This window comes from Pseudomonas sp. MWU13-2100, assembly GCF_023242365.1.
In the GTDB taxonomy this organism is placed as follows: Bacteria; Pseudomonadota; Gammaproteobacteria; order Pseudomonadales; family Pseudomonadaceae; genus Aquipseudomonas.
In genome coordinates this window covers 1-55635 of record NZ_JALLIX010000043.1, presented here as the reverse complement: position 1 = coordinate 55635, position 55635 = coordinate 1, and the positions used below count along the sequence as shown (strand labels likewise).

The following is a 55635-nucleotide window of genomic DNA, read 5'->3' as shown; positions in this document are numbered from 1 at the left end:
CCCCAATAAAAAACGCCCCCGGCTCTCACGAACCGGGGGCGTTTTTTATTGCGCTACAAACTCAGCGATTGCGAGTCAACAACGCCGGCTTCTCGCCTCTTGGACGCCCTGGCAGCTGATCCAACTGCTCCGGTGTCGGGAAGCGATCGCTCTTCGACTCCTTATGGATGATCTTCGGTCCAGGCCCACGCGGGTTCTGCACGGCCGGTTCTTCCCGAGGCTGATCATCCCGGCTCGGACGACGATTGCGCGACTCTTCACGACGGGCTTGCCCATCACGCGGAGCGCCATTGCGCGGACCGCTGCGCTTGGCCGGCGGAGTGCCGGTAGTCGCACCATTACTGCTACGCGGACCATTCTGACGACCCTGCGGCTGCCCGGTACGCGGCGCACCAGCGCCTGCGCCCTGAGCCGGGGCCCCCGGGCGACGACCACGACCTTGGGCCGGCTTGGCCTGAGGCACGTAATCAACGCGGTTGCCAAAGTTATCCACATCGTCATCGAGGAACTCATCCGGAGCCCGATCAGCCGCCGGACGCGGCGGCTGGCTTGGCTGACGCTGTTCGCGGGCCGGAGTCCCTTCACGGGGCTTCTGCTCGCGAGCCGGACGCTCACCGCGACCGTTCACCGGGGCTTTTTCCTTGCCGCCCTTGTCCTTGCCCTTATCCCGACGACCGCCACCACCGCCGCCGCCGTTCGGGCCGTCGCCCTTCGGACCGCGAGGTGGGGTACGTGGATTACGTACATCCGGGCGCTCGCGCACTTCCGGTTTTTCCGCTTCCACAGCGCTGGAATCAAAACCCATCAGGTCGCCGTCGGCGATTTTCTGTTTGGTCATGCGCTCGATGCTTTTCAGCAGCTTCTCTTCGTCCGGCGCAACCAGGGAAATGGCCTCGCCTGAACGACCGGCCCGGCCGGTACGGCCGATACGGTGCACGTAGTCTTCATCGACGTTCGGCAGTTCGAAGTTCACCACGTGCGGCAACTGGTCGATATCCAGGCCGCGTGCGGCGATATCGGTAGCGACCAGGATGCGCACTTCACCGGCCTTGAAGTCGGCCAGGGCTTTGGTGCGGGCGTTCTGGCTCTTGTTGCCGTGGATGGCGACGGCGCTCAGGCCGTGCTTGTCCAGGTACTCGGCCAGGCGGTTGGCGCCGTGCTTGGTGCGGGTGAACACCAGGACCTGTTCCCAGGCACCGGCGGTGATCAGGTGCGCCAGCAGCGAACGCTTGTGGCTGGCGGCCAGGCGGAACACACGCTGTTCGATACGCTCGACCGTGGTGTTCGGCGGCGTGACTTCGATGCGCTCCGGGTTATGCAGCAGCTTGCCGGCGAGATCGGTGATGTCCTTGGAGAAGGTCGCCGAGAACAGCAGGTTCTGCCGCTTGGACGGCAGGCGCGCGAGGACCTTCTTCACGTCATGGACAAAGCCCATGTCGAGCATGCGGTCGGCTTCGTCCAGCACGAGGATTTCCACGTGGGACAGATCGACGCTGCCTTGGCCGCACAGGTCGAGCAAACGACCCGGGCAGGCCACCAGCACGTCGACACCGCGGGACATGGCCTGAACCTGTGGGTTCATGCCGACGCCGCCGAAGATGCAGGCGCTGACGAATTTCAAGTCGCGAGCGTAGACCTTGAAGCTCTCGTGGACCTGGGCAGCCAGTTCACGGGTTGGGGTCAGGACCAGCACGCGGGGTTGGCGCGGGCCGTGACGCTGGGATTTGTCCGGGTGACCGTTGGGAAACAACCGTTCCAGAATCGGAAGGGCGAAGCCTCCGGTTTTACCCGTACCTGTCTGTGCCGCGACCATCAGGTCGCGACCTTGCAACACGGCGGGAATAGCCCGCTGTTGCACCGGAGTAGGCTCGGTATAGCCGGCTGCCTCGATGGCAGCGACCAAAGCCTCGGAGAGACCGAGGGAAGCAAAGGACATGAGTAATCCTGTTCAGTTAGGGCTTGGCCCGATGGGAATCTTGCCTGGCGCGAATGGCGTTTCAGGATCTGTAGGAGGAAAGCTGGCCGCCTGTCTTGCGGCCTGGCGAGTTTTCTTACAGACCCTTGGTGGGCCATCCCGTCCGGTCCTGCTGGGCCTTGAGGCTCTACGCACTGCTCGCGCGGGCCGTTGGGCGGCGCTGGTCGCAGTGTCGGAATACCTGATGCAAGGTCGAGCGTCCGGGCGTGAGCCTGGCGGGAAGGCCGGAGTATAACAGAGCAAACGCTGTGCGCCGCTTTCCTGCTGCTCAACGGTTTACCCTTTCGTTACCGCGGCGCTGATACGTGCTTCTTTTGTGGGAGCCGGCTTGCCGGCGATAGCGATGCAATATTCACCGCCGCCATCGCCAGCAAGCCGGTTCCTACAGGCCTCGTGCGCCTCAAGGTTGCGCGGTACTGGCTTTGTCCGCATAGCGGGCAACCAGCGCGGCATAGGCCGGTTCACGCTTGAAGCGCCGCAGTTCGGCGCCGAAACGCTGGACCAGCAGGTCCATCCCGGCATTGCGGCGAATCGCCAGGTACTGGCTTTCCCGGGCAATCACCCTCGGGTACTGGTCGACCTGGTCCTGCAACCGAAGTTGTTTCAGCAGGCGCTGGCCGACCCGGCGATCGGTGATCAGCAAGTCGATGCGGCCGCGGACCAGTTTACCGAAGTTGGCTTCGTGACTGGGCCCGTCCTCGCGCTTGAGTCCTGTGGCGTCCTTGAACACCGAGCTGTACAGATAGCCGGGGGAGGTGCCGATGGTCAGGCCCTTGAGGTCGTCGAGGGTGCTGAAGGGGTGAGGGTGGGCCTTGGCGTAGAACAACACGAAATCCACCTCCGACAAGGGCTCACTGGGGTAGAGCAGGCTGCTGTCGCGCTCGGGGTTTTGGAAGATATCCAGGGCGCCATCGGCCTGACCTTGTTCCAGCAACATCAGGCAGCGTTTCCAGGGCAGGAACTGCCACTCCACCTCGATTCCCAGGCGCTGGAAGACAATGGCCGTGGTTTCGTAGTCCAACCCTTGGGCCTGGCCGTTTTCTTCGTAGACGTAGGGGGCCCAGGGTTCGGTGACAATACGCAGCTTTTCACCTTGAGCGGCGAAGCTCAGGCAAGCAAAAAGCACGGCTGTCAGAAGTTGGGCAATGACGGACATGGTTGGAGAGTACGACGCTAGAGCGGCGAATAGAAGCTCTGACGCGTTTTCTCTGGAGGGCTTGAGTGGGTAACGAGGTTGCAGCCCCCGGATTTCCAGGGGCTTGCAGTTTTCAGCGTGGCAGCTTCAGATTGTTCCAGATCGCCAGGCTCGGTTCCGCCTGGTTCAGGGTGTAGAAGTGCAGTCCTGGAGCGCCGCCTTGCAGCAGGCGGTCGCACATCTGGCTGATCACTTGCTCGCCGAAGGCCTGGATGCTCTTGGTGTCGTCACCGTAGGCTTCCAGTTGCTTGCGGATCCAGCGTGGGATCTCCGCGCCGCAGGCGTCGGAGAAGCGCGCCAGCTTGCTGTAGTTGGTGATCGGCATGATCCCCGGCACGATCGGGATATTCACCCCCATCGCCCGTACACGCTCGACGAAATAGAAGTAGCTGTCGGCGTTGAAGAAGTACTGGGTGATCGCGCTGTCGGCACCGGCGTTGGCCTTGCGCACGAAATTGCGCAGATCTTCTTCGAAGTTGCGCGCTTGCGGGTGCATTTCCGGGTAGGCGGCGACTTCGATATGGAAGTGGCTACCGGTTTCTTCACGAATGAAGCTCACCAGGTCGTTGGCGTGCAGCAATTCGCCGCTGGCCATGCCCATGCCGGAAGGCAGGTCACCGCGCAGCGCGACGATGCGCTGGATGCCGGCGCCCTTGTATTGCTCCAGCAGGCCGCGCAGGTCGGCTTTGCTGTCGCCGACGCAGGACAGGTGCGGCGCGGCGGGAATCTTTACTTCGCTCTCGAGCTGCAGCACGGTGTTGATCGTGCGGTCGCGGGTCGAGCCACCAGCACCGTAGGTGCAGGAGAAAAAGTCGGGGTTGTGGCTGGCCAGCTGACGGGCAGTGGCGAGCAGTTTTTCTTGCCCAGCGTCGGTCTTGGTCGGGAAGAACTCGAAGCTGTAGCGACGATCTTGGGACATGGTCGGATCCTTGGAAACGCGAAAGCCGGACGCTGGCTCTTGTAGGAGCAAGCTTGCTCGCGATGAGCGCGACGCGGAATGTCAGTGACACCGCTATCGCGAGCAAGCTCGCTCCTACAAGGAACCAGGCGTATCAGTAGCGATAGGCGTGCGGCTTGAACGGACCTTCGACGGCCACGCCAATGTAGTCGGCCTGGGTCTTGGTCAGTTGGGTGACCACGCCGCCGAAGCCGCGGACCATTTCCAGGGCCACTTCTTCGTCGAGTTTCTTCGGCAGCACTTCCACGGTCAGGCGCTCGGCTTTCTGAGCGGCGGACAGGTCGGCGTACTTCTGGCCGAACAGGAAGATCTGTGCCAGTACCTGGTTGGCGAACGAACCGTCCATGATGCGGCTCGGGTGACCAGTGGCGTTGCCCAGGTTCACCAGACGGCCTTCGGCCAGCAGAATCAGGTAGTCGTCGTTCTGTGGATCGAAATCACCATGACCGGTGCGGTGGATCTTGTGCACCTGTGGCTTCACTTCTTCCCATGCCCAGTTCTTGCGCATGAAAGCGGTGTCGATTTCGTTGTCGAAGTGACCGATGTTGCAGACCACGGCGCGTTTCTTCAGGGCCTTGAGCATGTTCGCATCGCAGACATTGACGTTACCGGTGGTGGTCACGATCAGGTCGATCTTGCCCAGCAGGGCCGTGTCGATGCTGGCGGCGGTGCCGTCGTTCAGGCCGTTTAGGAACGGCGAAACCACTTCGAAACCGTCCATGCAGGCTTGCATGGCGCAGATCGGATCGACTTCGGAGACCTTGACGATCATACCTTCCTGACGCAGGGACTGGGCCGAGCCCTTGCCCACGTCACCGTAGCCGATCACCAGCGCTTGCTTGCCGGACAGCAGGTGGTCGGTACCGCGCTTGATGGCGTCGTTCAGGCTGTGACGGCAGCCGTACTTGTTGTCGTTCTTGCTCTTGGTCACCGAGTCGTTGACGTTGATGGCCGGGATTTTCAGCTCGCCCTTGGCCAGCATTTCCAGCAGACGGTGCACGCCGGTGGTGGTTTCTTCGGTCACACCGTGGATTTTTTCCAGCATGGCCGGGTATTTCTTGTGGATGATCTCGGTCAGGTCGCCGCCGTCGTCGAGGATCATGTTGGCGTCCCAAGGCTGGCCGTCCTTCAGGATGGTCTGCTCGATGCACCACTCGTACTCCTGCTCGGTCTCGCCTTTCCAGGCGAACACCGGGATACCGGCGGCGGCGATAGCGGCAGCGGCCTGGTCCTGGGTCGAGAAGATGTTGCAGGACGACCAGCGAACTTCGGCACCCAGGACAACCAGGGTCTCGATCAGCACGGCGGTCTGGATGGTCATGTGGATGCAGCCGATGATCTTGGCGCCCTTGAGCGGCAGCTCACCGGCGTACTTGCGGCGCAGACCCATCAGGGCCGGCATTTCCGATTCGGCGATGATGGTTTCGCGACGACCCCAGGCAGCCAGGGACATATCGGCGACTTTATAGTCGTTGAAATCTGCAGGCGTGTTGACAGCGCTCATGAAGAGCCTCCATTCGTAGTATGCGAATGGGCGCCGTTGTGCGTTTAGTGTCCGTGCAGGGAACCCTGATCGAACAACGCCCCATCCGAGCCTGACAGGTCGAACCTGCTGCAGCGCCCCTCGGACAGGTGGCGGGAAAACGGTATCAAGAGAAGGTTACCGTTTTGAAACGGTGGGGATTATAGCTGCCCGGAACGGACTTCCCAAGGGTTTCTGTCGGCAACATGAAGATTGTCGATGGCGACCATAGTCGACCCTGCATGGAGCTTGACCGTCCGCTCTGCCATGATGCTTGGCATCAATCGGCAAGACGGTCAGGAGTGAGCATGAATTTCCACACCCGCAAATGGGTCAAACCCGAAGACCTCAACCCCAACGGCACGTTGTTCGGCGGCAGCCTGCTGCGCTGGATCGACGAGGAAGCGGCGATCTACGCCATCGTCCAACTGGGCAACCAGCGCGTGGTGACCAAGTACATCTCGGAAATCAACTTCGTCAGCGCCTCGCGCCAGGGCGACATCATCGAGTTGGGTATCACCGCCACCGAGTTCGGCCGTACGTCCATTACCCTGACCTGTGAAGTGCGCAACAAGATCACCCGTAAAAGCATCCTGACCGTGGAAAAGATGGTTTTCGTCAACCTCGGCGAGGATGGCTTGCCATCGCCCCACGGGCGGACCGAGATCCGCTACGTGAAGGATCAGTTCAAGGAAGACGAGTTGGTCCGGAAGTGAACGGTTGGGCTGAGACATAAGGCTGATTATTGTTGTAATTTTGTAATAAATTATCGTTTTGCGATAATTTAATCCCCTGTTAGTTTCTTTGCCGGGTCATCCGGCCAAAGAACTGACAGGAGTATTCAATGAAAGACGATCGTTTGATCAGGCACAGTCGCTGGTTGGCAAATGCCACCTTGGTTTTGCTGGTGAGCATGTTGCTGTTGAACGTGGCTTGCTGGCTGTTTCCGGTACTTGTCGAGCACGGGCTGGACTTCAACCTGACCTCCCTGGCCAGGGAGCTTGAAGTCGATATTGCCGCCATGCCCTGGTGGCAGGTGGGCGGCGGCATGCTGCTGAGCAGCATTCCATTGCTGGTCCTGACGCGTGGTCTGGAAGCGCTGCGCGCTTTGTTCCAGACCTATGCGCAGGGTGAGTATTTTTCCCGGGAAACGGCCGATCTGCTGGGCGCGGTCGGCAGGAGTGTCGGTCTGTGGGTGCTGTGCAGTGTGCTGCTGTACCCGCTGATGAGCGTGTGGATCACCCTGTTGCTGCCACCGGGAGAGCGCCTGCTGAGTCTCGGTTTCAGCCCGGCTCAACTGGTGGCCTTGTTTCTCGCCGCCGCGGTCATGCTGGTGGCACGGATCATGGGCAATGCCTGCCAGATGGCCCGTGAAAACCAACAATTCATTTAGTGGGGCGCGTCGATGTCGATTGAAATAACGCTGGATGTGATGCTGGCCATGCGCAAGGTCAAGTCCAAGGACCTGGCGGCGCAGATCGGCATTACCGAACAGAACCTTTCGTTGTTGAAGCAGGGCAAGGTCAAGGGGGTTCGCCTGGCAACCCTTGAGGCCATTTGCCAGGCGCTCGATTGCCAGCCCGGCGATCTGCTGAAGTACCGACCTGTGGTGAGCGCTACTGACGCTTAGGTCGAGGCGCTGGACGCAGGCAGTGGGGCATTGCCGAGGCTGAAGGCGCTCTGGTTCAGGGGCAAGCAGAAGCGAAATAAACCGCCGCACAGCCTTGGCGAATCGGTTTCTGTGGAGTGTTCGGTTATGCGCTAGTGTTGTGGGCGACGCCGTCGGGCACTCTTCAAGGACTTTGTTATGACCGCCGCTTTCTGGTGCGTATTGATCGCATTCCTCCTGCCTTACCTGTGCATTGGCATTGCCAAGTCCAGTGGCGGCAAGTACGGCCCGCGGGAGAACCATGATCCCCGAGCCTTTCTCGAAGGGCTCGAGGGTTTCGCCAAGCGGGCCCATGCGGCGCAGTTGAACAGTTTCGAGGTCACCCCGGCCTTTGCCGCGGCAGTGATCATTGCCCATCTCGCCGGCACTGCGTCACTGGTGACCATCAACGTGCTGGCGGTGCTGTTCATCACCAGCCGCCTGCTCTACATCATCTGTTACCTGGCGGACTGGGCGATGTTGCGCTCGCTGGTGTGGTTTGTCGGGGTGGCCTTGATCGCGGCGTTCTTTTTCGTCTCGATCTAATGGGTGTTTTAGTCCTTGGATCATGCGGCGCCTGCATTGGCGCCTTCGCCGCACCGTCGCGAAGAGGCCCGTGCGGGCCGCGCAGGATCAGCTGCCTGTATCCGGAGTCTTGGGCAACGCCATGCCCTTGGGCCAGAGCAGCCAGATATTGCCTTTCTGCTTCATGTCCCCGGCCAGTTGCCCCGCTGCATCGCCGGTGCCCCAGAACAGGTCGGCACGGACCTCGCCGGCAATCGCGCCGCCGGTATCCTGGGCCGCCACCGGGCGGACCAGGGCGCTGCCGTCCGGCTTGGTGGTCGACAACCACAACAAACTGCCCAGCGGAATCACCTTGCGATCCACCGCCACGCTATAGCCGGCCGTCAGCGGCACGTTCAGCGAACCGCGTGGCCCTTCGTTGCTGTCCGGGTTGCGGGCGAAGAACACATAGCTGGGGTTGCTGCCGAGCAATTGCGGGATCCGTGTCGGATGCGCCTTGGCCCAGGCGCTGATGGCGCCCATGGTGACGTCTTCCTTCTTCAACTCGCCCTGTTCCACCAGCCAACGGCCGATGGCGCGATAGGGGTAGCCGTTCTGGTCGGCGTAACCGATCCGCAGTTGCTGGCCGTTGTCCAGGCGAATCCGCCCCGAACCTTGGATCTGCAGGAATTGCAGGTCCATCGGATCGGTCAGCCAGGCCAGCACCGGGGCCTTGACGCCCTGGGTGGCGATCAGTGCCGCGTCGTCATAGGGTTTCACCACGCGCCCCTCCAGCCGTCCACGCAGGCGCTTGCCCTTGAGTTCAGGATAGAGGCTGTCGAGCTGCACGATGATCAGGTCGTCCGGTACGCCATAGACCGGCACCGTGGCCTTGGCGGTCTGGATCAGGCTGCCGGGGTAGACGGGCTCGTAGTAGCCGGTGATCAGGCCGTCGGCGCTGTTCTGCGCCGAGCGCAGGCCATAGACCTCGAGGTTCTGTTGGAGAAAGTCGCGAATGGCCGCCGGGGTATTGGCCACATTCACGGCCGCCAGGCAGGTCGGCCCCCAGTTGGCGTCGGCCTTGAGCCGGGCGCAGGCGCTGCGCCACGAGGTGAAACCCGCTTGCAGATCGGCGTCGGATACCGTTGGCAGCGCCTGCCAGTCCGCCTTCAGGTAGGTCATCACTGGGGCAGGGGGCGCCGGGGGTTCCTTACGGTTGCAGCCGGCGAGCAGGGCGAGGACACAAAGGCTTGCGGCCAGTCGTTTGAAGGTGGTGTTCATACAGCGGTGAATTCCTTGGGTGATTGCCTGTTCAGACTTTGTTCAGTAATTCCACTGATTTAGTGTGGTTAAGAAGGGGGCAGGCTCTTGGTCTTTGGTGATCAGGCGAGGATACTGACCGCCGTTTCCCGTGATCCGAAACCATCATGACTCTTAAAAAACTTTCTGTTGTATTGCTGGCCTGTCTGACCCTCGGTGCATGCGGCGGCGTCGATCCGAATTCGCCTTTGGGCCAGCGCAAGGCCATTTTCAAGCAGATGCTCAAAACCAGCGAAGACCTGGGCGGCATGCTGCGCGGTCGTATTCCTTTTGACGGGCCGCGTTTCGTCGAGGGCGCGAACCAGCTCGACAGTCTGTCCCGTGAGCCGTGGAAACATTTCCCGCAAGTCAAGGAAGCGGAGCATACCAGCGCCCGGGACGCGGTCTGGCAGAAGCAGGCGCATTTCCAGGAGTTGGCGCGCTCGCTGGAAGCGGCGACCGGGGAGCTGCGCCTGGCCAGTCAGGTCCAACCTTACAAGGCCAGTACCCTGAAACCGGCGGTCGAGAAGGTCGAAGACGCCTGCGATGCCTGTCATAAGGAATTTCGTGATCATTGATGCAAGGTAATTAAAGCGGATGCAGGCGCTGACTTGTCCGGACACCGCACCGATGGCGGAGGTGACATCGTCATCGCCGGCAAGCCGGCCCCCACAGGTCTTGTGGTGTCTACTTGTCCAGCTCATCCAGTGCGTTCTGCAAGTCCTTGCGTGACTCGGCGAGCTTTTCCTTGCGCTTGTTGATCTTGTCCGGATCGCCCTTTTTCATCGCCTTGTCGAGGTCGGCCTGACGGCGGCTGACTTCGTGCTTGGCGTCGAGTACCTTGTTTTCCCGCTCTCTTTTCAGCGAGGCATCGGTGCAATGGGTGGTCACTTCATCCAGTGCCTTTTCCAGGCCGGCCTGTTGTTCGCTGTTGCCTTGGGCCTTGGCGATCTCGAGTTGGCTGCTGATGGCCTGGCGCTTGGCCGCGCAACCGGTCAGTTCGGTGGGTTCTTCGGCGGCCAGCAAGGGGGCGGCCAGGACGCTGCACAAGGTGAAAATCGCCAGCGGTGGAAAAAGTCGCATAAACACTCCGGGCTGAAACACTGATTGAAAAACCGTCACTCTGAAAATAGATGGCCGCGCTGTCTGTATGAATAATCTGAAATAGACAGGGATTGTCTCCTTAAAATCCCGCGATGCCGGCATTACGTAATGACTCGGCCAGGTCCTGTACATCCTGGTCGCGGAAAAACGCACTCAGTTGCATGGCTCGCTCCGTGCCGACGCCGGGTATGGCCTGCCACGCCTCGGCAGTACGGTCTGCCAATACCGGCCAGGGCTCCTCCAGAGGCGCCGCCGCATTGGGCGGCAGTCCCAGCGCCTTGAGCCAGCGCCCGAACGGACGTTGTCGGGCCAGTTGCACGGTCTCCAGCCATTGCGTACGGCTACGTGGGCCGAAGCCGGCAATGGTAGCAAGCTCTTCCTCCTCCAGGGTCAACCAATCGAGCAGTCGGTTGATGCGTCCGCTCGCCAGTAGTTTTTCCCAGGTACCGCCGCCCAGATGTGGCAGGTCCAACCCCTGCTTGCCGCTCAGCCAGCGCAGGCGGGCGAGAAACTGGCTTTCGCAGCCCGGGCCATACTGCCAGCAACTCAGGGCGTGGAAGCGCTGCGGGTCGGGGACAGGCAACGGCTCGCGTTCGCGGCTACGCCAGATGACACTGTCCAGGCGTGGGATGGTCAGACCGGCGAGGCTGATCGCCACCTGGTCGCCGGGGCGGATATCCAGGGCCTGCCAGCGTGGCAGCGAACCGAGGCTGACCCGCTTGATCTGTCGGTCATCGAGTCGCACCGGCGTCAGTTCCAGCATCGGAGTAATCCGCCCGGTCCGGCCGATGTTGAAGCTGACCTTGCGCACATGGGCCAAGGCCTGGGCGTGGGGATATTTCCAGGCCACGCTCCAGTAGGGTGGTTGAGCCAGCCAGCGTTTTGCGGCGGGGCGCCGGCTCTGGCGCAGAACCACGCCATCGCTGGCGAACGGCAAGGGCTGGCGGTACCAGTGGTTGCGCCAGCGTTCGGCTTCGGTGAAATCCCCGATGGGCTGGCTGTAGGTCTTGCTGTCGGGGAAACCCAGGGCCTGCAATCCGGCCAGCCGTTCCTCCTGTGTCGCCGGCCCCTCTGGCCAGTCCCAGACAAACAGGCCGATGTCCGCCGCCTCCTTGCTGTCGAGCAGGTGCCGGGCCATCAAGCCGGCGACCCTGCCTCGGGCATTCAGGCTGCCTTGGCGGGCCTGCACATGGTCCGGCAAGCGCCAATACAATTCGCCTTGCAGCACCAGGTCGCGGGGTATCGGCAAGCTGTCGGGGATTGCCGGGATCTTGCGGGCCGAGGCCGTCCAGTCCTGTCCGCTCAGTCCGTTGCCGCGACTGATGGCTTGATGCAATCGACCCTGGCGATACACCAGGGTCACCGCCACGCCATCGACCTTGGGCTGGATCCACAGGCCTTCGCGGCCTTTCATCCAGGCCTGGACGGCTTCGGTGTCCGGCAGTTTGTCGAGGCCGGTATGGGCGGTCGGGTGTCGGGCGGGGCCGCCCGCGTCCGCCGGGGTGTCCGGCTTGACGGAGGGCAGCCGGAAACAGCCGCGCCACTGTTCAAGTCGCTGCCGGGATTGGTCGTAGAGTTCGTCGGCCACGGGCGAACGGCCTTGGCGATGGTAGCTGTGGTCCCATTCAGCGAGCTGTGCTTGCAGGGCCTCGGCTTCTCGCCGGGCGCGTTCTGCCTGCCAGTCCGGGCAAGTGTCGGCATGGGCCGCGAAGTAAAAGGCGAACAACAGGAAACCACTGAAGAGGCGCATCGTGAGCATCCTTGCTCAGGCTAAAAACCAAGCCTAGATTACGCCGCGCATAAAAAAGCCCCGCACGAGGCGGGGCTGTTTTACGGGGTGTGTCGGCTTGCTTTGGCAGACCACCCAGTGTCTTCATGCCAGTGTCTATGGCCAGCCGTGGGGGGCTTTTGTGACGCAGGCTGCATTACAGGCCGGCAGCCGCTCGCAGAGCGTCTACGCGGTCGGTCTTTTCCCAGGTGAAGGTGGTGAAGGTGTCGTCGCCGACAGTCTTCTGCTCCGGGGTGCGCCCGAAGTGGCCGTAGGCCGCGGTTTCCTGATACATCGGGTGCAGCAGGTCGAGCATGGTGGTGATGGCGTATGGGCGCAGGTCGAAGATTTCGCGAACCAGCTTGATGATCTTGTCGTCGCCGATCTTGCCGGTGCCGAAGGTGTTCAACGAGATCGAGGTCGGTTGAGCGACGCCGATGGCGTAGGACACCTGGATTTCGCAGCGGTCGGCCAAGCCGGCGGCGACGATGTTCTTGGCCACGTAACGACCGGCGTAGGCGGCGGAACGGTCAACCTTGGATGGATCCTTGCCGGAGAACGCGCCGCCGCCGTGACGGGCCATACCGCCGTAGCTGTCGACGATGATTTTGCGGCCGGTCAGGCCGCAGTCGCCCACCGGGCCACCGATGATGAAGTTGCCGGTCGGGTTGATGTGGAACTGGGTGTCCTTGGTCAGCAGTTCGGCAGGCAGCACATGCTTGACGATCAGCTCCATCACGCCTTCGCGCAGGTCTTTGTAGGACACATCCGGGTTGTGCTGGGTCGACAGCACGATCGCATCGATACCGACGACCTTGCCGCCTTCGTAGCGGCAAGTCACTTGCGACTTGGCGTCCGGGCGCAGCCAAGGCAGCAGGCCGGATTTGCGGGCTTCGGCCTGGCGCTTGACCAGTTGGTGGGAGAAGGCGATCGGCGCGGGCATCAGCTCCGCGGTTTCGTTGCTGGCATAGCCGAACATCAGGCCCTGGTCACCAGCGCCCTGGTCTTCCGGCTTGCTGCGATCAACGCCCTGGGCGATGTCCACGGACTGCTTGCCGATGATGTTCATCACGCCGCAGGTGGCGCCGTCGAAGCCGACGTCGGAGCTGTTGTAGCCGATGTCGAGGATCACGTTACGCACGATGTCTTCGAGGTCGACCCAGGCCGAAGTGGTCACTTCGCCAGCGATGATCGCTACACCGGTTTTCACCAGGGTTTCGCACGCGACGCGGGCGAATTTGTCTTCAGCAATGATGGCATCCAGCACCGCATCGGAGATCTGGTCGGCGATTTTGTCCGGATGCCCTTCGGACACGGACTCGGAGGTGAAAACGGAATATTCGCTCATATCGATGGTTTTCCTGAGTTACCGATGGTGAGTGGTGCCAGCCGGTCGCTGAAAATGGCGAACCTGAATCTGGAAACCATTACGTAAGCCTACATAGAGGCTGTCCTCGGGCACGAGCCCCGCAGCGATGGCCCAACGGGCCAGATCGTCCTGTTCGAACCCCAACCAGAGATCACCGCAGGCCTCCCTGGCCCAGCTCTGGTTGTGGCTACACAATTCTGTCACTAACAAACTACCGCCAGGTTGCAGCAGGCCGGCCATCTGCTTGAGGGCCTCGGCCGGCGCGGCGAAGTGGTGCAGCACCATGTTCAGTACCACGCAGTCGACCGGTCGATGGCTGTCTTGCAGGGCATCGGCCAATTGCAGGCTGACATTAGTCAACGCTTCGCGCTCACACACCTGGCGCGCCAGTTCGAGCATGGCCGGGCTGTTGTCCAGTGCCGTGACCTGCTGGAAGCGCCGCGCCAGTTCCGGCAGGAAGGCACCGTCGCCGGGGCCGACTTCCAGGGCCGTGGCCAGGGGGCCGAAGCTCAGCTTGTCGAGCAGCGCCAGGACGCTTTCGCGGTACTGCGGCAGGCCGGCGATCAAGTCTTGCTGGGCACGGAATTTCTCTGCCACCCGTGAGAAAAAGTCCTGGCTGGCGGCGGCGCGCTGGCCATGTACCTGGCTGATGCGGGCTTGTACGTCGCCCGGCAGGTCGAGCTCGTCGACTTCCTCCAGCAGCGCCGCGTGCAACTTGCCCCCCATGCGTTCGGTGTGGGGCAGGGCGCGGCGGTAGAAGATCGCATTGCCTTCGCGACGGGTGGCCACCAGGTTGGCCTGGGCCAGTACCTTCAGATGGTGACTCATGCCGGATTGGCCGATGCCAAAGATCTGCGCCAGCTCCAGCACGCCGAACGAATCGTTGGCCAGGGCGCGCAAGACGTTCAGGCGCAACGGATCGCCGCCGGCCTTGCACAGGGCGGACAGGTCGTCGCTGGCGTCATGACGAATCGCGGGTGCAGGTAAATTCATATGGCCAGCAGTCTAGTGACCCCTCGGTCGCCTAGCAAGATCAATATCAAAAAGTTTTGATATTGAACGATAAGTGGCACTTTCAGGCCTGCGCTGGTCTATACAGTTGCGCAGCGGAAAGGTTTCATCCGGCGAATGCGCAACTATCCGCAGGAAAAACGCCCCGCAGTGACTATCTGTCATTGCCCCCTGGCGGCCCCTGAGGGAAAATGCTCGCCTTTTTTCCGTTTCGTTTTATTCACTTTTAATTTCAACATCCTCAGGAGATCAGCGATGCCCAGCCGTCGTGAGCGTGCCAACGCCATTCGTGCCCTCAGCATGGATGCCGTGCAAAAAGCCAACAGCGGCCATCCCGGTGCCCCCATGGGTATGGCGGATATTGCCGAAGTACTGTGGCGTGATTACCTGAAGCACAACCCGAGCAACCCGTCGTTCGCCGACCGTGACCGCTTCGTGCTGTCCAACGGCCATGGTTCGATGCTGATCTACTCGTTGCTGCACCTGACCGGCTACGACCTGTCGATCGACGACCTGAAGAACTTCCGTCAGCTGCACAGCCGCACCCCGGGTCACCCTGAATACGGCTACACCCCGGGCGTGGAAACCACCACCGGTCCGCTCGGCCAGGGCCTGGCCAACGCCGTGGGCTTCGCCCTGGCGGAAAAAGTCCTGGCGGCGCAGTTCAACCGTCCCGGTCACAACATCGTCGACCACCACACCTATGTGTTCCTCGGTGATGGCTGCATGATGGAAGGCATTTCCCACGAAGTCGCGTCCCTGGCCGGTACCCTGGGCCTGGGCAAGCTGATCGCGTTCTACGATGACAACGGCATCTCCATCGACGGCGAAGTCGAAGGCTGGTTCACCGATGACACCCCGAAGCGTTTCGAAGCCTACAACTGGCAGGTGATCCGCAACGTCGACGGTCATGACCCGGAAGAGATCAAGACCGCCATCGAGACCGCGCGCAAAAGCGAGCGTCCGACCCTGATCTGCTGCAAGACCACCATCGGCTTCGGTTCGCCGAACAAGCAAGGCAAGGAAGATTGCCACGGCGCCCCGCTGGGTGACGCGGAAATCGCCCTGACCCGGGCGGCGTTGAAGTGGAATTTCGGCCCGTTCGAAATCCCGGCCGACATCTATGCCGAGTGGGATGCCAAGGAAGCCGGTCGTGCCGTCGAAGCCGAGTGGGACCAGCGTTTCGCCGCCTACTCCGCGGCCTTCCCGGTCGAAGCCAATGAGCTGGTGCGTCGCCTGAGTGGCGAACTGCCGGCTGATTTCTCCGAAAAAGCCTCGGCCTATATCGCCGAAGTCGCGGCCAAAGGCGAAACCATCGCCAGCCGCAAGGCCAGCCAGAACGCCCTGAACGCTTTCGGCCCGTTGCTGCCCGAGTTCCTCGGCGGTTCGGCCGACCTGGCCGGTTCCAACCTGACCCTGTGGAAAGGTTGCAAGGGTGTCAGCGCTGAAGATGCCAGCGGCAACTACATGTACTACGGCGTGCGCGAATTCGGCATGACCGCGATCATGAACGGTGTGTCCCTGCACGGCGGCCTGGTGCCATACGGCGCGACCTTCCTGATGTTCATGGAATACGCACGCAATGCCGTGCGCATGTCGGCGCTGATGAAGACGCGGGTGATCCATGTCTACACCCACGACTCCATCGGCCTGGGCGAAGACGGTCCGACCCACCAGCCGATCGAGCAACTGGCGAGCCTGCGTTGCACGCCGAACCTCGACACCTGGCGTCCGGCCGACGCGGTGGAGTCCGCCGTGGCCTGGAAAAACGCCATCGAGCGCAAGGACGGTCCTACGGCGCTGATCTTCTCCCGGCAGAACCTGCAACATCAGCAGCGCGATGCCGTGCAGATCGAATGCATCAACCGCGGTGGTTATGTGTTGAAGGATTGCGCGGGTGAGCCCGAGCTGATCCTGATCGCCACCGGTTCGGAAGTCGGCCTGGCGGTGCAGGCGTACGACAAGTTGACCGAGCAGGGCCGCAAGGTTCGTGTGGTGTCGATGCCGTGCACCAGCATCTTCGATGCCCAGGACGCCAGCTACAAGCAGGCGGTGTTGCCGCTGCAAGTGGGCGCGCGGATCGCCATCGAAGCCGCGCACGCGGACTACTGGTACAAGTACGTGGGCCTGGAAGGTCGTGTGATCGGCATGACCACCTACGGCGAGTCGGCGCCCGCGCCAGCCTTGTTCGAAGAGTTCGGCTTCACCCTGGAAAACATCCTGGGTCAGGCTGAAGAGCTGCTGGAAGACTGAGTTCGAGAGTGGCGGCGCCTGCTCCGGCCTCTTCGCGGGCAAGCTCCGCTCCCACAGTATCGGTGTCTGGCCAAGGAGTTCTGGCTCGACATCAAACCTGTGGGAGCGGAGCTTGCCCGCGAAGGCGGCCTCACGGACACCGCCTCACTCCCTGACTCACAGGCAAGCCCGTTTCCACAAAACCCATGCCTCGGCAGGGTTGCTTGATATTCAAGCTTCGGCGAGATCCCCATGCCCCAACCGCGTCCTTACAGAGTTGCACTCAACGGCTACGGCCGTATCGGTCGTTGTGTCCTGCGTGCGCTGTTCGAGCGAGGGGATCGCGCCACTTTTGAAATCGTTGCCCTCAACGATCTGGCCGATATGGCCAGCCTCGAATACCTGACACGTTTCGACTCCACCCACGGCCGCTTTCCCGGCGAAGTGCGGGTCGAGGACGATTGTTTGCATATCAATGGCCACTGCGTGAAAGTCTTCCGCTGTGCCACCCCCGAACAAATCGACTGGGCCGCGCTGGACGTCGACCTGGTGCTGGAGTGCTCCGGCGCCTATCACACCCGCGAGGACGGCGAGCGCTTCCTCGCCGCCGGCGCGCCCCGGGTGCTGTTCTCCCAGCCGATGGCCAGCGAGACCGACGTCGACGCGACCATCGTCTACGGCGTCAATCAGGACTGCCTGACCGGCGGCGAGCGCCTGGTGTCCAACGCCTCCTGCACCACCAACTGCGGCGTACCGTTGTTGCGCCTGCTGGATCAGGCCATTGGCCTGGAATACGTGTCCATTACCACCATCCACTCGGCGATGAACGACCAGCCGGTGATCGATGCCTACCACGCCGAAGACCTGCGTCGCACGCGTTCGGCGTTCCAGTCGGTGATCCCGGTGTCCACCGGCCTGGCCCGGGGGATCGAACGCCTGCTGCCGGAACTTGCCGGGCGAATCCAGGCCAAAGCCGTACGGGTGCCGACGGTGAACGTTTCCTGCCTCGATATTACGATGCAGACCGTCAGCGACACCGATGCCGTGGAGGTCAACCGGATCCTGCGCGAGGCCGCCACCAGCGGTCCGCTCAAGGGCTTGCTGGCCTATACCGAACTGCCCCACGCCAGCTGTGATTTCAACCATGACCCTCATTCGGCGATTGTCGATGCGAGTCAGACCCGTGTTTCCGGCCCGAGGCTGGTCAACGTGCTGGCCTGGTTCGACAACGAATGGGGTTTTGCCAACCGAATGCTGGATGTTGCAGAGCACTACCTGCACACCATTCACCACAAACCGTAAACCAGAGATTGCGACCCATGACCGTGTTGAAGATGACCGACCTCGATCTGCAAGGTAAGCGCGTACTGATCCGCGAAGACCTCAACGTCCCCGTCAAGGACGGAGTTGTCACCAGCGATGCGCGTATCCTGGCCTCGCTGCCGACCATCAAGCTGGCCCTGGAGAAAGGCGCGGCAGTCATGATCTGCTCGCACCTGGGCCGTCCGACCGAAGGCGAGTTCTCGGCCGAGAACAGCCTCAAGCCGGTCGCCGACTACCTGAGCAAGGCCCTGGGCCGTGACGTGCCGCTGGTGGCTGATTACCTGAACGGTGTCGAGGTCAAGGCCGGCGACATCGTGCTGTTCGAAAACGTGCGCTTCAACAAGGGCGAGAAAAAGAACGCCGACGAGCTGGCCAAACAATATGCCGCCCTGTGCGACGTGTTCGTGATGGACGCCTTCGGCACCGCGCACCGCGCCGAGGGTTCGACCCACGGCGTGGCCAAGTTCGCCAAGGTCGCCGCAGCCGGTCCGCTGCTGGCCGCCGAACTGGAGGCCCTGAGCAAGGCCCTGGGCGCGCCGGCCCAGCCGATGGCCGCCATCGTCGCCGGCTCCAAGGTCTCGACCAAGCTCGACGTGCTCAACAGCCTGAGCCAGATCTGCAACCAACTGATCGTCGGTGGCGGTATCGCCAACACCTTCCTCGCGGCGGCCGGTCATCCGGTGGGCAAGTCCCTCTACGAGCCGGACCTGCTCGACACTGCCCGCGCCATCGCGGCCAAGGTCAGCGTGCCGCTGCCAGTGGACGTGGTAGTGGCCAAGGAGTTCGCCGAGAGCGCCGTGGCTACCGTGAAACTGATCGCCGACGTCGCCGCTGACGACATGATCCTCGACATCGGCCCGCAAACCGCCGCGCACTTCGCTGAACTGCTGAAGTCGTCGAAGACCATCCTCTGGAACGGTCCGGTGGGTGTGTTCGAATTCGACCAGTTCGGCAACGGCACCAAGGTCCTGGCCCAGGCCATCGCTGATAGCTCGGCGTTTTCCATTGCCGGCGGTGGCGACACCCTGGCGGCCATCGACAAGTACGGCGTTGCCAAGGATATTTCCTATATCTCCACCGGTGGTGGTGCTTTCCTCGAGTTCGTCGAGGGCAAGGTACTGCCTGCCGTGGAAGTGCTGGAAAGCCGCGCCAAGGGTTGAGCCGGCACTGGCCGTTGAAAGGGAGTCTTCATGTGGTCAAGTCGTTAACACTGCTGGTCCTGCTGGGTTTGTTGGTCGGATGTGCCGACAAACCCAAGGTCGGGCCGGCGGCCAACAAAGGCTGTTACCAGGCCGATTGGCAGGCGGAAACCGCCCCAGTGATCAACAAGCGCCTGGGCCCGGACGGGTTGGAAAAATACGACGCATCGTCCGGGACCCGGGAACAGGGTTGTCCTTGACGGGTCAGATTCACCATGTGCAGTGCTGGCGGCCAGGGGTCGTCAGTCGAGGAACCGGCATGAAAGGCTTTATCGCCCTTGTTTCACTGGCGGCACTGGGTGGCTGTGCCGCCTTCAATGCCACCTTCAACCAGTCGTCGGCCCCGGCGGACAACTGGACGCGCTGGACCTGTGACAGCCAGGCCGAGGTGTTCTGGCGTTATACCGACAGTGCGCAGCAGGCGGTCGATGTGCGTTTGGCCAGCGGTGACCAGGTCTATCGCCTCAAGCCCGAGGCCGGTGCGGTCGACAGTGGTGTGCTGTACAGCGACAACGTCTTGGCGTTTCACAAAAAAGGTGAGGAAGGCCTGGTTTACTGGGTTGCCACCAACGATTTGATCGGCCGGGCCTGCAAGGCGCCCTAGGCCGGGGAGATACAACCCTTGTAGGAGCTCGGCAAGCCAGCTCCTACAAAGGGCGCCTCACCCCAAATGATTTTGTACGACCGAATACGCGATCCGGGGTAGCCCCTGATCTGCAATGACTTGAATAGCAGCCGCCGCTCCGGCAGGCTTGCACGATTAACGACCCTCGACCGGGAGAGACACACACAATGGCACTTATCAGCATGCGCCAGATGCTGGACCACGCAGCCGAATTCGGCTACGGCGTTCCAGCCTTCAACGTCAACAACCTTGAGCAGATGCGCGCCATCATGGAAGCCGCTGACAAGACTGACTCCCCGGTGATCGTCCAGGCTTCGGCCGGTGCCCGCAAATACGCAGGTGCCCCGTTCCTGCGGCACCTGATCCTGGCGGCCATCGAAGAGTTCCCGCATATCCCGGTGTGCATGCACCAGGACCACGGCACCAGCCCGGACGTCTGCCAGCGCTCCATCCAACTGGGCTTCAGCTCGGTGATGATGGACGGCTCCCTCGGCGAAGACGGCAAGACCCCGACCGACTACGAATACAACGTCCGCGTGACCCAACAGACCGTGGCCATGGCCCACGCCTGTGGCGTTTCGGTTGAAGGCGAGCTGGGTTGCCTGGGTTCGCTGGAAACCGGCATGGCCGGTGAAGAAGACGGCATCGGTGCTGAAGGCGTGCTCGATCACAGCCAGATGCTGACCGACCCGGAAGAAGCTGCGGACTTCGTCAAGAAGACCCAGGTCGACGCCCTGGCCATCGCCATCGGCACCAGCCACGGCGCCTACAAGTTCACCAAGCCGCCTACCGGCGACGTGCTGGCGATCGACCGCATCAAGGAAATCCACAAGCGCATCCCCAACACCCACCTGGTCATGCACGGTTCGTCGTCGGTGCCGCAAGAGTGGCTGGCGATCATCAACCAGTACGGTGGCGACATCAAGGAAACCTACGGCGTGCCGGTTGAAGAAATTGTCGAAGGCATCAAGCACGGCGTGCGCAAGGTCAACATCGACACCGACCTGCGCCTGGCGTCCACCGGTGCCATGCGTCGCCTGATGGCCACCAACCCGAGCGAGTTCGACCCGCGCAAGTTCTTCGGCGCCACCGTGACGGCCATGCGTGACGTGTGTATCGCTCGTTACGAAGCGTTCGGTACTGCCGGCAACGCTTCGAAGATCAAACCGGTCTCCCTGGAAGCGATGTTCCAGCGTTACTTGAAGGGTGAGTTGAACGCCAAGGTCAACTAAGACCACTTGGGGTTATAAAAAACCGTCGTAAGACGGTTTTTTATTGTTCGTTTTTTGAGCGCTTTGATTCAGCCGCCATACGCCAGATGCTTGGAAATGTCCGCCAAGACGGACTAACTGTTCGCACAGTGAAAAATGTCCGCTATAGGTTAAAAAATGCTGATCTTTAATCCATTTACTCGGGGGGGCGTCTTTTGTGCTGTTCGAAGGATTATGATCTCAAGTCTTGCGGATATTTGTGGCGAGCGGGCTTGCCCGCGTTCGACTGCGCAGCAGTCGTAAAACCATGGTCCCGGGTATGTCTGATACACCGTGATTGCAGGTTTTGGGGGCGCTTCGCACCCCAGCGCGGGCAAGCCCGCTCGCCACAAGGTCCGGCTCGGCCTCACATTTTATTTGCTGACGGACATTAGCCCTTCTGGTTCTGTTTTGAAGCTTTACGTCGACCGTATGACCTCGCCTTCCAGCAATGCATCCACCACCGCCCGGGCCATTTCCACGGAGCGGACCATGGAGCCGATCAGGCCGCGCTCGATGCCGCTGGCCTCGGTGATTTCATCGGAGATTTCTTCCGCGCCAATCAGCAGCAGAGAAACATGCCGCAACGCTTCTTCGGCACTGATTCCTGGACGCACGGCAAACAGCGGGTGGTCTTTTCCGTCGAGGCAACCAAAGGTGCTCAGGCCGGTGGAGGGCAGGGTGTCCAGGAGGGGACGTTTGCTGTCGCGCATCACTTGCAGCAAGGCCTCGTTGGTTTCCTTGAGGATCGCGGTGATGCGCTGGCGGGTGTAGTTGATGGGTGGGGCGGGGACGAGCTTTTTCATGATTCATGACTTCCTGTGGATGACAAGAAGCTGCCGGCTCTCACTTCCACGCAAGAAGGTGGCAGCTGTACGCAGGTGTGGAAGACCGGGCCACAGAAAACCCCGGCGCACCCGAAGGTACCCCGCGCACAGCCGCCATGACACGAACGAACAGTCGTATTCGTATTTGAGCGTCTGTGCACTTTTCTGTGCTTCGGACTTCCACATCCGACCACTGATCGGCAGTGGTGAACGAAGACTAGACGCGAAGAATTCAAGGGCGCAAGCCGCTCAGGGGTGATTACAATTTTCTAGGAAATGCCCTGCAAATGACAGTGTAGAATTCTGACAGGTCGTTTCTGTTGATCACTTAAGGGCATTGGATCTGAAATGATACGGTGTGGAAACGGGGCTTGGTCCGGGCGACGTCCCGACGAAGCTTTTAGTGGTATCAAGAGCGGATGCAATCGAATCGTTGAGCAGGGCGATGCGCCAATAGACCCGCAATCGGCGCATCTTTCCCAATGCGGTGACTGGCACCCTTGCGCTATCAATACAGCTTTACTATGACTTTAAAGGTCCCTTATTTTTATCAGTTTGAATTTCTGGTTTCTCGACTCTTGATTGGGCCAAACGATAATAGGGGTGTTGTCTTTCGTGCTGGAACCTCTCACGTCCATAACTTTGCTGCCAGCTTCGATAAAAACAAATTCATCGTCTGCTTTCTTAAAGGTCCACATATTTGGATATGTAGTGTTGTCAGATTTGGCAATTACCCAGTCGTCGCTAGTTGTGAGTGATAAATGAGCGTGTTTTCCATTCTTAATCCGGTATTTGCCGTTGGGTGCTTGATGGATTTGCCACGTGGACTCGGGTTCATCATTGGCGTGATACAGCTTAACATTATGGGTGCGGTCGCTATTTTCAGTGAGTGCCATGTCCACAAGACTGGAGTTGTTTAAAGCTGTGCGAATCTTATAGACGCCGGCTGTAACTTGAAAAAGCGTCTCAGGGGCGCCCTTGGGCGTCTGCTCAGGAGATGTGCTTTCTTTTTTCATGATGGGTTTCCTTATTCATCGTGTAGTACAGGCGTGATGTTTACTGGATAGACATTGTTTTCGGAGTGACACCACGTAGACCAAAGCCTCAGGGAAAATACACTTCTGATGGCTCGTTGCTGAACATGTTGATCGGGCGTTGCAAACTGGTCTACTGTCAGAAGTGACAGGTTTATAGACGGTTTTCGAATAGTAAGTAGTGCCTTGAAATATAAATCCGTGTTTTAAGTAGTACGTGAAGTTGGGGGGCGAGCGGGCAAGCCCCAATGCCGCTCAATTAAGGAAATAGAATTATTGAAAACGCCACATGATCGGTAGGCGCGGCCGGTCGACGTTCGATTGTCCGCGAAGATTTTAGCGGTCTCAGGGACCCCTTCGTGGGCAAGCTCCGCTCCCACAGGGTAAGTGTTCGGGCTCAATGAGCCGTATGACTGGCCGACCTCAGCTCTTCACATGATCAATATCGAGCTTGTAGAAGGTCACCTTCCCGCCCTCGCTGGTATAGCCGGTATTGTCCTGCACATAGACCCCAGCCTTGAAATACAGTGGCTTTACCCGCCAGGTGCTGCTGATCTGGGTGTACCAGGACGCGTCGGCGGCCTGCACGCTCAGGTAGCCGCCACGGCTCAGGTGAATCACATAAGTGAAGGCTTTATCCAACGGCACATTATCGGCAATCTCGATCACCCGGCTTTTCTTGTCATCGGGGTGGTTGCGGATCTTGACCACGATGATCCCGCTCTTGCGGCTGTCCTTGTACTGGTACTCGACCTTGAGCATCGGCTGGGTGCTGTTGTAGGCATGGATCTGGCCGACGACGATCTTGCCCGACGAGGGCACCTGGTTCACCGCCAGGGTGGCGCGCAGGTAGTTGTTGGATTCGCCGTACAACCAGTTGCGCAGCCGGCCGTCGGGCCAGGTTTCGCGCAATTCGCTGCGTGGGTAGATGGCGTTTTCGGTCTTGGAGCCGGTGACCGGCGACCAGAAGAACAAGGTGCCGGTATCGGAGTGAAAGTATTGATCCTTGAAGCCCTGTACCAGCTTGGGCGTATCGATCGTCGCCGGCGGGGTGCCGACGGGAACACTCAGGTTCCAGGTTGTCAGGTCGATCATGTCTGTTCCTTCCTTGTCAGCCGCTTGCGCGCAGAGCCGCGATTCAGTCTGGGAAAATTCAGACAAACCGCTTTGGCCCGCGCTTTCGGCGTCCTTTATAACGGTTGAACGATAGTTTGTTAACGCCGATCCGGCGAACGGTTGACGTCAAACCGCCGACGAACAGGAGGCTTATGGCCATACATAGAATGATCGTGTTGGTCTTTTATTAAGAAGCGATATAAACACCTGTTATTTATGACAGTTGTTTTTCAACAGGCGAATTCACAGGATAAGGGTCCGGTAGTTAATAAGAAAAGGGTTGCACTATGGACAAAAAGGAAGCACAGAACGAGCCTGAATATCTGAAGTACTTCAAGCGCAAACAAAAGATCAACCTGCGCGGCAGGCTGCACGGCGGACCGGTGGAGTCCGAACGCGGCGAGCTGTGTGGCATCGACTGGACGCACCGAACGCTGACTTATCACGGCGAATTCGGCTTATACAACACGGTGCGTTTCGACGAAATCTACGAAATTGAACCAATTGCACAATACAGGACCTCATAACACTGACCGGCCGTATTGACGGTCGTCACCGTGGTACGACGCGGGCTTGCGGCCTGAGGCGTTTTCCGAGCCGTGTCCGAGTGGTGATGAACGACCGTTAGTCGGGAGATCGTAGTCGTGCCTGGATGATGGCCTATTGCTCACTACGCTTTGCACAATCCCGGTCTAGAGTAGTCCTTAGGTTTAGCCCGGTTTCGTTGATTTCCGGTGGAGTCCCCCGAACAAGAGAAGCAGCATGGATTGCGTGCAACAGATACCCGGTGATGGTAGTTCCGTCCTTCTGGTCGTCGATGATTACCCTGAAAATCTGATCAGCATGCGTGCCTTGCTGGAACGTCAGGATTGGCAGGTGGTCACTGCCGCCTCAGGCATTGAGGCACTGACGTTACTGCTTGAGCATGAGATTGACCTCGTGCTGCTGGATGTACAGATGCCCGGGATGGATGGTTTTGAAGTGGCCCGCCTGATGCGCGGCAGCCAGCGGACCCGCCTCACCCCGATTATTTTCCTCACCGCCAACGAGCAGTCCCAGGACGCTGTGATCAAGGGCTATGCCAGTGGCGCGGTGGATTACCTGTTCAAACCGTTCAACCCCGATATCCTCAGGCCCAAGGTCCAGGCGTTGCTGGAGCAGCAGCGCAACCGCCGGGCCTTGCAATGCCTGAGTCGCGATCTGGAAGCCGCGCGGGCGTTCAATGCCTCGGTGCTGGAGAATGCCGCCGAAGGCATTCTGGTGGTCAACGAAGACGGCACGATCCGCTTCGCCAACCCGGCGATTTCGCGTTTGCTCAACCTGTCGCTGGACGTCCTGGCCGGCCAGCCGTTCCTGGATTTCCTGCAAAACCCGCACTTTCCCGACTGGCACAGCTCATTGCTCTACGAGGAGTACCGCAAGGGCGAAACCTATCGCCTGCATGATGCGTACTTGCGCACCAGCCAGGACCAGATGCTGCCGGTGGCCTTGTCCTGCGCGCCGCTGCCCGCCGACCAGAAGGCCATGGTGGTGACGGTGCTGGACATGTCAGTGGTACGGCACTTGCACCAGCAGCTGGAGTTCCAGGCGGTCACCGACCCGTTGACCGGCTTGCTCAATCGCCGGGGTTTCTACCAGACGGCGGAAAATACCTTGCGTCGCAGCGACGGTGCGGACAAGTCCCTGGTGCTGATGTACCTGGACCTCGATGGCTTCAAGCGGGTCAACGATTCCCTTGGGCACGAAGCCGGCGACCGGGTATTGCGCTGGGTGTCGGAGCAGTTGAAGTCCTGCCTCAATCCGTTCGATATTCTCGCGCGCATGGGCGGTGACGAGTTCACCACCTTGCTCAATCTGGAGCACCCGGAGCAGGCGGCGAGAATCGCCGAGCGGCTGATCGAGCGGGTATCGATCCGCCAGCAGATCGACGGCATGGAAATGACACTCGGGGTCAGTATCGGCATTGCCACCTACCCCGATTGCGGGTCCAACCTCGATGGCCTGCTGCGGGCGGCGGACATTGCCATGTATGAGGCCAAACGCGCCGGTCGCCAGCAGTATCGCTACTACGATCATGAGATGAACGGCCGCGCCCGCTCGCGCCTGATGCTGGAGGAAAGTGTCCGCTCAGCGATCGAGAGCAAGGAGTTCAAGATGGTCTACCAGCCCCAGGTGTCCCTGGAGGACGGTCACCTGCGCGGGTTCGAGGCGTTACTGCGCTGGCACCATCCGAGTGTCGGCGATGTGCCGCCGGGGTTGTTCCTGCCCTTGCTGGAAGAGGTGCGGTTGATCAGCCGGCTCGGCAGTTGGATCTATCGCCAGGCGGCGACCCAGCGGCATGCCTGGAACGGTGTGTTCGCCGAGGACCTGGTGCTGAGCGTCAGCCTGAGCGCCACGCAGTTCAGCATGCCGAACCTGGCGGATGAGTTGCAGGAGGTGTTGGAGCGCCATGACCTGCGTGCGCACCAGCTGGAAGTTGAGGTGACGGAGGCGGCGCTGATGCAGGACTACGAGGCTTCGCGCAAGCAACTGCGGCGGATCCGCGCCCAGGGGGTGCGCGTGGCCCTGGACGATTTCGGTTCGGGACACTGTTCGCTTAACCATTTGCGCGACCTCGAGTTGGACACGCTCAAGCTCGACCGCCTGTTGATCGCCAAGATCCTCGAGTCACCGCGGGATGCGGCCCTGGCCCGTACCGTGATCGACCTGTGCCAGCAATTCGGCTTGCTGGTGATCGCCGAAGGCGTGGAAACCGTGGAGCAATGGCAGTGGCTCAAGGCCAATGGTTGTCCGATGGTCCAGGGATTCCTGGTGGCCCGGCCGCTGACGGCCAAGGACGCCACCGGCTTCGGTTCGGTGTTTGACTGGAGCGCGTTGTCCGCTTGAATTCGCTACACTGGTTTCTTTTTCGGTGTACGTAAGGCCTGTCATGACTGTGCTGAAATACCTTCAGGCTTATCCCACGTCCTTGCAGGAACAGGTCCGCCAGATGATTGCCCGGGACGCCCTGGGCGACTACCTGAGCCAGCGTTATCCGGAGCGGCACGCGGTGCAGAGCGACAAGGCGCTGTACAGCTATGCCCTGGCATTGAAGCAGGAACATCTGCGTAACGCGCCGGCCATCGACAAGGTGCTCTTCGATAACCGCCTGGACCTGACTCACCGCGCGCTTGGCCTGCACACGGCGATCTCGCGGGTCCAGGGCGGCAAGCTCAAGGCCAAGAAGGAAATCCGCATCGCCTCGTTGTTCAAGGAGGCGGCGCCGCAGTTTCTGAAGATGATCGTGGTGCACGAGCTGGCACACCTCAAGGAATCCGATCACAACAAGGCGTTCTACCAGCTGTGCGAATACATGCAGCCCGGTTATCACCAACTGGAGTTCGACCTGCGGGTGTACCTGACCTGGCGCGATCTGCAGGGCAAGCCTGCAGCGCCATAGGTTTGAGCAGGGGCATGGGCAGAAGGTCAACGATAAGGACTAACGGATGGACGTCAGCAAGACCAAGAGCAGTTTCTACCGCCGTTTGTACGTGGCGTGGCTGATCGACAGCGAGATTGCCAGCAGTGTTCCGGCTCTCATCGAAGCCACCGGCATGCCACGGCGCACGGCGCAGGATACGATCCTGGCCCTGGCGGACCTGGACATCATCTGCGCGTTCGAACAGGAAGACGGCGCGCGCAATCACGCAGGGCAGTACCGGATTCGCAGTTGGGGGGCTATCGACAAAAGCTGGATCGGTCGCAACCTGGCCTCGATCAAGCAGGTGCTGGGCTATCCCTGAGTTTTGGCGGTGTCTGTGCTGGCCCCTTCGCGGGCAAGCTCCGCTCCCACAGGTTTGCGGGTCTAACTGACTTCTACGTGTTACCACGGACATTGTGGAAGCGGAGCTTGCCCGCGAAGAGGCCCTGCAGAGCAGCACAAACCTCAGCTTTTGCGCATCCCGATATGCGGGATATCGTCTTCCAGATACACCTCTCCCGCCACCGCGAACCCATAACGTCCGTAATAGACCTGCAAGTGCGCCTGGGCCGACAGATAGATCGGTACCCCTGGCCAAAGCCTCTCGCAACGCTTCAAGGCCTGGGCCATCAGCTCGTGCCCCAGGCCCTGGCCGCGGGCCTCGGGGGCGATCACCACGCGCCCGATCACCACATCGCCGCCCTGGGAAACCGGGTCGAGCAGACGCAGGTAAGCCACCAGTCGCTCATCGCGCCAGCCCATCAGGTGGTAGGTGTCGCCCTCCAGATCGCGTCCGTCGACCTCCTGGTAGGGACATTTTTGTTCGACCACGAAGACTTCGGTACGCAGTTGCAGGACGCTGTACAACTGCTCCTTGCTCAGGTCGCCATGATGTTTGCAGAGCCAGTCGATGGTCATGCTCGCCTCGGGATTCAATAACTTGATAGCGATACTAGGCGTGTTATCCGAGGTCGCCAACCGCGAATTTTTTTAGCTCGGCCGGGCTGGAGCTGGAAGACTCCTTGCAGGGGCGAACAGCTGTGTCGGTTCGCTGACGGCTACTTGATATCATTGGCTTTGCTCGCCATCGCCATCTTTGTGTAATCTGCTGAGCCGTGCTTTTGCTCTGGCTCGGATGAGCTAATGTTAGGACCAGGGACGTAGCCGGTTGCTTTCAGACGGGCTCCTCCGGCTTCGGCTAACTCTGCTGGGCTATGTGCCCGCTAAGGATCTTTGGCATGCCGCGATTGCATCGAGCGTTTGCTTTGCTTGGATTGCTGCTGCTTTCACAGGGCGCCGCCGCGGAAAAGTTGCGGTTGGTGGCCGATGGTTGGCCGCCGTTCACCGATGCGACACTGGTCAATGGTGGCCTGGCCACCGATATCGTCAGCACGGCGCTGGCGCGGGCCGGTTATGCCAGCGACTTCGAACAGGTGCCTTGGGCGCGGGCGCTCAAGGGTGTGGGCGAAGGGCGCTATGACGTGCTGATCAATGCCTGGTACAGCGACGAACGCACCTTGCTGGGGCAGTTCTCGGCCGAGTACCTGGTCAATCGCGTGTTGTTCCTCAAGCGCAAGGAGTCGGCCATCGAGTTCGATCACTTGAGCCAGTTGCACGGGCTGCCGATTGCGGTGGTGCGCGACTATGCCTATAGCGCCGAATTCGACGGCGACGCGCAGTTGCAGAAGATTCCGGTGCACAACTTTGCCATGGCCGTGCGCATGCTGGCGGCCGACCGCGTGAAGCTGACCCTGGAAGATGAGTATGTGGCCCGCTACTACCTCAAGAGTGAGGCGCCACGGGTGCGCAACGCCGTGGAGTTTCTGCCCAAACCGATGAGCGAGAACAGCCTGCATATCCTGGTCAGCCTGAAGAATCCGCAGCATGCGCAGATTGTCGCCGGCTTCGACCGCGAGATCGCGGCGATGAAGGCTGACGGCAGCTATGAGCGCCTGCTCAAGCTGCACGGGATGTGAAAGCATCCCGCCAACCCCGGTGGGAGCCGATTTGCCGGCGATGGCGGTCATAAGGGCGATGCAAGGCTCAAGGGCCCATTCGCGGGCAAGCCCTGCTCCTACAGGGTTTTGTCGTACGCGAAATCTGTGTCCGGTGCGGTTATGTAGGCGCCTGGCCAGCCAGCGAAGCTTTTGGCGGTCTTGAGGGCCTGATCGCTGGCAAGCCGGCTCCTACAGGGAAATATGGTGCTTTCAAGATTCTGCGTTTTCTTCCGGGTTTTTGATCAGGTGCGCCGCCAGGGTGCGTAGCGGCCCCAACTGGCGGCAGATCAGCGCCAGTTGGGTTTGCACCAGCCGCTGGATCTCGTCGATCTCGTCCGGCATCTGTTCCAGCTCATTGGCCAGGGCTTCCTCGGCATCGCTTTGAATGGCGATAGGGGTCTTGTTCGCCAGCCCGACGGCAATCTCTTCGATACTCGCCGCCAAGGTGCTGCCAGCACCCTCGAGCAGATGATCGCGCACGGCTTCCGGCAACTGGTTGTCGCGGTGCGCGCCCAGCCCCGAGAGGTAGCTGAGCAAGGTGTGCGAGAGCACCAGGAAGCGGAACCCCACGTCGGCTTCCTTACGGAAGTGCCCCGGCTCCATCAGCATGTTTGCCAAGGTAGTCGACAGCGCCGCGTCGGCGTTGTGGGCGTTGCGCCGGGCCAGGCGGTAGGCGAGGTCGTCGCTCTTGCCCTGGGCGTATTGGCGCATGATCTGGCGCAGGTACAGGCTGTTGCAGCTCAGGGTGTTGGCCAGCACCTTGTTCAGGCGCCGACCTTGCCAGTCCGGGAGGAACAGGAATACCGCGAGGCCGGCGATCAGCGCACCCAGCAGGGTATCGAGCAGGCGCGGCAGGAACAGGCCGTAGCCGTCACCCACCTGATTGAAGCAGAACAGCACCGTCAGAGTCATGGCGGCGGTTGCCAGGGTGTAGCGGGTGGTGCGGTTGATAAAGAACACCACCCCGGCGGCGATGGTGAACAAGGCCTGGATCAAGGGGCTCGGGAACAGGTCGAACAAGGCCCAGGCGGCGGTCAGACCGATGGCCGTGCCGAGGATCCGCTGGCCCAGTTTGCGCCGGGTGGCGCCATAGCTGGGCTGGCAGACGAACAGGGTGGTGAGGATGATCCAGTAGCCCTGGGACGGATGCACCAGGTGCACCATGCCGTAGCCGATGCTCAGCGCCAGGGGTAGGCGCAGGGCGTGGCGGAACAGCAGCGAGGTCGGGGTCAGTTGGGTGCGCAGGCGCGTCCAGACGTCCTCGAAGTTGCGCGGCGAGCGGTCGAGCAGGCTGCTGTCGGTGGCGTCGGCGAGGCTGTCGGGGTTGCTCGCGTCGCTCAGCAGGCGATCGAGGGTGCCGAGGTTGGCCGCCAGGGCTCGCAGCGAACGCAGCAGGCCGCGCCAGGCCGGGTTGCTCTGGATGCGCAGGTGCTCCAGGGAGGCGTGCAGGTCGCCCAGGGCTTCGGCGAAGCTGGCGTCGTAGACGAACGGCTGGCGCAACTGGATCGATGCCGCCAGGGCCTGGCAGGCCTTGCCTTGCTCGCGCAGCAGGCGTTGGCAGCGGAACAGCACGTCGCTGTGAAAGAACGCCTCGGCCAGCGCGTTGTATGGGTAATGCGAGGAACTGGCGCGCTCGTGGATGTCCTGGGCGAGGAAGTACAGCTTCAGGTAGCGGCTGACCTTCGACCCCGGCCGGCCGTTGCCGACCCGGTGCAGGATGATTTCCTTGGCGCTGTTCAGCGCCGCCACCACCTTGCCGTTCTGTTGCGCCAACTCCAGGCGCCGGGCTTCGACGTCCAGTTGGCGGATCGGTTCGAACAGCGAGGACTTGAGCTTGAGGTAGTAGCCCAGTTCGCGGAACAGCCGGGCCAGGCTCTGTTGCACCGGCTGGTTGGAGAACATCGCCTGCCACAGCACCGAGAGCACGCCGTACCAGGCCGCGCCGGTCACCAGCAGCACCGGTTCGTGCCAGAGGTTGGCGACTTCGCCGCCGCGCTGGTCGACGCCGATCATGGTGTAGACCGAGAGGATCAGGGTCGCCGAGGCAATCGCGCCATAACGTTCGCCCAAGGCGCCGAGCATGGTCAGGGCAAAGGCCGCCAGGGCCATGGCGCAGACGAAGACCAGCGGGTAGGGGAACAGCAGCTCGACCGAAAACGCCGCGACGCTGAAGCACACCAGCGTCACCGCCAGGGCATTGAGGCGGCCTTGCCAACTGTCGTCGGTCTCGGCCAGGGCGCTGGCGATGACCCCGAGGAACAGCGGGATCAGCAGCTTCATCTCGTTCTGCAACCAGCACAGGGTCATGATGCCGGTCAGGGCGATAAACACCCGAACGCTATAGCTGAATTTGTCCAGCGCCCAGAGACGGCGCAGGGACTGGTTGAACGAGGTCGATGCCATGAAGGTGAGAGAGCCTGCCAAGCGGTTGATCTGAATGAGGGTAGACGGGCGGCATTGCAATGGCGCCACATCGGTCTACAGCAAAATTTGTTCCGTGATCAGCGATTGTCCCTGGATGTGGTCCGTTATCAGCCTGGAGGTGGGCAATTGCGTCTTGTATCGCCTGTTCGAACGCCATCGCCGGCAAGCCGGCTCCCACAATGTCCGTGGCGTGCGCCCCCCCCTGCAATCGACGCAAAACCAGCTGGAGCTGGCAGGCCGGCTCCCGCAATGTCCATGTCGTTCGCACAACTTGCAATCAACGCTGAACCTGTGGGGGCCGGCTTGCCGGCGATAAACGATGACGCGGTCTACCTGGGCTGCCGCGTCGCCTGAAGCGCCGGCAAAGGTCAGGCGAATTGCGCCGCCGCGTAGCCCGAGGCCCAGGCCCACTGGAAATTGAAACCGCCCAGATGGCCGCTGACATCCAGCACTTCGCCGATAAAATACAGCCCCGGGCTTTTCAGCGATTCCATGGTTTTCGACGACACTTCCCGGGTGTCGACGCCACCCAGGGTCACTTCGGCGGTACGATAGCCTTCGGTGCCGGCCGGCACCAGGCGCCAGTCGCCGAGTTTTTGTGCGACCTCGGCCAGCTCCGCCGGAGTGTACTGTTTCATCGGTTTTGAGACGAACCAGTGCTCGGCCAGCAGGTTGGCCATCTTCTTGGTGAACAGCTCGCCGAGCAGGGTTTTCAGTTCGCTGTTGGGCCGTTCGGCCTGTTGCTGTTGCAGCCAGTCCAGCGCGTCATGGTCCGGCAGCAGGTTGATGTGCAGGGTATCGCCGGGATTCCAGAACGAGGAAATCTGCAGGATCGCCGGGCCGCTGAGGCCGCGGTGAGTGAACAGGATATTTTCCCGGAAACTCTGCTCGTTGCAGCTCACCAGGCAATCCACCGAGGTCCCGGACAGTTCGGTGCAGAGTACCTTGAGTTGATCGGTAATGGTGAACGGTACCAGGCCCGCGCGGGTTGGTAACACCTGGTGGCCGAACTGCTTGGCCACTTGATAACCGAAGCCGGTGGCGCCCAGGGTCGGGATCGACAGGCCGCCGGTGGCGATCACCAGCGACTGGCAGGTGATCTGGCCGAGAGTGGTTTGCAGCAGATAGCCGCTTTCCAGCTTTTCGATGTGCTGGATGGCGGTGTCCAGGTGCAGGCTGACGCCGGCCTGGTCGCACTCGTCGAGGAGCATGCCGAGGATGTCGCTGGACTTGTTGTCGCAGAACAGCTGGCCGAGTTTTTTCTCGTGATAGGGCACGCCGTGCTTGGCCACCATCGCGATGAAATCCCACTGGGTGTAGCGGGCCAGGGCCGACTTGCAGAAATGCGGGTTCTGCGAGAGGAAGTTGCCGGGCTCGCTATACAGGTTGGTGAAATTGCAGCGACCGCCGCCGGACATCAGGATCTTCTTGCCGGCCTTGTTGGCGTGGTCGATCAGCATCACCTGGCGCCCGCGGGCGGCGGCGGTAAAGGCGCACATCAAGCCGGCGGCGCCGGCGCCGATGATCACAACTTCAGTAACGGGCACAACGATGTCCTCGGGAGTTCAGGTCGGGGGGGACGCGGTCTTGCAAATACAGCAGCAATCTTCAGCGCGGCACTTGAAACAATAGAGATCTCAGAACAGCACTAAACCTGTGGGAGCGGAGCTTGCCCGCGAAGCCTTTGGTGGCCTCAAGGGCCCATTCGCGGGCAAGCTCCGCTCCCACAAAAAGCGCCATCAGCTACACCCGCGGCATTCCCACCGGGGATCAGTGTGATCTCAGCATACCGATCCGTTTCAGAGAATCCGCACGCGCAGCGAGCGGCCCTTGATCTTGCCGTCGTTCAGGCGTTGCAAGGCCTGCTTGGCGACACCGCGCTCCACTGCCACATAGGCCTGGAAGTCGAAAATCGCGATCTTGCCGACCTGGGCACCGGGAATCCCGGCGTCGCCGGTCAGGGCGCCGAGGATATCGCCCGGGCGGACCTTGTCCTTGCGCCCGCCACTGATGCACAGGGTGCTCATGGCCGGCAGCAGCGGACCGCCCCCCTGGGACTTGAGGTTGTCGAGTTGGTCCCAGCTCAGCGGCGATTTCTGCACTTCCTCGATGGCCCGCGCGCGCAGGCTTTCGGACGGTGCCACCAGGCTGATAGCCAGGCCGGTCTCGCCGGCGCGGCCGGTACGGCCGACACGGTGGATATGCATCTCCGAATCACGCGCCAGCTCGACGTTGATCACCATGTCCAGCGCATCGATATCCAGGCCGCGCGCGGCCACGTCGGTGGCCACCAGTACTGAAATACTGCGGTTGGCGAACATCGCCAGGACCTGGTCGCGGTCACGCTGTTCCAGGTCTCCGTGCAGTGCAACGGCGGACACGCCCTTGGCGGTCAGGTGGTCGACGGTTTCCTGGACCTGCTGCTTGGTGAAGCAGAACGCCACGCAGGACTGCGGCCGGAAATGGTTGAGCACCTTGACCACCGCTTCCATGCGCTCTTCCGGGGAAATCTCGTAGAAGCGCTGTTCGATCTGACTGTCAGCGTGCATCGCCTCGGCCTTGACCTGCTGCGGGTTGCGCATGAACTTGGAGGCCAGTTGCTTGATGCTCACCGGGTAGGTGGCGGAGAACAGCAGGGTCTGCCGACGTTCCGGAAGCTGGGCAATGATTTCCTCGATGGCGTCGTAGAAGCCCATGTCGAGCATGCGGTCGGCTTCGTCGAGGACCAGGGTATTGAGGCCGTGCAGGACCAGCGAACCTTTGCGCAGGTGCTGCTGGATGCGTCCCGGGGTGCCGACGATGATGTGCGTGCCATGTTCCAGGGAGGCAATCTGCGGCCCCAGGGACACGCCGCCGCAGAGGGTCAGTACCTTGATGTTGTCTTCGGCGCGGGCCAGGCGACGGATTTCCTTGGCGACCTGGTCGGCCAGTTCACGGGTGGGGCAGATCACCAGCGCCTGGCAGCCGAAGAAGCGTGGGTTGATCGGGTTCAGCAGGCCGATGCCGAAGGCGGCGGTCTTGCCGCTGCCGGTCTTGGCCTGGGCGATCAGGTCCATGCCCTTGAGGATCACCGGCAAGCTTTGCGCCTGGATCGGCGTCATCTGGGCATAACCGAGGGAGTCGAGGTTAGCCAGCATGGCGGCGGACAGTGGCAAAGAGTTAAACGCGGTGGCGATGGTGGTCACGGGACTGGCCTGCAAAACAAAATGTCGCGCAGTGTATCAGTCCCGGCTCGCGGCGCTGCAAATTCTGGACGAAAAGTAGCCAGATATTAGTGGCGCTAAGCCATTTCGGGAAAGCCGGGGCTTGAACCTGCTTTTGTGGCGAGCGGGCTTGCCCGCGTTGGGCCGCGAAGTGGCCCTGAAATCAGCGACTTCATTGTGTCAGACAGAACGCAGTCACAGGTTTTTGGGGCTGCTTCACAGCCCAACGCGGGCAAGCCCGCTCGCCACATGGGGGGCCTGCCGAAGATCAGGAATGAGTATTCCGTCAGCACGTCAGTGCTCGATGTGCTGCTCCTGAACCAACTTGGCCCGCCGTCCGTCAAGGGGCGACAGCTGCAGGAAAATCGCCGAGGCGAACATCGCCATGATGCCGACGGTCAGGAAGGTCAGTTGGAAGGCGCCGAGCACGGTCTCCACGCCATCGTTGCCGACGGCGGCGGTAAAGCCGCCGAGCAGGGCGCCGGCGCACGCCACCCCGAGGCTCAGGGACAACTGCGCGACCACCGACAGCAGGCTGTTGCCGCTGCTGGCGGACTTGTCGTCGAGGTCGATCAGGGTCACGGTGTTCATCGCGGTGAATTGCAGCGAGTTGATCGCCCCGGCAATCGCCAGCATGACCAGCAGCAAGGGGTAAGGCGTGTGCTCGGTGACCAGGCCCATGACCGCGAGCACGATGCCCAGGGCCAGGGTGTTGCCGGTGAGTACGATGCGATAACCCAGGCGTTCGATCAACGGCCGGGCAATGGATTTGGCGAACATCGCCGCCGCTGCCAGCGGCAGCATGCTCATCCCGGCCTGGGACGGCGAGTAACCCAGGGCCACTTGCAGCAGCAGGGGTACCAGGAACGGCAGGGCGCCGCTGCCCAGGCGGGCGAACAGGTTGCCGAGGATGCCCACGGCAAAGGTCCGGGTCTTGAACAGTGACGGTGCGAACAACGGATTGTCGATATGTCCGGCCCGCAGCCAGTACGCGGCCAGGCACGCGAGGCCGGCGAACAATAGCAGCATCACCCGCAAGTGCGGCAGTTGCAGCTCGCCGAGGCCCTCCATGGCAATGGTGATCAGCAGCATTGCGGCGCCGAACAGCAGGAAACCGATGCCGTCGAAGCGCGTGCGTTCGCTGCCACGCAGGTCCGGGATGAACTTCCACACCGCATAGCAACCGATCAGGCCCACCGGAAGGTTGATCAGGAAGATCCAGTGCCAGGTCAGGTACTGCACCATCCAACCGCCCATGGTCGGCCCGATCAGCGGGCCGAGCAGGCCGGGGATGGTGATGAAACCCATGATCCGCACCAGCTCCGAGCGTGGGTAGGCGCGCAGCACCACCAGTCGTCCGACCGGCAGCATCAGCGAGCCGCCCAGGCCCTGGATGATTCGCGCGCTGACCAGCATGTTCAGCGAGCTCGACAGGGCACAGAGCAAGGAGCCGACGCTGAACAGCAGGATGGCGCCGAAGAAGATGCGCTTGGTGCCGAAGCGGTCGGAAATCCAGCCCGAGGCCGGGATCAGCAGGGCCACGGTAAGCATGTAGGCGATCACCACGCCCTGCATGCGCAGGGGGTTTTCCGCCAGGTCCAGGGCCATGGCCGGCAGTGCGGTGTTGAGGATGGTCCCGTCGAGGGACTGCATGAAGAAGGCAATGGCCACCACCCACGGTAGCCAGCGAGCGGTCGTTACGTCGAGAGGGGCGCGTTCGGGCATGGGCGACTCTATTTGTTAGCTGACTACGTAGTTGCAGTATGCCTGATCGGTCAGGAACGGAGTAGGCGCGCTTGATTTCTACTGTTGGACGCAAGCTCTGTGGGAGCCGGACTTATCGGAGCGCGCGAAGAGGTCGCAGCGATTGTGGGAGCCGGATTTATCCGCGAAGAGGTCCTCAAGGGCGCTAAAAGCTTCGCGGGCAAGCTCCGCTCCCACAGGGTTCTGGTTCTATACAAGCGTTGGGTGCAACGCGGAAATTGTGGGCGGCGGATTCACCGTAGCGCGCGAAGAGGTCGCAGCGATTGTGGGAGCCGGATTTATCCGCGAAGAGGCCCTCAAGGGCGCTAAAAGCTTCGCGGGCAAGCTCCGCTCCCACAGGGTTCTGATTCTATACAAGCGTTGGGTGCAACGCGGAAATTGTGGGCGGCGGATTCACCGTAGCGCGCGAAGAGGTCGCGGCGATTGTGGGAGCCGGATTTATTCGCGAAGAGGTCCTCAAGGGCGCTAAAGGCTTCGCGGGCAAGCTCCGCTCCCACAGGGTTCTGATTCTATACAAGCGTTGGGTGCAACGCGGAAATTGTGGGCGGCGGATTCACCGTAGCGCGAAGAGGTCGCAGCGATTGTGGGAGCCGGATTTATCCGCAAAGAGGCCCTCAAGGGCGCTAAAAGCTTCGCGGGCAAGCTCCGCTCCCACAGGGTTCTGGTTCTATACAAGCGTTGGGTGCAACGCGGAAATTGTGGGCGGCGGATTCACCGTAGCGCGAAGAGGTCGCAGCGATTGTGGGAGCCGGATTTATCCGCGAAGAGGCCCTCACGGGCGCTAAAAGCTTCGCGGACAAGCTCCGCTCCCACAGTTTTCCGGTCAGTGGCGGAGATTGTGCCGGGCCTTATTGGCTGTTACCCGACATCGAAAGCAGCAGGAAACCGAGCAGGGCCTGATGCACCGCGTTGGCGGCCTGGCGTGATTCCAGGTCGAGCAGGTGGCCGGTGTCCTCGGCGACGGCAAAACTGCACCGAGGGACATAGGCCTGAAACCCTAGCGCTCCTTCAGCCGGGGTGTAGATATCCTTGGCGCCGTTGATGAAATGCACCGGGCTCCGGATCGCGGACAACGCCCGCAGGTAGTTGCCGTCACCCAGTTGCAGCACCTGGTCGATATGAAAGCGCGCCTGACGGTACTCGGTACTCGACATCGACGACAGGTGCTGGTGATTGGTGGTCTTGAGGCGCGGTGGCAGGAAGTGGCCGACGGTATCGTTGAGCAGATGGCCGATAGCCGATTTGTCATCCGCCTCGATCAGCTCGTGGACCCGCTGCACGTACGCCAGCATCGCTGGATTCAGGTCGGGCGCCAGGGCCATCACCACCGAGCTTTCGATGGTCGGCGGGTGCCGGGTCAGGGTCAACAGGGTGGAAATGCCGCCCCAGGAGGCCGACACCAGATGATTGGCCTCGAAGCGCTGCACCAGGGCCAGGAGGATCTCCACCTCGTCGTCCTTGGTCACCAGCCCCGGATCGGGGTTGTAGGGTTGCGAGCGCCCGGCAAAGGGCAGGTCGAACAGCACCACGTTGAAGTGCTCGGCCAGGCACTTGCTGGTGCGGGTGAAGGAACTGGTGGTGGCCAGGGCGCCATTGACCAGCAGGGCCGTCTTGCGTCGCGGATCGTCGCCGATGCGTTCGACGTGGATATTGAAATGCCGGTACAGGTTGTCGATGACAAAGCTTCCATGATTCATATCAAGCTCCAGCAAAGCACTTTCGGGGGGAGAAAGAGGTGCGGTGTTGAGTAAGAAAATCGCGGGTAAAGCCTGGTTTTCTGGATGTTGCTGTACGAGGGTGGCGTTTTGATGGTGTGAAAAAAGCTGAGGGATGTATAGCGCGCCAGGCGGCGTCAGGGCAACTGGCTGACCGGATAGGTGTGCGGGTATTTCGGTCAGGGCCAGGGGGTGGCCATACGGACCTTGTGGGAGCCGGCTCGCCGGCGATGAGGCCCTTGAGCCTTGCGTCGGCTGATCGGTCGCCATCGCCGGCAAGCCGGCTCTCACGGGGTTTCGGGGGTTACAGGGTCAGGGTCAGCTTGCTGATCAGCGCCCCCGGCAGCAGGTTCGATGCGGTCTGCCGCTGGTCGTAGGTACTGGCCGACAGCAGCAGTTCGCGTTCCTGGGTCAGGGCTTCCAGCTGGCTGCCCAGCAGGCTGTAGGCACTGTCGTCGAAGCGCATGGTGCTGACCGGCGCCTGGATCTCGCCGTCCTCCACCCAGAAGGTGGCGAAGCGGGTCATGCCGGTCATCCGCGCCGCCGGTTGGTCCGAATAGTTCAGGTACCAGAGGTTGCTGATGTACAAGCCGGTGCCCAGTTGCTTGAGGATATCGGCCTGGGCCAGTTGCCCGGCACGCATCTGCAAGGCCCCGGGGTACTCGCCGCCGCTGGCACCGTTGGTGGTCAGCCCGTACTCGGCGGCACTGCGGGAGTTGATCAACTGCTGGTCGGCCGCGCCCGCGGCCACCAACGACACATCGCCGCGCGGATAACCTTCGTTGGAAAACGCCGGACTCAACGACCCGCTGATCTGCTCGCCGAGCCAGACCATGGGACTGAAACCGGCTTCGCCGGCGTAGAGCTTCTGCAAGGGACTGTGTTTGCTGCCGATGGCCTGGGCCGAGAAACCGCCCCAACTGAGTATGCCCATGATTTCTTCCAGCGCCGCCGGTGCCAGGTAGGCCCGATACTCGCCCGGCGCCAGGGTGCGCAACGGCCGCCCGAGAAACTCGAGCTGTTCCCGGGCCTGCTGGAAGCGCCGGGCAAAGCCGTCGCTGTCCCAGTCATGGCCGGCATAGCTGGCTTTCACCGCCTGGCCGTTTTCGTGGAACAGGCTCCAGTCGAAGTTGAAACTATTGGCCTGGTGCCAGCCGAAAGCTCCGTCGGAACTGGCAAAGCCCCGACTGATCGGGCCGGCGGCGTAGAACCCGACCATGTCCAGGCCGACCGATGCGTAGCTGATTTCTTCCAGTACCTGGGCGGTCTCCGGCAATGCGTGGCTCTGCACGTTCTGGTTTTGCCAGGCATTGTGGTTGAGCAGCAGGTACGGATCCGCCGGCAGCAGCGGAAGGATTTCGCGCAATTGTTGCAGGCCGTCCGCCAGGCGCTGACGGTCCGGTCCCGGCTCGCCGGAGAGGGTGATCTGCAAGTCGGCGTGGCGCCCGTCGTCGATCAGCTTAAAGCTCAGCGTGGCCTGTTGTACCTGTCCGGCTTGACGCACCCGGCCGTGGTTGAAGCGAATGAAGTCCGATGCTTCGGCGGCATAACCCAGGGTAAAGCGTTCCGTGGCTTGCAACTGTTGCTGCAAGCCCTCGACCAGCGCGCGGAAGTGTTCGACCTGACTCAGGGACGTAATCATCAGGCATCTCCTCCAAACACATCGACATTACTGAAGACACAGGCGGGCGAGGCATGCCCGACCCGGATCACCTGGTTCGGCTCGCCCTTGCCGCAGTTCGGCGTGCCCAGGACCTGGAAGGTCTCGATGTTGCCGACGGCGCTGAGATTGCGCCAGAACTGCGCGGAAATCGCCCGGTAGTTGGGGTTCTTCACCACGCCCTTGAGCTCGCCATTCTCGATCAGTTGACCCCACTCGCAGCCGAACTGGAATTTGTTGCGGGCGTCGTCGATGGACCAGGAACGGTTGGTGGACATCAGGATGCCTTTCTCGATACCGCCGACCAGTTGCGCGAAGGACTGGTCGCCCGGTTCGATATTGAGATTGGCCATACGATCGATGGGCGCACGGTTCCAGCTGCAGGCGCGGCTGTTGGCGACCCCGTCGAGGCCGGAGCGGAACTGCGACAGCGCGCCGCCCAGCGGGCGCAGCAGGCGGCCTTCACGAATCAGGAATTCCTTGTGGGCCGGGGTGCCGTCGTCGTCATGGCCGTAGCTGGCCAGTTGTTGCGCGATGGTCGGATCAAAGGTCACGTTGAGCAGCGCCGAGCCATATTGCAGGCTGCCGAAATCGCTGGCCTTGACGAAGCTGGTGCCGGCGTAATTGCGCTCGTCGCCGAGGATGCGGTCCAGCTCCAGCGGGTGGCCGATGGATTCGTGGATCTGCAGGATCATCTGGTCCGGGGTCAGCAGCAGGTCGCGTGGGCCTTGTGGGGTGTTGGGCGCCAGCAGCAGTTGCAGGGCCTGGTCGGCGATCCGCGCGCCTGCGCCGATCAACCCGGAGCGCCCGATGACCTCGGCGCCGCCTTGCTGGCCGAAATTTTCCCGGCCCAGGGTGCGGGTCTGGCTGTCCGCGCCGTCGTAGGCGGTGACGCTCAGGCCCGGGTAGACGAAGCGCTGGGCCTGGCGCAGTTCGGCGCCGGCGTTGTTGAGGTAGATCTGTTCGACCTGAGTCAGGCCGAGGCTGACTTCCCAGTTGACCAGCCGCTCGTCCTTGGGCACGGCGGCCGACTCGGCGCCGAGCAGGGCGTAGCAGTCGCTCAGGGACGGGAAGGGCTGGTCGAGCTGGGGCGAGCGGTAATCGGCGCGGTCGCTGGACACGGCCTGTTGGCGCAGGTCGAGCAGGGCGTGGGGGGCCATCAAGCGGGCGTAGCTTTCAGCGCGCTCAAGGGCACTCTGCAGGCCGGCCTGGGACAGATCGTTGGTGGCGGCATAGGCTTCGACGCCGTTGACTCGCACGGTCAGCATCGCGCCTTCGTCGAGGCGCAGGCTCGGGGGTTCCGCCACGTTCTTGCGTACCGACAGGTATTGACCGGATTCGCGCACGTAACGCAGCGAGAAGAATTCAGCGCCCGTGCGCAAGCCGGCGAAACGCTGCTTGAGCTGGGGGTGGAAGTCGAACATGGGGAACCTCCCTGGAAATGGCGGTGACCGTGCGGGGCGCCTTATGGGCGGCCCCAATGCCAGTCTGTCAGGAAAAGGCGATTTTACTAGCGCCGTGATTCTGTAGCCTGGCTTGCCAGCGAGGCTTTTGGCGATCTTGAGGGCCTCTTCGCGGCGCTGCGGCGACCCGACAAGCTCCGCTCCCACAGGTTCTCGGTCGTGCAGACGATTCGGCTACGACTCGAAACTAATGTGGGAGCGGAGCTTGCCCGCGAAGCTCTTGAGGCTTTTGACCTTAGAGCGGGCAGCCCTTGGCGCGCAGGATCGCGTCGAAGCGGTCCGGGTCCAGGGTACCGGCTTCAATCGCCGCCAGCGTGGCTTTTTCCCGCGCCAGCAGATCGTGGCAACGCACCAGCAACTCCGGCAGCTCGGAACGGGCAGCGGCGACGACGCCGTCACCGTCGCCGATCATCAGGTCGCCCGGGGTAACCAGCATGCCGGCACAGGAAATCGCTACGTTGATCTCGCCACCGCCGTCGGTGCTCGGGCCACGGTGCACGCCACCGATGGCATAGGCTGGCAGTTCGCCGGTCTGCCATTCGTCGAGGTCACGTAGAGCGCCGTTGATCACCACGCCGACGATCCCGGCCTTGAGGGCCATGGCACGCATGATGCCGCCGAACACGGCACGGGTCAGGTCGGCGCTGCCGTCGATCACCAGCACATCACCCGGACGCGCCATCTGCATGGCCTTGAGGATCATCAGGTTGTCGCCCGGGCGCACCCGTACGGTCAGGGCATTGCCGAGCATCGGCGTGTTGCCGTGGAATGGCTTGAGGCCGAGGCCGCCGACGTTGCGCCCGAGGCAGTCGCTGACCGCGGCGGCGGGGATCTTGCTGAATTCCTTCAGCCACTTGGGGTCCATGGGCTCGGGGTTGGGATTGATCAGGTAGCCGGTGGGCCATTTGCTCGAAGATACGACATCAAACATGGGAAAGCCTCGTGGCCAGCAATGTGGCGGTGTGTCGGAGTGGGGCGGGGGTGAAACGTTTGCGCGCCATTAGATTAGGCCGACGCAGTGGGTAGGAGCAAGGGTGGGGTGGTGTGGGGAATGTTTACTTTGTGTGGATGAAGTGGACGGTTTGGTCCGGCGATAACCTACCTTGTGGCGAGCGGGCAAGTCCGCTCGCCACAAGATCGCGCTTGGCTTCGGATTTCGTCAACTGAACCGCGTTGGGCGAGCCCCCATGACAAGGGGGGCTGGCGGGTTACTGCGCAGTACGGCTCACTTCACGCAACGGCTTGCCACGTACTGGCGCCTCGCCTGCCACGTAGTAATCGGCCTTGCTGCGCGGCAACGGCTGGCGGCCACGGATCTTGTCGGCGATTTTCTCGGCGATCATGATCGTCGGCGCGTTCAGGTTGCCGGTGGTGATGATCGGCATGATCGACGCATCGACCACCCGCAGGCCCTGCATGCCATGCACGCGACCCTGACCGTCGACCACCGCCATCTCGTCGCTGCCCATCTTGCACGAGCAGGACGGGTGGAACGCGGTCTCGGCGTGCTCGCGGACAAACTGGTCGAGTTGCTCGTCGGTCTGCACTTCGATACCCGGGCTGATTTCGCGCCCACGGTAAATATCCAGGGCCGGCTGCTGCATGATTTCCCGGGTCAGGCGGATGCCGTCGCGGAACTCCTGCCAGTCCTGCTCGGTGGCCATGTAGTTGAACAGGATGCTCGGGTGCTGGCGCGGGTCCTTGGACTTGGCCTGCACCCGACCGCGGCTCGGCGAGCGCATGGAGCCCATGTGGGCCTGGAAGCCGTGCTCTTTCACGCCGTTGCTGCCGTTGTAGTTAATCGCCACCGGCAGGAAGTGGTACTGGATGTTCGGCCACTCGAATTCCGGGCGGGTCCGGATGAAACCGCCGGCTTCGAACTGGTTGCTGGCGCCGATGCCGGTACCGTTGAACAGCCATTCGGCACCGATGGCCGGCTGGTTCCACCATAGCAGCGAAGGGTACAGCGAGACCGGCTGGGTGCAGGCGTATTGCAGGTACAGCTCCAGATGGTCCTGGAGGTTTTCACCGACGCCCGGCAGGTCGTGGACCACGGGGATGTCCAGGCTTTGCAGGAGTTTGGCCGGGCCGACGCCGGAGCGCTGGAGAATCTGCGGCGAGGCAATGGCGCCGCTGCACAGCAGGACTTCCTTGCGCGCGCGGACTTCGACCGGCTCTTCGGCCGAGCCCAGCAGGTAACGCACGCCTACCGCACGCTTGCCTTCGAAGAGAATCTTGTCGGTCAGGGCGTGGGTGACGATGGTCAGGGTCGAGCGCTGCTTGGCGATGTCCAGGTAACCGCGGGCGGTGCTGGCACGACGACCCTTGGGCGTCACGGTGCGGTCCATCGGACCGAAGCCTTCCTGCTGGTAACCGTTGAGGTCGACGGTACGCGGATAACCGGCCTGCACGCCAGCTTCGACCATGGCGTGGAACAGCGGGTTGTTGCCGGCCTTGGGCGTGGTCACGCTGACCGGGCCTTCGCCGCCGTGGTAGTCGTTGGGACCGATATCACGGGTTTCCGCCTTGCGAAAATACGGCAGGCAGTCGAGGTAGGCCCAGTCTTCCAGGCCCGGCAACTTGGCCCAGCCGTCGTAGTCCATGGCGTTGCCACGGATGTAGCACATGCCGTTGATCAGCGAGGAGCCACCGAGGCCCTTGCCGCGACCGCATTCCATGCGGCGACCGTCCATATGCGGTTCCGGGTCGGTTTCGTAGGCCCAGTTGTAGCGCCGGCCTTGCAGGGGGAAAGCCAGGGCGGCGGGCATCTGGGTACGGAAGTCGAAGCGGTAGTCGGGACCGCCGGCTTCGAGCAGCAGCACGGTGACCCCGGCGTCTTCGGTCAGGCGGGTGGCCAGGGTGTTACCGGCGGAGCCGGCACCGATGATGATGTAATCGAATTCTTGGGACATGAAATGCAGCCCTCATTGAGGTGGATCGGGGCGGGGCGTCTCAGGACGAGTGCCTTGCACTCGGTTCGCGGGCAAGCTCCGCTCCCACAGGTTTTTCATCGTTCGCAGTGATTGCGTCTGGCTCAAACCTTGTGGGAGCGGAGCTTGCCCGCGAAGACGGCCTCACGGGCAATACAAGACTCGGGCCTTAGAACACCGAGTTGTATTCGCCCAACTCGACCTGTACCGATTTGATCCGGGTGAAGTTGTTCAGCGAACTGATGCCGTTTTCACGCCCAACCCCCGACTGCTTGTAACCGCCGACCGGCATCTTGGCATCGGACTCGCCCCAGGCATTGATCCAGCAGATACCGGCTTCCAGCTGATGAATCACCCGGTGAGCACGGTTCAGATCCTTGGTCACCACACCAGCGGCCAGGCCGAAGTCGGTGTCATTGGCGCGGCGGATCACTTCTTCTTCGGTTTCGTAGCTGAGGATGCTCATCACCGGGCCGAAGATTTCTTCACGAACGATGCTCATGTCATCGCTGCAGTCGGTGAATACGGTCGGCGCGACGAAAGCGCCCTTGGCGAATTCACCCGCGGTCAGGCGTTCGCCGCCGCACAGCAGGCGCGCGCCTTCTTCCTTGCCCTTGGCGATATAACCCAGCACGCTTTCCATATGGGCGAAGCTGACCAGCGGGCCGAAGTTGGTGTTCTCGTCTTGCGGGTTACCGACGCGGATCCGCGCCACGCGCTCGACGATCTTGGCTTCGAAGGCGGCTTTCAGGTGGCTCGGCACGAACACGCGGGTGCCGTTGGTGCAGACCTGGCCGGAGCTGTAGAAGTTGGCCATCATCGCGGTGTCGGCGGCGCGATCGAGGTCGGCGTCGTCGAAAATGATCAGTGGCGACTTGCCGCCCAGTTCCATGGTCACGTCCTTGAGCGACGAGCTGGAGGCGCTGGCCATGACTTTCTTGCCAGTGTCGGTGCCGCCGGTGAAGGAGACTTTCTCGATGCGCGGGTGTTCGGTCAGCCAGGTGCCGACTTCACGGCCGCTGCCGGTCAGGACGTTGAACACGCCGTCCGGTACGCCGGCCTCGGTGTAGATCTCGGCCAGTTTCAGGGTGGTCAGCGAAGTGACTTCGCTGGGCTTGAAGATCATCGCGTTGCCAGCGGCCAGGGCCGGGGCGGATTTCCACAGGGCGATCTGGATCGGGTAGTTCCACGCGCCGATCCCGGCGACCACGCCCAGTGGCTCGCGGCGGGTGTAGACGAACGAGGTGGTGCGCAGCGGGATCTGCTCGCCTTCGATGGCGGGCACCAGGCCGGCGTAGTATTCCAGCACGTCGGCACCGGTGACGATGTCGACGTAACGGGTCTCGGAGTAAGCCTTGCCGGTGTCCAGGGTTTCCAGGGCAGCCAGTTCGTCGTTGCGTTCACGCAGGATATCGACGGCGCGCCGCAGGATCCGCGAACGCTCCATGGCGGTCATCGCGGCCCAGATTTTCTGGCCCTTTTCGGCACTGACCACGGCGCGCTCGACGTCTGCTTTTGTCGCACGCTGCACTGTGGCGAGCACCTCACCGTTAGCCGGGTTGATGGCGTCGAAAGTGGCATCGCCGCTGGCGTCGCTGTAGCCGCCGTCGATGTAGAGTTTTTGCAGTTCGAAACGGGCCATAGTGTCCTCGCAAGTGCAGTGTGGGTTGGCTGACCTTGGAGCGGGAGGCCCTGTAGCCGGGGCAACCCGAGTCCGCGATCATTCAGGTGCCGAAGCGTTCTTGGCCGCTTGTGTACACCTGTTTTGTCAGTTGGAAATCCATGTATTCATAAGCGATCCGTTGTGCCTGCAGGGTGTCGAAAGCGTCTCCCGACAGCGCGCCGCGCAACCACAAACCATCGATCAACGCGGCCAGTCCGCGTGCTGCGCTGCGTGCTGCGGGCAATGGCAGGACGCGGCGGAACTGGCAACACAGGTTGGAATACAGACGGTGATCGTTGATCCGCTGCAACCTGTGCAAAGACGGGTGGTGCATGCTGGTGGCCCAGAAGGCCAACCAGGTTTTCATCGCCGGGCCATTGACCTGGCTGGCATCGAAGTTGCCTTCGATAATTACCTGCAGATGCGCCCTGGGGCTGTCGTCTGTCAGCGCCAGGCGGCGCGCGGCGACGCTCTCGATCAGGACATTCATCAGGTAGCGCATCGTGGCGGCGATCAGGCCATTCTTGTCCTGAAAGTAGTGGCTGATGATGCCATTCGAAACCCCGGCCAAGCGGGCGATCAGCGCAATGCTGGCATCCGCCATCCCGACCTGATCGACCGCCGTCAACGTGGCGGCGATCAATTGCTGGCGGCGTATGGGCTGCATACCAACCTTGGGCATCGTGCATCTCTCCTCAGACCTCTTGGTAGCCAGGAAGCGGCTACCGGTGTGGGGACCAGTCTATTTTGTTTTGATTGAACGTTCAATTAACAAAAAGGCCGGGTTACGACAAATCGCCGTTATCCGGCGGCCCTTTCCCCAACAGTCAGCGGTAAAACGACATTCCGAAAACAACGACGCCGCGATGCGCTCGCGGCGTCCTTACAGGTGTCTCAACCGAGGTTCTTGCCCAACAGCGCGTGATACAGCTCGCTGTCGCCGAGAATCCCCACCACCTTGTTGTTGTCGTGCAGCACCAGCTTGTTGCCGGTCTGGTAGCGGATCTGCAAGGCATCGCGCATACCGATGTTCGAGTCCACCAGCGTCGGCGTACGGCCCAGGGCTTCCACCGACTGACCCTGCACCCAGCTTTGCAGGTTCAGGCTGGCACCGTTCTGGCGCGCACCCTTGACGGTGTTGCCTTCGGCCAGGTCGATCCACGAATCGCCGCTCGGGTCGATGCACACCGAACCGTTGACCCGCTTGCAGTTGTCCAGGGTGCGCATCAGGCTGCGCCCGCAGAGCACGTTGAGCGGATTGGTGTGAGCGACGAAGGTGCGCACGTATTCGTCCGCCGGGTTGAGCACGATGTCTTCCGGCTTGCTGTACTGGATGATCCGGCCGTCTTTCATGATGGCGATGCGGCTACCCAGCTTGAGGGCTTCATCCAGGTCGTGGCTGACGAACACGATGGTCTTGTGCAGCTTGCGCTGCAGGTCGAGCAGTTCATCCTGCAAGCCTTGGCGGATCAGGGGGTCGAGGGCCGAAAAGGGTTCGTCCATCAACAGAATGTCGGCGTCCATCGCCAGGGCGCGGGCCAGGCCCACACGTTGTTGCATACCGCCGGACAGTTCGTCGGGCTTCTTGTTGCGCCATTGTTCCAGACCCACCAGTTGCAGCTTCTCGTCCACCAGCTGGCGGCGTTCCTTCTCGGGACGGCCCTGCATCTCCAGGCCGAAGCTGATGTTCTCGCGCACCGTCAGCCAGGGCATCAGGGCGAACTTCTGGAACACCATGGCGATGCGCTTGGTGCGCATCATCTTCAGTTCGGCATCGGTGCAGTTGGCGATGTCGATCTGCCGACCTTCATGCTCGACGAACAAGTGGCCACGGCTGACGGTATTCAAGCCGTTGATGCAGCGCAGCAGGCTGGATTTGCCGGAGCCGGACAGCCCCATCAGTACGCAGATCTCGCCTTTTTCGATTTCCAGGCTGGCGTTTTCCACGCCGACGATCTGCCCGGTCTTTTTCAGGATCTCTTCACGCTTGAGGCCTTTGTCCAGCAACGCGAGGGCCTCTCGCGGGTTCTTGGAGAAGATGACATCTACCTTGTCGAAGCGAATGATGCTCATGCGTCACCCCTTACCTGTGCGTCGGGTTGTTTGCAGATACGGTCGAGCATGATTGCCAGCAATACGATCGCCAGGCCGGCTTCGAAGCCGAGGGCGATATCAGCGGTGTTCAGTGCGTTGACCACGGGTTTGCCCAAACCGTCGGCGCCCACCAGTGCGGCGATCACCACCATCGACAACGACAGCATGATGCACTGGGTGACACCGGCGGCGATGCTCGGCATGGCGTGGGGCAGTTCAATCCGTGAGAGCAGTTGACGGCGCGAGCAGCCGAAGGCCTTGCCGGCGTCCATCAGTTCTTGCGGTACATCCTGGATGCCCAGGTAAGTCAGGCGGATGGGCGCGGCAATCGCGAACACCACCGTGGAGATCAGACCCGGAACGACACCCAGACCGAACAAGGTCAGAGTTGGAATGAGGTACACGAAGGTCGGTACGGTCTGCATCAGGTCGAGGACCGGACGCATCAGGGTGTAGAACATCGGCTTGTGCGCGGCAACGATGCCCAGCGGCACGCCGATGACCACGCAGACCAGGGTGGCGAACATCACCTGGGCCAGTGTTTCCATGGTTTCCTGCCAGTACCCCAGGTTGAGGATCAGCAGGAAGGAAGCGATCACGAAGGCGGTCAGCCCCCATTTGCGCTGGATCAGGTGGGCGATCGCCGCGATCAGCGCGATCAATGCCAGCGGATTGAACCAGGCCAGCGCGAAGGTCGCGCCGTGGATCATCGCTTCGAGTGTCGAGGAGATGAAGTCGAAGTAGTTGGCACCGTGCTTCGTCAACCATTCGACGAACGCCGCGATGTACTGGCCCAGGGGGAGTTTATGTTCAGTCAGCATGGTATTGAACGTCCACATGCGGGGAAATAAATGCCGGTCCAGGCGGGCGAACCCGCCCGGACGTGGCGGTTATTGCGCGAGCTTGGCCTTCACGGCTTCCAGGCCTGGTTTACCGTCAATGGTGGTCACGCCCGCCAGCCAGGTGGTCAACACCTGTGGGTTCTTCTTCAGCCACGCCTTGGCTGCGGCTTCAGGCTTCATCTTGTCGTCGAGGATGTTGCCCATCAGCGAGCTTTCCATGTCGACGGTGAACTCGAGGTTCTTCAGCAGTTGGCCGACGTTGCTGCATTCCTGGGTGTAGCCCTTGCGGGTGTTGGTCAGGACGGTCGCGGCACCGAAGTCCGGGCCGAAGTAGTCGTCGCCGCCGGTCAGGTACTGGATCTTGAAGCGCTTGTTCATCGGGTGCGGCGCCCAGCCCAGGAAGACCACGGCGGTGTCGCGTTTCTGCGCGCGGTCGACCTGCGAGAGCATGCCGGCTTCGCTGGACTCGACCACCTTGAAGCCGGCGTCTTTCAGGCCGAAGGCGTTCTTGTCGATCATGCTCTGGATCAGGCGGTTACCGTCGTTGCCTGGTTCGATGCCGTAGATCTTGCCGTCCAGTTCCTTCTTGAACTTGGCGATATCGGCGAAGTCATGCAGGCCCTTGTCGTACAGCGCCTGAGGGACGGCGAGGGTGTACTTGGCGCCCTTGAGGTTGGTGCGCACGGTTTCCACGGTGCCGGCATCACGGTAGGCCTTGATGTCGTTTTCCATGGTCGGCATCCAGTTGCCGAGGAACACGTCCATGTTCTTGCCGTCGGCCAGGGACTTGTAGGTCACTGGCACGGAAATCATCGTGGTCTTGGTCTTGTAGCCCAGGGCGTTGAGTACCACGCTGGTGGTTGCCGTGGTGGCGGTGATGTCCGTCCAACCGACATCCGAGAAGTTAACGGTACTGCACTGTGCCGGCTCTGCGGCCTGGGCCAGCATCGGCAGACTCAGCATGGCGGCCAACAACAACGACGGGGAACCTTTCATGGGGTGGACTCCTGGATGTTTATTTTTGGCAGTGGTCCGACTGGACGATCGCTCTTAGTTATTGTGTTGCGGTTGTAGGCGCTGAGGATGGCTCTACCCCGGTGCCTTGCAATCGAGTCGAGACTGATCATGTACCAGCCTGAATATGTCGCCTACAGGGTGCGTCGTATCCAGTACAGGGAGGGTCGCTTCCAGTGTCGGTGAGGTCGTTTACAGCTTTTTTCCGGCCTTTTTCCATCTCTGCGCCGCAAAAAAACGCCGGAAATTACCTGTGCGCGGACGCTGGCGTTGCTGGACATGGGTGCGTCGGTGTGAGACGTCGCGGGGGCTGTCAAAAGGCTGATGATGTTTTATCCCGGCGGATTGCGATCCTTGAGCGTAGCAGCTCCGCCACCGGACGCTCAGGCGTCTGGAACAGGCACTCAGAGGACTTAGCAACAATGGCAATCAGCGTGTTTGACCTGTTCAAGATCGGTATCGGTCCCTCCAGTTCCCACACCGTGGGGCCAATGCGCGCCGCGGCGTTGTTCGTTCAGGGGCTGCGTGAGCGCGGCGAGCTCGAGCGGGTGACTCGGGTCGAGGTGCAGCTCTATGGTTCGCTGTCGGCTACCGGCATCGGCCACGGCAGCGACAACGCGGTGATCATGGGCCTGATGGGCGAATGGCCGGACGCGATCGATCCGTCGCAAATCGGCCTGCGCATCGCCACCTTGCGTGAAACCGACACCTTGTTGCTGGACAACCGCCTGGCGATTCCGTTTGTCTGGGCACGGGACATGCGCCTGATCGACGAGAACCTGGCCTTCCATCCCAACGCCATGACCCTGGTGGCCGAAGACGCGGCTGGTGAGTTGCATCGCGATACCTACTATTCGGTGGGCGGTGGTTTTGTTGTCGACCAGGCCCAGGCGCAAAGCGGCGTGGCGGACATGGATCGCACGGTGCTGCCATATGATTTTTCCAGTGCCGTGGAATTGCTCGAGTTGTGCCAGCGGCATGGCCTGAGCGTTGCCGAGCTGATGCTGGCCAATGAAAAGGTCTGGCGGGGCGAAGATGAGATCCGCAGCGGCCTGATGAAGCTCTGGCGTGCCATGCAGGATTGCGTCGAGCAGGGCCTCAAGCATGAAGGCATTCTGCCTGGCGGCCTGAATGTGCGTCGGCGCGCGGCCAAGTTGCACCGTAGCCTGCAGGAACTGAACAAACCCAATGTCATCGGCTCGACCCTGAGCGCCATGGAGTGGGTGAACCTGTTCGCCCTGGCGGTCAACGAAGAGAACGCGGCGGGCGGGCGCATGGTCACGGCGCCGACCAACGGCGCGGCGGGGATTATCCCGGCGGTGCTGCACTACTTCATGAAGTTCAGCGAGGTGGTGACTGACGCCAATGTCGTCGACTATTTCCTCGCGGCGGCGGCGGTGGGCATCCTGTGCAAGAAGAATGCGTCGATCTCGGGGGCCGAGGTCGGTTGCCAGGGCGAAGTGGGATCGGCTTGCGCCATGGCGGCGGCAGGGCTGGCGCAGGTGCTCGGGGCCACGCCGGAGCAGTTGTGCAACGCGGCGGAAATCGGCCTGGAACACAATCTGGGGCTGACCTGCGATCCGGTCGGTGGGCTGGTGCAGGTGCCGTGTATCGAGCGTAATGCGATTGCCGCGGTCAAGGCGATCAATGCGGCACAGATGGCCTTGCGTGGTGATGGTCAGCACTTTATTTCCCTGGACCGGGTGATCCGCACCATGCGCGATACCGGGGCCGATATGCATGACAAATATAAAGAGACTTCGCGGGGTGGGTTGGCGGTCAGTGCCGTGGAGTGCTGATCCGGAAGATGTAGCGATTGTGCCGGCTTCTTCGCGGGCAAGCTCCGCTCCCACAGGATCAGCGTCGTGCTGCAGTTTCGCGACCGATCACAAAACCCTGTGGGAGCGGAGCTTGTCGGATCGCCGCACCGCCGCGAAAGCGTCCGTCCAGGCGACGCAGAGTAAAACCTGTGCACAAATCGCCCATTCACCCCGTGACACGCCACCTTTTGGCGCGTCGCAAACAGATAACTGGCGACCTTTCGCAACGACCGACTTTTACCCCGTTACCGCCGGTCGACTGTGCTTGCGGTGACACTCCTTCCCGGCGCTGCTCAGCGCCCGGTACACAAGTGCTACCGAAGTGCTCAAGGCAGCTTGCCGGGGCGCTAGCAGACCTTTCCCACGCCTTATATCCCGCACTCATGGCGGGGGCTATGTAGACACATCGTAATGTCGTTTTCAGGAGTTATTGAATGTCTATTCAACTTTCGGCATGGCAATTGCTCTGTCATTGCAAAGCCCCTCTCCGCGAGAGAATGAGGGCCATAACAAGAGCCTCCGCCTGAGGCCATCACCCGCTTTGTGTGAGGAGATATCGCGATGACGTCGTTCCAGTCCGGGGCTCAACCCCAGAACCGTGCGCCTCAATCCATCGGCTTCCTGCTGCTGGACAATTTCACGCTCATTTCCCTGGCCTCCGCCGTAGAGCCCCTACGCATGGCCAATCAATTGTCCGGTCGCGAGCTGTATCGCTGGACGACCCTGAGCGTCGACGGCGGGCAGGTCTGGGCCAGCGACGGCCTGCAGATCACGCCTGATGCCTCCATGCACAAAGCCCCCGCCATGGACACTGTGATTGTCTGCGGTGGTATTGGCATTCAACGCACCGTTACCCGTGAACACGTCTCCTGGTTGCAGAGCCAGGCGCGCCAGTCGCGTCGCCTCGGCGCCGTGTGCACCGGCAGTTGGGCCCTGGCTTGCGCCGGGTTGCTCGATGGCTTCGATTGCAGCGTGCACTGGGAGTGTCTGGCCTCGATGCAGGAAGCCTTCCCGCGCGTGGCCATGAGCACCCGGCTGTTCACCCTTGACCGCAACCGCTTCACCAGCTCCGGCGGCACCGCGCCGCTGGACATGATGTTGCACCTGATCAGCCGTGACCACGGCCGCGAATTGTCGGCGGCGATCTCGGAGATGTTCGTCTACGAGCGTATCCGTAATGAACAGGATCACCAGCGTGTACCGCTCAAGCACATGCTCGGCACCAACCAGCCGAAGTTGCAGGAAATCGTTGCGCTGATGGAGGCCAACCTGGAAGAGCCGATCGATCTGGACGAACTGGCGGTGTATGTCGCCGTGTCCCGTCGACAGCTGGAGCGCCTGTTCCAGAAGTACCTGCATTGTTCGCCGTCGCGCTACTACCTGAAGCTGCGCTTGATTCGGGCGCGGCAGTTGCTCAAGCAGACGCCGATGTCGATTATCGAAGTGGCGTCGGTCTGCGGGTTTGTTTCGACGCCGCACTTCTCCAAGTGCTACCGCGAGTACTTCGGTATTCCGCCACGTGACGAGCGCGTCGGCTCCAACACCACCCAGCAGGTGGCGATGATGCCGATTCCGCAGGCATTGGTATTGGCACCGTTGTCCGGGCCGATGTCGGCGTTGAGCCAGGCGCGCAATGAGTCGACGTTTGCCAGCGTGAGGCTCTAAGCCCGGTTGCTTGGGGCGGCCCGGTGTGGTGGCTGCCCTAATACCGATTCATGTAATTTGAACCCGAGCACGGTCTTGTGGCGAGCGGGCTTGCCCGCGCTCGGCTGCGTAGCAGCCGCAAAACCTGCCATCGCGATCTGACTGACAGAGCAGGTTTGCCGGTTTTAGGGGCGCTTCGCACCCCAGCGTGGGCAAGCCCACTCGCCACAGTCTTGTGTTTCTTCGGTCAGGGCCGCGTCTGCTGATACTGCGCCAACGCCGGCAACAACTGCTTGTCGATCGCCTGGCGCACCGCCGGCAGAATCGTCGCGCTGCTGGTGTACATGTCCTTGACCATCTTGCGCAGCTCATAGGCCCTGGCATCGTCGAGGCCGCGTACCGCACATTCGCAGGCTTGCTCGGCGGTGGCCCCGCTCGGCACTTGCAGGCCGAGGGATTTGAGCTGGCCCAACAGGTCTTCCTGGTCAATCAGATCCGCGTACATCATGGCGCTGGTCCTTGTTCCGATGTGGTCGTGTTTCGATTCTGGTAGCCCTGCGCGGTGTCGGCAAGAGCCGATTGCCCGAGTGGCTCTGATACCTATGAACAGGTCGTTTTCGGCTAACTCGCGAGCAGGGCAAGCGGGCACACTGGGTACCAGTAGACCTGTCGACGGTTTGGTCACCCTCGGTCCGGGTTTCTGTGGACACACTCTCTCACCCCGATCCTGTCACGGCTTGATCGGGGTTTTTTTTGCCCTTAATTCGCCGGGGGCGCTATGCGGATCCTGCGATCTTCCTTCTGTTACAGGCCGGGGATAGCTACTGGCAGTTGTTTGGCATTAGCATTGCGCTCATTCAAATGACAGGAACGCCTATATGCTCAATGCTTGTTCGCCCAAGGAGGTGAACAAGGGTTGATTGCGTGCTCCGAGTTCGGCCGTTCGGGTCTGACCTTGGTCCTCTGGGCAAAACGGAAGGTAAGAAGATGCTCAAGCGTTTGTCTCTCAATGGTGTCGGGCCAGCCGAAACGTTCGGCCCTGTTGAGTTCGCTCCACGTCTCAACTTCATCACGGGCGACAATGGGTTAGGAAAGAGCTTTTTACTGGATGCTGCCTGGTGGGTGTTGACGCGGACCTGGGCTCGAGGGGCCGAGGCCATTCCCCGGGAGTCTTCGGATAAACCCAGTATCGAATTTGCGTTCAGCAAGGTGACTGCAGGGGACAAGGAGGGAACCATTCCATTCACAGATGGAATTTGGCGTCAGCCTAAAGCGCGTCCTTCGATTCCTGGCGTTGTGATCTATGCAGGTGTTGACGGCAGCTTCTCCGCCTGGGATCCGCCCGCAACTATTGGAGTGATCAGCAGGCGGACGCGGAAGAAAAAATTCGTGCGTTCAACTTTTCTCCCGATGAAGTCTGGAAAGGTGCTGTATCCGAGAAGGGCACCAATATATGTAATGGCCTGATTCATGATTGGGTTCGTTGGCAGCAGACGAGCGGTGACTCGCCTTTTAACGAATTGGTCACCGCGCTGGACGCACTTTCTCCATCGGGGATCGAGAAACTGTCGCCGGGATCGCCTTGTCATATCGGGGCTCTTGATGAGACCGAATATCCAACCTTGAGAATGCCCTATGGGCTGGATGTGCCATTGGTGCATGCCTCAGCAGGGATGCGTCGTATTGCCGCTCTGGCCTATATGCTGGTTTGGACTTGGAACGGGCACAAACGAGCGTGCAAACAGCGGAAAATAAAGCCTGCCAAGGAAGTTATCTTTCTTATCGACGAAGTTGAGTGCCATCTTCATCCTCAGTGGCAGCGTCGTATTGTGCCAGCATTACTCAAAGTTATGCGCGCCATGACGGGTGAAGAGGTCGCGGTCCAATTGATTGTCGCGACTCATTCACCCTTGGTTTTGGCCTCCGCAGAACCTGAATTTGAGGACGAAGAAGATGCGCTCTTCAATATTCATCTGGACGACG

48 protein-coding genes and 1 riboswitch are annotated in these 55635 nt (G+C 61.5%); of the genes, 20 read left to right on the top strand and 28 right to left on the bottom strand.

Annotation, left to right across the window (positions count from 1 at the left end; translation table 11 throughout):
* Nucleotides 1–61 precede the first annotated feature (61 nt).
* The 4 genes from M5B99_RS24180 to M5B99_RS24165 form a co-directional block, all read right to left on the bottom strand.
* Nucleotides 62–1936, bottom strand: coding sequence for a DEAD/DEAH box helicase (locus M5B99_RS24180; RefSeq protein ID WP_248806427.1), 1875 nt, complete (start codon nucleotides 1934–1936; stop codon nucleotides 62–64).
* A 439-nt stretch (nucleotides 1937–2375) separates the two neighbouring features.
* Nucleotides 2376–3131: a substrate-binding periplasmic protein gene (locus tag M5B99_RS24175; protein WP_248806426.1), complete on the bottom strand. Its 756-nt coding sequence runs from the start codon at nucleotides 3129–3131 to the stop codon at nucleotides 2376–2378.
* Between the two features lie 112 nt (nucleotides 3132–3243).
* The gene (metF, locus tag M5B99_RS24170) at nucleotides 3244–4089 is read right to left on the bottom strand and encodes a methylenetetrahydrofolate reductase [NAD(P)H] (protein ID WP_248806425.1); all 846 of its coding nucleotides are present in this window, start codon (nucleotides 4087–4089) and stop codon (nucleotides 3244–3246) included.
* A gap of 133 nt (nucleotides 4090–4222) precedes the next feature.
* On the bottom strand, nucleotides 4223–5632 hold the full coding sequence (locus M5B99_RS24165) for an adenosylhomocysteinase (RefSeq protein WP_248806424.1): 1410 nt from the start codon (nucleotides 5630–5632) through the stop codon (nucleotides 4223–4225).
* Between the two features lie 21 nt (nucleotides 5633–5653).
* A riboswitch (S-adenosyl-L-homocysteine riboswitch) is annotated at nucleotides 5654–5760 on the bottom strand.
* A 198-nt stretch (nucleotides 5761–5958) separates the two neighbouring features.
* Between M5B99_RS24165 and M5B99_RS24160 the strand changes: the two genes are divergently transcribed.
* From M5B99_RS24160 to M5B99_RS24145, 4 genes are all read left to right on the top strand, one after another.
* The gene (locus M5B99_RS24160) at nucleotides 5959–6366 is read left to right on the top strand and encodes an acyl-CoA thioesterase (RefSeq protein ID WP_318654586.1); all 408 of its coding nucleotides are present in this window, start codon (nucleotides 5959–5961) and stop codon (nucleotides 6364–6366) included.
* A 128-nt stretch (nucleotides 6367–6494) separates the two neighbouring features.
* A complete protein-coding gene (locus M5B99_RS24155; protein ID WP_248806423.1) occupies nucleotides 6495–7043 on the top strand; it encodes a DUF2975 domain-containing protein in 549 nt (182 codons plus the stop codon).
* A gap of 12 nt (nucleotides 7044–7055) precedes the next feature.
* On the top strand, nucleotides 7056–7280 hold the full coding sequence (locus M5B99_RS24150; RefSeq protein WP_248806422.1) for a helix-turn-helix domain-containing protein: 225 nt from the start codon (nucleotides 7056–7058) through the stop codon (nucleotides 7278–7280).
* Nucleotides 7281–7457: 177 nt separating this feature from the next.
* Nucleotides 7458–7844: an MAPEG family protein gene (locus tag M5B99_RS24145; RefSeq protein ID WP_248806421.1), complete on the top strand. Its 387-nt coding sequence runs from the start codon at nucleotides 7458–7460 to the stop codon at nucleotides 7842–7844.
* An 87-nt stretch (nucleotides 7845–7931) separates the two neighbouring features.
* Here the strand turns inward: M5B99_RS24145 and M5B99_RS24140 are convergent, their stop codons facing one another.
* The gene (locus tag M5B99_RS24140) at nucleotides 7932–9083 is read right to left on the bottom strand and encodes a murein transglycosylase A (protein ID WP_248806420.1); all 1152 of its coding nucleotides are present in this window, start codon (nucleotides 9081–9083) and stop codon (nucleotides 7932–7934) included.
* 146 nt (nucleotides 9084–9229) lie between these two features.
* On the opposite strand from M5B99_RS24140, the gene M5B99_RS24135 reads away from it, so the two are divergent.
* Nucleotides 9230–9679: a c-type cytochrome gene (locus tag M5B99_RS24135; protein ID WP_248806419.1), complete on the top strand. Its 450-nt coding sequence runs from the start codon at nucleotides 9230–9232 to the stop codon at nucleotides 9677–9679.
* Between the two features lie 109 nt (nucleotides 9680–9788).
* On the opposite strand, the gene M5B99_RS24130 is transcribed toward M5B99_RS24135, so the two are convergent.
* From M5B99_RS24130 to M5B99_RS24115, 4 genes are all read right to left on the bottom strand, one after another.
* Nucleotides 9789–10184: a DUF1090 domain-containing protein gene (locus tag M5B99_RS24130; protein ID WP_248806418.1), complete on the bottom strand. Its 396-nt coding sequence runs from the start codon at nucleotides 10182–10184 to the stop codon at nucleotides 9789–9791.
* Between the two features lie 100 nt (nucleotides 10185–10284).
* Nucleotides 10285–11955 carry an NAD-dependent DNA ligase LigB gene (ligB, locus tag M5B99_RS24125; protein ID WP_248806417.1) on the bottom strand — a complete coding sequence of 557 codons (1671 nt, stop codon included), beginning with the start codon at nucleotides 11953–11955 and terminating at the stop codon, nucleotides 10285–10287.
* Nucleotides 11956–12130: 175 nt separating this feature from the next.
* Nucleotides 12131–13321, bottom strand: a complete 1191-nt coding sequence (gene metK, locus M5B99_RS24120; protein WP_248806416.1) for a methionine adenosyltransferase — start codon at nucleotides 13319–13321, stop codon at nucleotides 12131–12133.
* An 18-nt stretch (nucleotides 13322–13339) separates the two neighbouring features.
* Nucleotides 13340–14335 (bottom strand): ArsR/SmtB family transcription factor, encoded by a 996-nt coding sequence (locus M5B99_RS24115; protein ID WP_248806415.1) that lies wholly within the window; start codon nucleotides 14333–14335, stop codon nucleotides 13340–13342.
* Between the two features lie 273 nt (nucleotides 14336–14608).
* Between M5B99_RS24115 and tkt the strand changes: the two genes are divergently transcribed.
* The 6 genes from tkt to fba all read left to right on the top strand — a co-directional run bounded on the left by tkt (nucleotide 14609) and on the right by fba (nucleotide 20964).
* Nucleotides 14609–16606, top strand: a complete 1998-nt coding sequence (tkt, locus tag M5B99_RS24110) for a transketolase (protein ID WP_248806414.1) — start codon at nucleotides 14609–14611, stop codon at nucleotides 16604–16606.
* A gap of 231 nt (nucleotides 16607–16837) precedes the next feature.
* The gene (gene epd / locus M5B99_RS24105; RefSeq protein WP_248806413.1) at nucleotides 16838–17887 is read left to right on the top strand and encodes an erythrose-4-phosphate dehydrogenase; all 1050 of its coding nucleotides are present in this window, start codon (nucleotides 16838–16840) and stop codon (nucleotides 17885–17887) included.
* Nucleotides 17888–17904: 17 nt separating this feature from the next.
* Nucleotides 17905–19068 carry a phosphoglycerate kinase gene (locus M5B99_RS24100; RefSeq protein ID WP_248806412.1) on the top strand — a complete coding sequence of 388 codons (1164 nt, stop codon included), beginning with the start codon at nucleotides 17905–17907 and terminating at the stop codon, nucleotides 19066–19068.
* 32 nt (nucleotides 19069–19100) lie between these two features.
* The gene (locus tag M5B99_RS24095; protein ID WP_248806411.1) at nucleotides 19101–19307 is read left to right on the top strand and encodes a hypothetical protein; all 207 of its coding nucleotides are present in this window, start codon (nucleotides 19101–19103) and stop codon (nucleotides 19305–19307) included.
* A gap of 59 nt (nucleotides 19308–19366) precedes the next feature.
* Nucleotides 19367–19711: an MliC family protein gene (locus tag M5B99_RS24090; RefSeq protein ID WP_248806410.1), complete on the top strand. Its 345-nt coding sequence runs from the start codon at nucleotides 19367–19369 to the stop codon at nucleotides 19709–19711.
* 188 nt (nucleotides 19712–19899) lie between these two features.
* Nucleotides 19900–20964 (top strand): class II fructose-bisphosphate aldolase, encoded by a 1065-nt coding sequence (gene fba, locus M5B99_RS24085; RefSeq protein ID WP_248806409.1) that lies wholly within the window; start codon nucleotides 19900–19902, stop codon nucleotides 20962–20964.
* A 437-nt stretch (nucleotides 20965–21401) separates the two neighbouring features.
* On the opposite strand, the gene M5B99_RS24080 is transcribed toward fba, so the two are convergent.
* From M5B99_RS24080 to M5B99_RS24070, 3 genes are all read right to left on the bottom strand, one after another.
* Entirely contained in the window at nucleotides 21402–21788 is a 387-nt protein-coding gene (locus M5B99_RS24080) for a DUF3077 domain-containing protein (RefSeq protein WP_248806408.1), read from the bottom strand.
* Nucleotides 21789–22339: 551 nt separating this feature from the next.
* Nucleotides 22340–22825: an RICIN domain-containing protein gene (locus M5B99_RS24075; RefSeq protein WP_248806407.1), complete on the bottom strand. Its 486-nt coding sequence runs from the start codon at nucleotides 22823–22825 to the stop codon at nucleotides 22340–22342.
* Nucleotides 22826–23266: 441 nt separating this feature from the next.
* Complete coding sequence (locus M5B99_RS24070; protein WP_248806406.1) at nucleotides 23267–23938, bottom strand: polysaccharide lyase family 7 protein; 672 nt, start codon at nucleotides 23936–23938, stop codon at nucleotides 23267–23269.
* 308 nt (nucleotides 23939–24246) lie between these two features.
* Between M5B99_RS24070 and M5B99_RS24065 the strand changes: the two genes are divergently transcribed.
* The 4 genes from M5B99_RS24065 (at nucleotide 24247) to M5B99_RS24050 (ending at nucleotide 27741) form a co-directional block, all read left to right on the top strand.
* The gene (locus tag M5B99_RS24065; RefSeq protein WP_248806405.1) at nucleotides 24247–24486 is read left to right on the top strand and encodes a hypothetical protein; all 240 of its coding nucleotides are present in this window, start codon (nucleotides 24247–24249) and stop codon (nucleotides 24484–24486) included.
* A 235-nt stretch (nucleotides 24487–24721) separates the two neighbouring features.
* Nucleotides 24722–26845: a putative bifunctional diguanylate cyclase/phosphodiesterase gene (locus tag M5B99_RS24060; RefSeq protein ID WP_248806404.1), complete on the top strand. Its 2124-nt coding sequence runs from the start codon at nucleotides 24722–24724 to the stop codon at nucleotides 26843–26845.
* Between the two features lie 43 nt (nucleotides 26846–26888).
* Complete coding sequence (locus M5B99_RS24055) at nucleotides 26889–27398, top strand: YgjP-like metallopeptidase domain-containing protein (RefSeq protein ID WP_248806403.1); 510 nt, start codon at nucleotides 26889–26891, stop codon at nucleotides 27396–27398.
* Between the two features lie 46 nt (nucleotides 27399–27444).
* Nucleotides 27445–27741 carry a winged helix-turn-helix domain-containing protein gene (locus M5B99_RS24050; protein WP_248806402.1) on the top strand — a complete coding sequence of 99 codons (297 nt, stop codon included), beginning with the start codon at nucleotides 27445–27447 and terminating at the stop codon, nucleotides 27739–27741.
* Nucleotides 27742–27884: 143 nt separating this feature from the next.
* On the opposite strand, the gene M5B99_RS24045 is transcribed toward M5B99_RS24050, so the two are convergent.
* Complete coding sequence (locus M5B99_RS24045) at nucleotides 27885–28337, bottom strand: GNAT family N-acetyltransferase (protein ID WP_248806401.1); 453 nt, start codon at nucleotides 28335–28337, stop codon at nucleotides 27885–27887.
* Between the two features lie 320 nt (nucleotides 28338–28657).
* Here M5B99_RS24045 and M5B99_RS24040 point away from each other — a divergent pair, with 320 nt between their 5' ends.
* The gene (locus M5B99_RS24040) at nucleotides 28658–29395 is read left to right on the top strand and encodes a substrate-binding periplasmic protein (RefSeq protein ID WP_248806400.1); all 738 of its coding nucleotides are present in this window, start codon (nucleotides 28658–28660) and stop codon (nucleotides 29393–29395) included.
* 231 nt (nucleotides 29396–29626) lie between these two features.
* Here the strand turns inward: M5B99_RS24040 and yccS are convergent, their stop codons facing one another.
* The 14 genes from yccS to M5B99_RS23970 form a co-directional block, all read right to left on the bottom strand.
* Entirely contained in the window at nucleotides 29627–31819 is a 2193-nt protein-coding gene (gene yccS / locus M5B99_RS24035) for a YccS family putative transporter (RefSeq protein WP_248806399.1), read from the bottom strand.
* Between the two features lie 389 nt (nucleotides 31820–32208).
* Entirely contained in the window at nucleotides 32209–33387 is a 1179-nt protein-coding gene (locus tag M5B99_RS24030; RefSeq protein ID WP_248806398.1) for an NAD(P)/FAD-dependent oxidoreductase, read from the bottom strand.
* A gap of 252 nt (nucleotides 33388–33639) precedes the next feature.
* Entirely contained in the window at nucleotides 33640–34977 is a 1338-nt protein-coding gene (dbpA, locus tag M5B99_RS24025) for an ATP-dependent RNA helicase DbpA (RefSeq protein WP_248806428.1), read from the bottom strand.
* Between the two features lie 360 nt (nucleotides 34978–35337).
* On the bottom strand, nucleotides 35338–36768 hold the full coding sequence (gene mdtD / locus M5B99_RS24020; protein WP_248806397.1) for a multidrug transporter subunit MdtD: 1431 nt from the start codon (nucleotides 36766–36768) through the stop codon (nucleotides 35338–35340).
* Nucleotides 36769–37655: 887 nt separating this feature from the next.
* A complete protein-coding gene (locus M5B99_RS24015) occupies nucleotides 37656–38504 on the bottom strand; it encodes an alpha/beta fold hydrolase (protein ID WP_248806396.1) in 849 nt (282 codons plus the stop codon).
* 322 nt (nucleotides 38505–38826) lie between these two features.
* On the bottom strand, nucleotides 38827–40164 hold the full coding sequence (locus M5B99_RS24010; protein ID WP_248806395.1) for a TldD/PmbA family protein: 1338 nt from the start codon (nucleotides 40162–40164) through the stop codon (nucleotides 38827–38829).
* On the bottom strand, nucleotides 40164–41606 hold the full coding sequence (locus M5B99_RS24005; RefSeq protein ID WP_248806394.1) for a TldD/PmbA family protein: 1443 nt from the start codon (nucleotides 41604–41606) through the stop codon (nucleotides 40164–40166). The genes M5B99_RS24010 and M5B99_RS24005 overlap by 1 nt, the downstream gene beginning before the upstream one ends.
* A 274-nt stretch (nucleotides 41607–41880) precedes the next feature.
* Nucleotides 41881–42576 (bottom strand): RraA family protein, encoded by a 696-nt coding sequence (locus M5B99_RS24000; protein ID WP_248806393.1) that lies wholly within the window; start codon nucleotides 42574–42576, stop codon nucleotides 41881–41883.
* Between the two features lie 277 nt (nucleotides 42577–42853).
* On the bottom strand, nucleotides 42854–44557 hold the full coding sequence (betA, locus tag M5B99_RS23995; RefSeq protein WP_248806392.1) for a choline dehydrogenase: 1704 nt from the start codon (nucleotides 44555–44557) through the stop codon (nucleotides 42854–42856).
* Between the two features lie 187 nt (nucleotides 44558–44744).
* Nucleotides 44745–46217 carry a betaine-aldehyde dehydrogenase gene (betB, locus tag M5B99_RS23990; RefSeq protein WP_248806391.1) on the bottom strand — a complete coding sequence of 491 codons (1473 nt, stop codon included), beginning with the start codon at nucleotides 46215–46217 and terminating at the stop codon, nucleotides 44745–44747.
* An 82-nt stretch (nucleotides 46218–46299) separates the two neighbouring features.
* The gene (betI, locus tag M5B99_RS23985; protein WP_248806390.1) at nucleotides 46300–46920 is read right to left on the bottom strand and encodes a transcriptional regulator BetI; all 621 of its coding nucleotides are present in this window, start codon (nucleotides 46918–46920) and stop codon (nucleotides 46300–46302) included.
* A 212-nt stretch (nucleotides 46921–47132) separates the two neighbouring features.
* The gene (gene choV, locus M5B99_RS23980; RefSeq protein WP_248806389.1) at nucleotides 47133–48311 is read right to left on the bottom strand and encodes a choline ABC transporter ATP-binding protein; all 1179 of its coding nucleotides are present in this window, start codon (nucleotides 48309–48311) and stop codon (nucleotides 47133–47135) included.
* A complete protein-coding gene (choW, locus tag M5B99_RS23975) occupies nucleotides 48308–49153 on the bottom strand; it encodes a choline ABC transporter permease subunit (protein ID WP_248806388.1) in 846 nt (281 codons plus the stop codon). Before choW ends, choV begins: the two co-directional genes overlap by 4 nt.
* A gap of 69 nt (nucleotides 49154–49222) precedes the next feature.
* Nucleotides 49223–50170 (bottom strand): choline ABC transporter substrate-binding protein, encoded by a 948-nt coding sequence (locus tag M5B99_RS23970; RefSeq protein ID WP_248806387.1) that lies wholly within the window; start codon nucleotides 50168–50170, stop codon nucleotides 49223–49225.
* A gap of 440 nt (nucleotides 50171–50610) precedes the next feature.
* Here M5B99_RS23970 and M5B99_RS23965 point away from each other — a divergent pair, with 440 nt between their 5' ends.
* Together M5B99_RS23965 and M5B99_RS23960 are read left to right on the top strand one after the other, a co-directional pair.
* Complete coding sequence (locus M5B99_RS23965; RefSeq protein WP_248806386.1) at nucleotides 50611–51987, top strand: L-serine ammonia-lyase; 1377 nt, start codon at nucleotides 50611–50613, stop codon at nucleotides 51985–51987.
* A 582-nt stretch (nucleotides 51988–52569) separates the two neighbouring features.
* The gene (locus M5B99_RS23960; RefSeq protein WP_017128334.1) at nucleotides 52570–53673 is read left to right on the top strand and encodes a GlxA family transcriptional regulator; all 1104 of its coding nucleotides are present in this window, start codon (nucleotides 52570–52572) and stop codon (nucleotides 53671–53673) included.
* Between the two features lie 226 nt (nucleotides 53674–53899).
* Here the strand turns inward: M5B99_RS23960 and M5B99_RS23955 are convergent, their stop codons facing one another.
* Nucleotides 53900–54160, bottom strand: coding sequence for a hypothetical protein (locus M5B99_RS23955; RefSeq protein WP_177098491.1), 261 nt, complete (start codon nucleotides 54158–54160; stop codon nucleotides 53900–53902).
* A gap of 479 nt (nucleotides 54161–54639) precedes the next feature.
* Between M5B99_RS23955 and M5B99_RS23950 the strand changes: the two genes are divergently transcribed.
* Nucleotides 54640–55119, top strand: coding sequence for an AAA family ATPase (locus tag M5B99_RS23950; RefSeq protein ID WP_248806385.1), 480 nt, complete (start codon nucleotides 54640–54642; stop codon nucleotides 55117–55119).
* A 53-nt stretch (nucleotides 55120–55172) separates the two neighbouring features.
* Nucleotides 55173–55635 (top strand): AAA family ATPase (locus M5B99_RS23945; RefSeq protein ID WP_248806384.1); only part of this gene is annotated, 463 nt, incomplete at its 3' end.

Bases quoted from the DNA above. Each gene is read 5' to 3' on its own strand.
- M5B99_RS24180 (WP_248806427.1), bottom strand. From the start codon at position 1,936: ATGTCCTTTGCTTCCCTCGGTCTCTCCGAGGCTTTGGTCGCTGCCATC.
- M5B99_RS24175 (WP_248806426.1), bottom strand. From the start codon at position 3,131: ATGTCCGTCATTGCCCAACTTCTGACAGCCGTGCTTTTTGCTTGCCTG.
- metF (WP_248806425.1), bottom strand. From the start codon at position 4,089: ATGTCCCAAGATCGTCGCTACAGCTTCGAGTTCTTCCCGACCAAGACC.
- M5B99_RS24165 (WP_248806424.1), bottom strand. From the start codon at position 5,632: ATGAGCGCTGTCAACACGCCTGCAGATTTCAACGACTATAAAGTCGCC.
- M5B99_RS24160 (WP_318654586.1), top strand. From the start codon at position 5,959: ATGAATTTCCACACCCGCAAATGGGTCAAACCCGAAGACCTCAACCCC.
- M5B99_RS24155 (WP_248806423.1), top strand. From the start codon at position 6,495: ATGAAAGACGATCGTTTGATCAGGCACAGTCGCTGGTTGGCAAATGCC.
- M5B99_RS24150 (WP_248806422.1), top strand. From the start codon at position 7,056: ATGTCGATTGAAATAACGCTGGATGTGATGCTGGCCATGCGCAAGGTC.
- M5B99_RS24145 (WP_248806421.1), top strand. From the start codon at position 7,458: ATGACCGCCGCTTTCTGGTGCGTATTGATCGCATTCCTCCTGCCTTAC.
- M5B99_RS24140 (WP_248806420.1), bottom strand. From the start codon at position 9,083: ATGAACACCACCTTCAAACGACTGGCCGCAAGCCTTTGTGTCCTCGCC.
- M5B99_RS24135 (WP_248806419.1), top strand. From the start codon at position 9,230: ATGACTCTTAAAAAACTTTCTGTTGTATTGCTGGCCTGTCTGACCCTC.
- M5B99_RS24130 (WP_248806418.1), bottom strand. From the start codon at position 10,184: ATGCGACTTTTTCCACCGCTGGCGATTTTCACCTTGTGCAGCGTCCTG.
- ligB (WP_248806417.1), bottom strand. From the start codon at position 11,955: ATGCGCCTCTTCAGTGGTTTCCTGTTGTTCGCCTTTTACTTCGCGGCC.
- metK (WP_248806416.1), bottom strand. From the start codon at position 13,321: ATGAGCGAATATTCCGTTTTCACCTCCGAGTCCGTGTCCGAAGGGCAT.
- M5B99_RS24115 (WP_248806415.1), bottom strand. From the start codon at position 14,335: ATGAATTTACCTGCACCCGCGATTCGTCATGACGCCAGCGACGACCTG.
- tkt (WP_248806414.1), top strand. From the start codon at position 14,609: ATGCCCAGCCGTCGTGAGCGTGCCAACGCCATTCGTGCCCTCAGCATG.
- epd (WP_248806413.1), top strand. From the start codon at position 16,838: ATGCCCCAACCGCGTCCTTACAGAGTTGCACTCAACGGCTACGGCCGT.
- M5B99_RS24100 (WP_248806412.1), top strand. From the start codon at position 17,905: ATGACCGTGTTGAAGATGACCGACCTCGATCTGCAAGGTAAGCGCGTA.
- M5B99_RS24090 (WP_248806410.1), top strand. From the start codon at position 19,367: ATGAAAGGCTTTATCGCCCTTGTTTCACTGGCGGCACTGGGTGGCTGT.
- fba (WP_248806409.1), top strand. From the start codon at position 19,900: ATGGCACTTATCAGCATGCGCCAGATGCTGGACCACGCAGCCGAATTC.
- M5B99_RS24080 (WP_248806408.1), bottom strand. From the start codon at position 21,788: ATGAAAAAGCTCGTCCCCGCCCCACCCATCAACTACACCCGCCAGCGC.
- M5B99_RS24075 (WP_248806407.1), bottom strand. From the start codon at position 22,825: ATGAAAAAAGAAAGCACATCTCCTGAGCAGACGCCCAAGGGCGCCCCT.
- M5B99_RS24070 (WP_248806406.1), bottom strand. From the start codon at position 23,938: ATGATCGACCTGACAACCTGGAACCTGAGTGTTCCCGTCGGCACCCCG.
- M5B99_RS24065 (WP_248806405.1), top strand. From the start codon at position 24,247: ATGGACAAAAAGGAAGCACAGAACGAGCCTGAATATCTGAAGTACTTC.
- M5B99_RS24060 (WP_248806404.1), top strand. From the start codon at position 24,722: ATGGATTGCGTGCAACAGATACCCGGTGATGGTAGTTCCGTCCTTCTG.
- M5B99_RS24055 (WP_248806403.1), top strand. From the start codon at position 26,889: ATGACTGTGCTGAAATACCTTCAGGCTTATCCCACGTCCTTGCAGGAA.
- M5B99_RS24050 (WP_248806402.1), top strand. From the start codon at position 27,445: ATGGACGTCAGCAAGACCAAGAGCAGTTTCTACCGCCGTTTGTACGTG.
- M5B99_RS24045 (WP_248806401.1), bottom strand. From the start codon at position 28,337: ATGACCATCGACTGGCTCTGCAAACATCATGGCGACCTGAGCAAGGAG.
- M5B99_RS24040 (WP_248806400.1), top strand. From the start codon at position 28,658: ATGCCGCGATTGCATCGAGCGTTTGCTTTGCTTGGATTGCTGCTGCTT.
- yccS (WP_248806399.1), bottom strand. From the start codon at position 31,819: ATGGCATCGACCTCGTTCAACCAGTCCCTGCGCCGTCTCTGGGCGCTG.
- dbpA (WP_248806428.1), bottom strand. From the start codon at position 34,977: ATGCTGGCTAACCTCGACTCCCTCGGTTATGCCCAGATGACGCCGATC.
- mdtD (WP_248806397.1), bottom strand. From the start codon at position 36,768: ATGCCCGAACGCGCCCCTCTCGACGTAACGACCGCTCGCTGGCTACCG.
- M5B99_RS24015 (WP_248806396.1), bottom strand. From the start codon at position 38,504: ATGAATCATGGAAGCTTTGTCATCGACAACCTGTACCGGCATTTCAAT.
- M5B99_RS24010 (WP_248806395.1), bottom strand. From the start codon at position 40,164: ATGATTACGTCCCTGAGTCAGGTCGAACACTTCCGCGCGCTGGTCGAG.
- M5B99_RS24005 (WP_248806394.1), bottom strand. From the start codon at position 41,606: ATGTTCGACTTCCACCCCCAGCTCAAGCAGCGTTTCGCCGGCTTGCGC.
- M5B99_RS24000 (WP_248806393.1), bottom strand. From the start codon at position 42,576: ATGTTTGATGTCGTATCTTCGAGCAAATGGCCCACCGGCTACCTGATC.
- betA (WP_248806392.1), bottom strand. From the start codon at position 44,557: ATGTCCCAAGAATTCGATTACATCATCATCGGTGCCGGCTCCGCCGGT.
- betB (WP_248806391.1), bottom strand. From the start codon at position 46,217: ATGGCCCGTTTCGAACTGCAAAAACTCTACATCGACGGCGGCTACAGC.
- betI (WP_248806390.1), bottom strand. From the start codon at position 46,920: ATGCCCAAGGTTGGTATGCAGCCCATACGCCGCCAGCAATTGATCGCC.
- choV (WP_248806389.1), bottom strand. From the start codon at position 48,311: ATGAGCATCATTCGCTTCGACAAGGTAGATGTCATCTTCTCCAAGAAC.
- choW (WP_248806388.1), bottom strand. From the start codon at position 49,153: ATGCTGACTGAACATAAACTCCCCCTGGGCCAGTACATCGCGGCGTTC.
- M5B99_RS23970 (WP_248806387.1), bottom strand. From the start codon at position 50,170: ATGAAAGGTTCCCCGTCGTTGTTGTTGGCCGCCATGCTGAGTCTGCCG.
- M5B99_RS23965 (WP_248806386.1), top strand. From the start codon at position 50,611: ATGGCAATCAGCGTGTTTGACCTGTTCAAGATCGGTATCGGTCCCTCC.
- M5B99_RS23960 (WP_017128334.1), top strand. From the start codon at position 52,570: ATGACGTCGTTCCAGTCCGGGGCTCAACCCCAGAACCGTGCGCCTCAA.
- M5B99_RS23955 (WP_177098491.1), bottom strand. From the start codon at position 54,160: ATGATGTACGCGGATCTGATTGACCAGGAAGACCTGTTGGGCCAGCTC.
- M5B99_RS23950 (WP_248806385.1), top strand. From the start codon at position 54,640: ATGCTCAAGCGTTTGTCTCTCAATGGTGTCGGGCCAGCCGAAACGTTC.